This is a genomic window from Methylocaldum sp. MU1018, assembly GCF_053646775.1.
This window is the reverse complement of record NZ_CM132195.1, coordinates 612,501-670,171: the sequence shown is the minus strand read 5'-3', so window position 1 is coordinate 670,171 and position 57,671 is coordinate 612,501. Positions and strand designations below refer to the sequence as shown.

At 59.7% G+C, this 57,671-nt stretch carries 51 protein-coding genes and 1 tRNA gene (2 of these 52 cut by a window edge); 14 read left to right on the top strand and 38 right to left on the bottom strand.

Annotation, left to right across the window (positions count from 1 at the left end; all coding sequences use genetic code 11):
- The 4 genes from ACWJKU_RS03140 to ppsA form a co-directional block, all read right to left on the bottom strand.
- Window positions 1-139, bottom strand: the 5' portion of a protein-coding gene (locus ACWJKU_RS03140) for a hypothetical protein (protein WP_454145675.1). It extends 290 nt beyond the left edge of the window; only the first 139 of its 429 coding nucleotides appear in the window; the start codon lies at window positions 137-139; its stop codon lies beyond the left edge, outside the window.
- 4 nt (window positions 140-143) lie between these two features.
- Window positions 144-377: a hypothetical protein gene (locus ACWJKU_RS03135; protein WP_454145673.1), complete on the bottom strand. Its 234-nt coding sequence runs from the start codon at window positions 375-377 to the stop codon at window positions 144-146.
- 173 nt (window positions 378-550) lie between these two features.
- Window positions 551-641 (bottom strand) — tRNA-Ser (locus ACWJKU_RS03130).
- 52 nt (window positions 642-693) lie between these two features.
- On the bottom strand, window positions 694-3,054 hold the full coding sequence (gene ppsA, locus ACWJKU_RS03125) for a phosphoenolpyruvate synthase (protein WP_454145671.1): 2,361 nt from the start codon (window positions 3,052-3,054) through the stop codon (window positions 694-696).
- 79 nt (window positions 3,055-3,133) lie between these two features.
- Here ppsA and ppsR point away from each other — a divergent pair, with 79 nt between their 5' ends.
- A complete protein-coding gene (gene ppsR, locus ACWJKU_RS03120) occupies window positions 3,134-3,952 on the top strand; it encodes a posphoenolpyruvate synthetase regulatory kinase/phosphorylase PpsR (protein ID WP_454145669.1) in 819 nt (272 codons plus the stop codon).
- A 5-nt stretch (window positions 3,953-3,957) separates the two neighbouring features.
- Here the strand turns inward: ppsR and ACWJKU_RS03115 are convergent, their stop codons facing one another.
- The 4 genes from ACWJKU_RS03115 to ACWJKU_RS03100 form a co-directional block, all read right to left on the bottom strand.
- On the bottom strand, window positions 3,958-5,121 hold the full coding sequence (locus tag ACWJKU_RS03115) for an MFS transporter (protein WP_454145667.1): 1,164 nt from the start codon (window positions 5,119-5,121) through the stop codon (window positions 3,958-3,960).
- A gap of 51 nt (window positions 5,122-5,172) precedes the next feature.
- A complete protein-coding gene (locus tag ACWJKU_RS03110) occupies window positions 5,173-5,427 on the bottom strand; it encodes a hypothetical protein (RefSeq protein ID WP_454145665.1) in 255 nt (84 codons plus the stop codon).
- Between the two features lie 220 nt (window positions 5,428-5,647).
- Window positions 5,648-6,007, bottom strand: coding sequence for a HopJ type III effector protein (locus tag ACWJKU_RS03105; protein ID WP_454145663.1), 360 nt, complete (start codon window positions 6,005-6,007; stop codon window positions 5,648-5,650).
- A gap of 79 nt (window positions 6,008-6,086) precedes the next feature.
- Window positions 6,087-6,692: an arylesterase gene (locus ACWJKU_RS03100; protein ID WP_454145661.1), complete on the bottom strand. Its 606-nt coding sequence runs from the start codon at window positions 6,690-6,692 to the stop codon at window positions 6,087-6,089.
- Here ACWJKU_RS03100 and ACWJKU_RS03095 point away from each other — a divergent pair.
- The 10 genes from ACWJKU_RS03095 to ACWJKU_RS03050 all read left to right on the top strand — a co-directional run bounded on the left by ACWJKU_RS03095 (window position 6,691) and on the right by ACWJKU_RS03050 (window position 19,849).
- Window positions 6,691-7,404, top strand: a complete 714-nt coding sequence (locus tag ACWJKU_RS03095) for an ABC transporter ATP-binding protein (protein WP_454145659.1) — start codon at window positions 6,691-6,693, stop codon at window positions 7,402-7,404. The genes ACWJKU_RS03100 and ACWJKU_RS03095 overlap by 2 nt on opposite strands.
- A 221-nt stretch (window positions 7,405-7,625) precedes the next feature.
- Entirely contained in the window at window positions 7,626-8,306 is a 681-nt protein-coding gene (locus ACWJKU_RS03090) for a DUF5752 family protein (RefSeq protein ID WP_454145657.1), read from the top strand.
- Complete coding sequence (locus ACWJKU_RS03085; protein WP_454145655.1) at window positions 8,299-9,564, top strand: glycosyltransferase; 1,266 nt, start codon at window positions 8,299-8,301, stop codon at window positions 9,562-9,564. Before ACWJKU_RS03090 ends, ACWJKU_RS03085 begins: the two co-directional genes overlap by 8 nt.
- Before the next feature lie 238 nt (window positions 9,565-9,802).
- Entirely contained in the window at window positions 9,803-11,629 is a 1,827-nt protein-coding gene (gene treZ, locus ACWJKU_RS03080) for a malto-oligosyltrehalose trehalohydrolase (RefSeq protein WP_454145653.1), read from the top strand.
- A complete protein-coding gene (gene treY / locus ACWJKU_RS03075; RefSeq protein WP_454145651.1) occupies window positions 11,629-16,785 on the top strand; it encodes a malto-oligosyltrehalose synthase in 5,157 nt (1,718 codons plus the stop codon). The genes treZ and treY overlap by 1 nt, the downstream gene beginning before the upstream one ends.
- A 61-nt stretch (window positions 16,786-16,846) precedes the next feature.
- Window positions 16,847-17,797, top strand: coding sequence for a VOC family protein (locus ACWJKU_RS03070; protein ID WP_454145649.1), 951 nt, complete (start codon window positions 16,847-16,849; stop codon window positions 17,795-17,797).
- Window positions 17,784-17,960 carry a hypothetical protein gene (locus tag ACWJKU_RS03065; RefSeq protein WP_454145647.1) on the top strand — a complete coding sequence of 59 codons (177 nt, stop codon included), beginning with the start codon at window positions 17,784-17,786 and terminating at the stop codon, window positions 17,958-17,960. Before ACWJKU_RS03070 ends, ACWJKU_RS03065 begins: the two co-directional genes overlap by 14 nt.
- 188 nt (window positions 17,961-18,148) lie before the next feature.
- Complete coding sequence (locus ACWJKU_RS03060; protein WP_454145645.1) at window positions 18,149-18,592, top strand: Hsp20/alpha crystallin family protein; 444 nt, start codon at window positions 18,149-18,151, stop codon at window positions 18,590-18,592.
- A 16-nt stretch (window positions 18,593-18,608) separates the two neighbouring features.
- Window positions 18,609-19,004, top strand: coding sequence for an Hsp20/alpha crystallin family protein (locus ACWJKU_RS03055; RefSeq protein ID WP_454145643.1), 396 nt, complete (start codon window positions 18,609-18,611; stop codon window positions 19,002-19,004).
- A 167-nt stretch (window positions 19,005-19,171) separates the two neighbouring features.
- Entirely contained in the window at window positions 19,172-19,849 is a 678-nt protein-coding gene (locus tag ACWJKU_RS03050) for a DUF1294 domain-containing protein (RefSeq protein WP_454145641.1), read from the top strand.
- A 112-nt stretch (window positions 19,850-19,961) separates the two neighbouring features.
- On the opposite strand, the gene ACWJKU_RS03045 is transcribed toward ACWJKU_RS03050, so the two are convergent.
- The 13 genes from ACWJKU_RS03045 to ACWJKU_RS02985 form a co-directional block, all read right to left on the bottom strand.
- A complete protein-coding gene (locus tag ACWJKU_RS03045) occupies window positions 19,962-20,888 on the bottom strand; it encodes a glycosyltransferase family 2 protein (RefSeq protein WP_454145639.1) in 927 nt (308 codons plus the stop codon).
- A gap of 189 nt (window positions 20,889-21,077) precedes the next feature.
- On the bottom strand, window positions 21,078-21,968 hold the full coding sequence (locus ACWJKU_RS03040) for an FAD:protein FMN transferase (protein WP_454148022.1): 891 nt from the start codon (window positions 21,966-21,968) through the stop codon (window positions 21,078-21,080).
- A 116-nt stretch (window positions 21,969-22,084) separates the two neighbouring features.
- Window positions 22,085-24,889: a DUF3570 domain-containing protein gene (locus ACWJKU_RS03035; RefSeq protein WP_454145637.1), complete on the bottom strand. Its 2,805-nt coding sequence runs from the start codon at window positions 24,887-24,889 to the stop codon at window positions 22,085-22,087.
- Window positions 24,876-25,100: a DUF4266 domain-containing protein gene (locus tag ACWJKU_RS03030; RefSeq protein WP_454145635.1), complete on the bottom strand. Its 225-nt coding sequence runs from the start codon at window positions 25,098-25,100 to the stop codon at window positions 24,876-24,878. The genes ACWJKU_RS03035 and ACWJKU_RS03030 overlap by 14 nt, the downstream gene beginning before the upstream one ends.
- Before the next feature lie 216 nt (window positions 25,101-25,316).
- Window positions 25,317-25,829, bottom strand: coding sequence for a TlpA disulfide reductase family protein (locus tag ACWJKU_RS03025; protein WP_454145633.1), 513 nt, complete (start codon window positions 25,827-25,829; stop codon window positions 25,317-25,319).
- Between the two features lie 104 nt (window positions 25,830-25,933).
- Window positions 25,934-26,389 carry a hypothetical protein gene (locus ACWJKU_RS03020; RefSeq protein WP_454145631.1) on the bottom strand — a complete coding sequence of 152 codons (456 nt, stop codon included), beginning with the start codon at window positions 26,387-26,389 and terminating at the stop codon, window positions 25,934-25,936.
- Between the two features lie 255 nt (window positions 26,390-26,644).
- Window positions 26,645-27,472 carry a HEAT repeat domain-containing protein gene (locus ACWJKU_RS03015; protein ID WP_454145629.1) on the bottom strand — a complete coding sequence of 276 codons (828 nt, stop codon included), beginning with the start codon at window positions 27,470-27,472 and terminating at the stop codon, window positions 26,645-26,647.
- Between the two features lie 930 nt (window positions 27,473-28,402).
- Window positions 28,403-29,215, bottom strand: coding sequence for a hypothetical protein (locus ACWJKU_RS03010; protein ID WP_454145627.1), 813 nt, complete (start codon window positions 29,213-29,215; stop codon window positions 28,403-28,405).
- A gap of 178 nt (window positions 29,216-29,393) precedes the next feature.
- Window positions 29,394-32,291 (bottom strand): glycosyltransferase, encoded by a 2,898-nt coding sequence (locus ACWJKU_RS03005; protein WP_454145625.1) that lies wholly within the window; start codon window positions 32,289-32,291, stop codon window positions 29,394-29,396.
- A 193-nt stretch (window positions 32,292-32,484) separates the two neighbouring features.
- Window positions 32,485-33,105, bottom strand: a complete 621-nt coding sequence (locus ACWJKU_RS03000) for a PIG-L deacetylase family protein (RefSeq protein WP_454145623.1) — start codon at window positions 33,103-33,105, stop codon at window positions 32,485-32,487.
- A gap of 28 nt (window positions 33,106-33,133) precedes the next feature.
- Window positions 33,134-34,408 carry a glycosyltransferase gene (locus ACWJKU_RS02995; protein ID WP_454145621.1) on the bottom strand — a complete coding sequence of 425 codons (1,275 nt, stop codon included), beginning with the start codon at window positions 34,406-34,408 and terminating at the stop codon, window positions 33,134-33,136.
- A 79-nt stretch (window positions 34,409-34,487) separates the two neighbouring features.
- Entirely contained in the window at window positions 34,488-36,707 is a 2,220-nt protein-coding gene (locus ACWJKU_RS02990) for a GNAT family N-acetyltransferase (RefSeq protein ID WP_454145619.1), read from the bottom strand.
- Complete coding sequence (locus ACWJKU_RS02985) at window positions 36,704-37,921, bottom strand: ABC transporter ATP-binding protein (protein ID WP_454145617.1); 1,218 nt, start codon at window positions 37,919-37,921, stop codon at window positions 36,704-36,706. Before ACWJKU_RS02985 ends, ACWJKU_RS02990 begins: the two co-directional genes overlap by 4 nt.
- A 1,038-nt stretch (window positions 37,922-38,959) precedes the next feature.
- Between ACWJKU_RS02985 and ACWJKU_RS02980 the strand changes: the two genes are divergently transcribed.
- Window positions 38,960-39,364 (top strand): DUF4398 domain-containing protein, encoded by a 405-nt coding sequence (locus ACWJKU_RS02980; protein WP_454145615.1) that lies wholly within the window; start codon window positions 38,960-38,962, stop codon window positions 39,362-39,364.
- Window positions 39,365-39,378: 14 nt separating this feature from the next.
- The gene (locus ACWJKU_RS02975; protein ID WP_454145613.1) at window positions 39,379-40,134 is read left to right on the top strand and encodes an OmpA family protein; all 756 of its coding nucleotides are present in this window, start codon (window positions 39,379-39,381) and stop codon (window positions 40,132-40,134) included.
- A 282-nt stretch (window positions 40,135-40,416) separates the two neighbouring features.
- On the opposite strand, the gene ACWJKU_RS02970 is transcribed toward ACWJKU_RS02975, so the two are convergent.
- The 13 genes from ACWJKU_RS02970 to ACWJKU_RS02910 all read right to left on the bottom strand — a co-directional run bounded on the left by ACWJKU_RS02970 (window position 40,417) and on the right by ACWJKU_RS02910 (window position 50,591).
- Window positions 40,417-40,773, bottom strand: a complete 357-nt coding sequence (locus tag ACWJKU_RS02970; RefSeq protein ID WP_454145611.1) for a PilZ domain-containing protein — start codon at window positions 40,771-40,773, stop codon at window positions 40,417-40,419.
- Window positions 40,770-41,783, bottom strand: a complete 1,014-nt coding sequence (locus tag ACWJKU_RS02965) for a DNA polymerase III subunit delta' (protein ID WP_454145609.1) — start codon at window positions 41,781-41,783, stop codon at window positions 40,770-40,772. Before ACWJKU_RS02965 ends, ACWJKU_RS02970 begins: the two co-directional genes overlap by 4 nt.
- Window positions 41,780-42,409 carry a dTMP kinase gene (gene tmk, locus ACWJKU_RS02960; RefSeq protein ID WP_454145607.1) on the bottom strand — a complete coding sequence of 210 codons (630 nt, stop codon included), beginning with the start codon at window positions 42,407-42,409 and terminating at the stop codon, window positions 41,780-41,782. Before tmk ends, ACWJKU_RS02965 begins: the two co-directional genes overlap by 4 nt.
- Window positions 42,402-43,400, bottom strand: a complete 999-nt coding sequence (gene mltG / locus ACWJKU_RS02955; protein WP_454145605.1) for an endolytic transglycosylase MltG — start codon at window positions 43,398-43,400, stop codon at window positions 42,402-42,404. The genes tmk and mltG overlap by 8 nt, the downstream gene beginning before the upstream one ends.
- Window positions 43,388-44,230 carry an aminodeoxychorismate lyase gene (gene pabC, locus ACWJKU_RS02950; protein WP_454145603.1) on the bottom strand — a complete coding sequence of 281 codons (843 nt, stop codon included), beginning with the start codon at window positions 44,228-44,230 and terminating at the stop codon, window positions 43,388-43,390. Before pabC ends, mltG begins: the two co-directional genes overlap by 13 nt.
- Before the next feature lie 133 nt (window positions 44,231-44,363).
- Window positions 44,364-45,605 (bottom strand): beta-ketoacyl-ACP synthase II, encoded by a 1,242-nt coding sequence (gene fabF / locus ACWJKU_RS02945; protein WP_454145601.1) that lies wholly within the window; start codon window positions 45,603-45,605, stop codon window positions 44,364-44,366.
- Window positions 45,606-45,688: 83 nt separating this feature from the next.
- Complete coding sequence (gene acpP / locus ACWJKU_RS02940; RefSeq protein ID WP_026609307.1) at window positions 45,689-45,919, bottom strand: acyl carrier protein; 231 nt, start codon at window positions 45,917-45,919, stop codon at window positions 45,689-45,691.
- Between the two features lie 150 nt (window positions 45,920-46,069).
- Window positions 46,070-46,807 (bottom strand): 3-oxoacyl-ACP reductase FabG, encoded by a 738-nt coding sequence (fabG, locus tag ACWJKU_RS02935; protein WP_454145599.1) that lies wholly within the window; start codon window positions 46,805-46,807, stop codon window positions 46,070-46,072.
- On the bottom strand, window positions 46,804-47,760 hold the full coding sequence (fabD, locus tag ACWJKU_RS02930) for an ACP S-malonyltransferase (RefSeq protein WP_454145597.1): 957 nt from the start codon (window positions 47,758-47,760) through the stop codon (window positions 46,804-46,806). Before fabD ends, fabG begins: the two co-directional genes overlap by 4 nt.
- 10 nt (window positions 47,761-47,770) lie before the next feature.
- A complete protein-coding gene (locus ACWJKU_RS02925; protein WP_454145595.1) occupies window positions 47,771-48,733 on the bottom strand; it encodes a beta-ketoacyl-ACP synthase III in 963 nt (320 codons plus the stop codon).
- Window positions 48,730-49,758 (bottom strand): phosphate acyltransferase PlsX, encoded by a 1,029-nt coding sequence (gene plsX / locus ACWJKU_RS02920; protein ID WP_454145593.1) that lies wholly within the window; start codon window positions 49,756-49,758, stop codon window positions 48,730-48,732. Before plsX ends, ACWJKU_RS02925 begins: the two co-directional genes overlap by 4 nt.
- 93 nt (window positions 49,759-49,851) lie before the next feature.
- Window positions 49,852-50,043 carry a 50S ribosomal protein L32 gene (gene rpmF / locus ACWJKU_RS02915; RefSeq protein WP_454145591.1) on the bottom strand — a complete coding sequence of 64 codons (192 nt, stop codon included), beginning with the start codon at window positions 50,041-50,043 and terminating at the stop codon, window positions 49,852-49,854.
- Between the two features lie 11 nt (window positions 50,044-50,054).
- Entirely contained in the window at window positions 50,055-50,591 is a 537-nt protein-coding gene (locus ACWJKU_RS02910; RefSeq protein ID WP_454145589.1) for a YceD family protein, read from the bottom strand.
- Window positions 50,592-50,644: 53 nt separating this feature from the next.
- On the opposite strand from ACWJKU_RS02910, the gene ACWJKU_RS02905 reads away from it, so the two are divergent.
- Window positions 50,645-51,223 carry a Maf family protein gene (locus ACWJKU_RS02905; RefSeq protein ID WP_454145587.1) on the top strand — a complete coding sequence of 193 codons (579 nt, stop codon included), beginning with the start codon at window positions 50,645-50,647 and terminating at the stop codon, window positions 51,221-51,223.
- Between the two features lies 1 nt (window position 51,224).
- On the opposite strand, the gene ACWJKU_RS02900 is transcribed toward ACWJKU_RS02905, so the two are convergent.
- The 4 genes from ACWJKU_RS02900 to hrpA form a co-directional block, all read right to left on the bottom strand.
- Window positions 51,225-52,094: an HDOD domain-containing protein gene (locus tag ACWJKU_RS02900; RefSeq protein ID WP_454145585.1), complete on the bottom strand. Its 870-nt coding sequence runs from the start codon at window positions 52,092-52,094 to the stop codon at window positions 51,225-51,227.
- Complete coding sequence (locus ACWJKU_RS02895; RefSeq protein ID WP_454145583.1) at window positions 52,094-52,702, bottom strand: lytic transglycosylase domain-containing protein; 609 nt, start codon at window positions 52,700-52,702, stop codon at window positions 52,094-52,096. The genes ACWJKU_RS02900 and ACWJKU_RS02895 overlap by 1 nt, the downstream gene beginning before the upstream one ends.
- A 148-nt stretch (window positions 52,703-52,850) precedes the next feature.
- Entirely contained in the window at window positions 52,851-54,047 is a 1,197-nt protein-coding gene (gene purT, locus ACWJKU_RS02890; RefSeq protein ID WP_454145581.1) for a formate-dependent phosphoribosylglycinamide formyltransferase, read from the bottom strand.
- A gap of 239 nt (window positions 54,048-54,286) precedes the next feature.
- A protein-coding gene (gene hrpA, locus ACWJKU_RS02885; RefSeq protein WP_454148019.1) for an ATP-dependent RNA helicase HrpA crosses the window boundary here: on the bottom strand, window positions 54,287-57,671 show its 3' portion. Its footprint extends 518 nt past the window's final position; the window shows 3,385 of its 3,903 coding nt (coding positions 519-3,903); its start codon lies off the right edge, out of view; it ends in the stop codon at window positions 54,287-54,289.

The following is a 57,671-nucleotide window of genomic DNA, read 5'->3' as shown; positions in this document are numbered from 1 at the left end:
AGGCGATGATATCCACGCCGCGGGCGTTGCGCGCGGTCGGCATGACGTTCCACCCGAGGAGGGAAAGCCGATAGCAGCAGTAGTACAGCCCCACGTTGCCGGTAAGCTGCGGGTCCAGTGGCGCGGTTCCGTTCGCCACGACCTCAGACCCGCTCGATGCTCGTGACTTTGACGAAGCCGCCGCCGGTGTGAACCCGCTTCCCGACCGTCAGCACATTGATGCTCAACGGGGTCGCCCGCCGATACTCCGGCGGATACTCGCGCGTGCGCACCCAGCCCACCGCCGGGGTGTCTCTGGGCGGATGGCTCTCAATCTCGATCACCTCGCCGTCCTGGTACTCGATCACAGAACCATCCTCAAAGGTCACACGCAACATACATTCCTCCCGCGGGCTTGTCGTCGCCCATAGCAAAAAGCCACCGCAGCGGGTGGCTTCTTCATCGTCTCACAGGGCCTTACCCCATCGCATCCCATCACTTCGGGAAAGGCGGGTTTTTAGGCGGGTGTGCCATCAAAACCCTGCGGAAAAGCCAGTAGAACTGGCAAAATTGGCGGAGAGAGAGGGATTCGAACCCTCGATACGGTTTTGCCGTATACACGATTTCCAGTCGTGCGCCTTCGACCACTCGGCCATCTCTCCGAAAGCGCGGCATTTTAATGGAAAATTAGAAGCTTGTCAGCCTCCTTGATGTTCAACCGGTATCATTTCCGGCCAAAAACATCCAAGTCTCGATCATGGAATCGGGATTGAGGGACAGGCTTTCGATGCCCTCGTCCAGCAGCCAGCGCGCCAGGTCGGGATGGTCGGACGGCCCCTGTCCGCAGATGCCGATGTACTTGCCGTGCTTTCGGCAGGCCTGGATAGCCTGGCGGATGAGCGCCTTGACCGCCGGATTGCGCTCGTCGAAGCCGCCGGCGACCAGTCCCGAGTCGCGGTCTATGCCCAGGGCGAGCTGGGTCAGGTCGTTGGAGCCGATGGAAAAGCCGTCGAAGATTTGCAGGAACTCGTCGGCCAGCAAGGGATTCGACGGAATTTCGCACATCATGATCCATTTGAGCCCGTTCGCCCCGCGCGGCAGCCCGAAGCGCTCGAGCAGCTCGGCAACCCCGCGCGCCTCGTCCAAGGTGCGTACGAAGGGAATCATGACCCAGACATTTTCCAATCCCATCTCCTCGCGCACCTTTTTCAGGGCGCGGCACTCCAGCTCGAAGCAGTCGCGGAACGATTCGTCCACGTAACGCGAGGCGCCGCGGAAACCGATCATGGGGTTTTCTTCATGCGGCTCGTAGGCCTCGCCGCCCAGGAGGTTGGCATACTCGTTGGTCTTGAAGTCCGAGGTCCTGACGATCACCGGCTTGGGCGCGAAGGCGGCGGCGATGGTGGCGACGCCTTCGGCCAGCTTGTCGACGTAGAAACGCACGGGGTCCGGGTAACCGGCCATGCGCTCGCGGATCGCCTGCTGTATTTCGGCCGTCTGCTTGTCGAATTCGAGCAAGGCTTTCGGATGGACGCCGATGGTCCGCGCGATGATGAATTCGAGCCGGGCCAGGCCGACGCCGTCGTTCGGCAGCACGGAAAAGGCGAATGCGCGCTCCGGATTGGCCACGTTCATCATGAGTTTGATCGGCAGCTCGGGCATCTCGTCCAGATTGACCTTGGCGATCTCGTAAGGGAGTTCGCCTTCATAGATATGCCCCGTGTCGCCTTCGGCGCAGGAGACGGTGACCAGGGTGTCGCGCTGAATCGTGCGGGTGGCGTCGCCGCAGCCGACGACGGCGGGAATGCCGAGCTCGCGGGCGATGATCGCGGCGTGGCAGGTGCGCCCGCCGCGGTTGGTGACGATGGCCGAGACTCTTTTCATGATCGGCTCCCAATCGGGATCGGTCATGTCGGTCACTAGCACGTCGCCGGGCTGCACCAGATCCATCTGCGAGGCGCTGGCGATGACTTTGGCGAGCCCCTTGCCGATGCGGTGCCCGACGCTGCGGCCTTGGGCCAGCACCTTGCCCTTGCGCTTGAGCCGATAGCGCTCGATCTCGCGCGTGACGCGGCTCTGCACAGTCTCCGGCCGGGCCTGGAGGATATAGAGTTTGCCGTCGAGTCCGTCCTTGGCCCATTCGATGTCCATGGGGCGTCCGTAGTGCTGCTCGATGCTCACCGCGAGCCGCGCCAATTCTTCCGCTTCTCGATCGGTAATGGAAAACCGCTGGCGATCTTCTTCGGGCGTGTCGACGGCAACCACTGCCTTGGCGGGATCGTAAATCATCTTCACGGCCTTCTTGCCGAGGCTTCGGCGCAGCACCGCGGATTTGCCGGCCGCCAGGGACAGCTTGTAAACGTAGAATTCGTCCGGGTCGACCGCGCCCTGCACCACCATTTCGCCGAGGCCGTAGCTCGAAGTGACGAAAACGGCGTCTCGGAAACCCGATTCGGTGTCCAGGGTGAAAATCACCCCGCTCGCGGCGAGATCGCTGCGCACCATGCGTTGCACGCCGGCGGACAACAACACCTTGCGGTGCTCGAAGCCCTGGTGCACGCGATAGGCGATGGCCCGGTCGTTGAAAAGAGACGCGAAAACCTGCTTGACCGCGCGGAGCACGCCGTCCAGGCCCTGCACGTTGAGATAGGTCTCCTGCTGGCCGGCGAACGATGCGCTCGGAAGGTCTTCCGCCGTGGCCGAGGAGCGCACGGCCACGGAAAATCCGCTCGGGGATTCGCCGGCCAGCCGGCCGTAAGCCTCCGTGACGGCCTTTTCCAGTCCGGGGGTGAACGGCGTGTTCAAAATCCACTGGCGGATGGCTTCGCCGGCACGGGCCAGCGCCGCGACGTCATCGACGTCGAGCCGGTCGAGTTCCGCCCAGATGCGCTGGTCGAGTCCGTTCTGGGCCAGAAAATCCCGATACGCTTCGGCGGTGGTGGCGAAGCCGTCGGGCACCGTGACGCCCGCCTCGGACAGGCGGCCGATCATTTCGCCGAGCGAGGCGTTCTTGCCGCCCACGCGCCCCACATCGTCGATTCCCAAAGCATCGAACCAGACCACGTACTCGTTCATCGGAAACACCCCGTTCAAATTTGCTGAGCCCGCTGGAACCGGTATTCTATGGGAAACCCCGCAACCTGGTAAGGAAAGCATGAAGCGCACGGCTTTCTTCGTGTCCGATCATACCGCCATCACCGCCGAAACCTTCGGCCGGAGTCTTTTGAGCCAGTTCGAAGCCGTCGCGTTCGAGCGCGTCACCCTGCCCTTCGTCGACTGCGAAGCCAAGGCAACGGACACCTGCCGGCGCATCGCCGACGCCTTCGCCCGGGACGGACAAGCGCCGCTGGTGTTCAGCACACTGACCGACGAGCGCCTTCGCCGCATCCTGGAACGCAGCGAAGCCGTCATATTCGATCTTTTCGAAGCCTTTCTCGATCGCATGGAAACGGCGCTCGGACAGTCTTCCGCCCAGGCGGTCGGGCGCGCCCACGGCCTGGGCAATGCAACCCTGGGCCAAAGCCGCATCGAAGCGCTGAAATTCGCCATCGACTGCGACGACGGCGTCGGCATCGACGCCTACGATCAAGCGGATGTCATCCTGGTCGGCGTTTCGCGCGCCGGTAAAACCCCGGCCAGCCTGTTCCTCGCCCTGCACTACGGCATCAAGGCCGCCAATTACCCGCTGACCGAGGAGGATTCGAATCTTTCCGGGCTGCCGCCCGCTCTACGGAAGCACCGGGCGCGGCTGTTCGGCCTGACTCTGAATCCCGAACGACTGCATCAGCTCAGGGAAGAACGGAGACCCGGGAGCCGCTATGCCTCTCTCGAACAATGCCGCAATGAAATCCGCGCCGGGGATGCGCTGTTCCGGACGGCGGGAATGCCCTATTTGGACACCTCGGCCATGTCGGTGGAAGAAATCGCCGCCAACATCCTTCACAAAGGCGGCCTCAGACGGCTGCGATGGTAGCCGGATCATTTCCGGCACCACAATCCCAGAAGAACCGCGGCCGAAACGGCGCAAAGCGCGGAGAAGCCGAAGGCCGCGGAAGCGCTCGAAGATTGCCAGATCCCGCCGAAGAGGACCGACGCGGGCAGCAATAACAGCCCGGTGGTCAGGTTGAACCAGCCGTAAGCGGTGCCCACGCCTTCCGCCGCGACCATGTCGGCGACCAGGGCTTTCTGCGCCCCTTCGGTGGCGGCGAAAAACAGGCCGTAAACGCCGAAAACGGCCCATAGCCAGACGACCGGCAGCACGCCCATTCCTAGCACCGCCTGGAGTGCGGAATAGATCAGCCAGCCCGCGATGATCATCGGCCGCCGGCCGATCCGGTCGGACCAGGACGACAGCGCGGTGGAAAACAAGGCCGCCACCAAGGACACCAAGGCCCACAGCAGCGGAACCTCGGCATCGGGGATTCCGAATTCCCGGGCGCGCAGCAGCAAAAACAGGCTCGAGGGATAGCCGAGGGTAAACAGCGCCAGCACGATCAAATAACGCCGAAAAACGGGAGGAAACGCGCCGATCCGCCAGTCGAAAGCAGTCGCCGGCCGGCTTTCGCGCTTCGCTTCCCGCAACCACAGCGCCAACAGCAGCGTCGCGGCGCCGGGAACCGCGGTCCAGAGAAAAACCTGACGGAGATCGGTCTTCTGCTGCAAAAACCAGGCGGCCAGCAAAGGACCGACCACGGCGCCGGCATTATCCATGGCGCGGTGCAATCCGAACGCCAGACCGCGCTGTTCCGGCGCCGCCGACAGGGCCAGCAGGGCATCTCGCGGCGAAGTCCGCAAGCCTTTCCCGATTCGGTCGCTCAATCTCAGCACGAAAGCGGCCGGCCAGCTATGGGCGAACGCCAACAAGGGGCGCGCGGCCGCCGCGATGCCATAGCCGGCGATGATCCAGGCTTTGGTCGAACGCCTTTTGTCCGCCGCGCGGCCGGAAACCAGTTGCAGCAAACTGTTTGCCGCCAGCACGGAGCCCTCGATCAATCCGAAGATCCTCGGCTCGACCTGCAAAACGACGGCCAGATAAATCGGCAGCAGGGGATAAATCAGCTCTCCAGCGGTATCGTTGAGAAAGCTGATCAGGCCGAGCAGCCATACCGTGGCGGACAGCCGCAGTCCGCTTTTCGACGGCAAAGGAAAGCGACCGGGAAAAGACGGATGTCGACGATAACCGGCTGTCGAGGGTTAGCGACGATCCAGTTGAAGGGTGTTTTGCTCCTCGATGGAACGCTCCGACTGGTGAGGCGCCCCGGGAGCCCTGGGCTTCAGGGTCAGCTTGGCGATCCCCGTCCATGACGCCATGAACAGCAGCAGCCCGACCGAGGTGGCCATTAGGCGATCCGGCTGTTTCATCCAGAACAGAATCCACTTCGGCTTAATCAGTCCAACGATAAAAATCAAAATCGAAACGCCCACCAGGCTCTTGAGAAAAATCAGCATACGACTCTCCGATGATGTTTTGGCACGGTGCCGGATTTTCCGGGACGGATTCGACCGGAAACCGGCCTTGGACAACGCTTGCACGCAAAGCGTTCGCGATTAAACAACAATTTATTCGATGAAACTAGACGATGGAATACGGTTGCGGAACGGCTCCCGGCGCCGAAAAACGCCCGGGCGGCGAAGCGGCGTTCGCCAGGTCTCACCGCGCCTCGCGATCTTACGGTTTCCGGACCAAAGCGTCGCCGTCGAAGGCGATCCCCGGCCATCCAAACTTCATGAAGGTCCTGATGTTCTTGTGGCTCTCGCCGTCCGGGCTCGACAGCACTTCGGCGTAATGCTCGCCGAACAGCGCCAGGGTTTCTTGCTCGGACAGCCCGTGCAACCGGCCGAAACAGAAGATCTTGCAAGACCCTTCGTTGCTGCCCGGTTCGTTGACCACTCGGCCGTCGTCGAGACCGTTGGTGAAGCGGGTCGGCCGGTAATCGTAATACCGTCCGATGACGTCGATGGTTTCTTTGAAGGCGACCGGCCGGCCGTCTTTGATTTTGGCGATGAATGTTTCTAACGATGCGTTCATATCGGCGATAAAGAAAATAAAACCTTGTTCAATGGCGTTCCCGGGGGAACGGGGGGAAACCCGCCCGCATGTCCGATGCTCAACGGGCCAGCATCGGCTCCAGCTTATCCCAAACCTGGCGAAACAGGATCGCCTGGGCCTCGCGATTGGGATGCAGGCCGTCCGCCTGCATCAGATGGTCCTGACCGCCGACGCCTTGCAGCAGAAACGGCACGAACGCCGTGCCGTGAGTCTCGGCGACCCGCTGGAACGCGGCCTGGAACAGATCGGTATAACGCTTGCCATAGTTTGGCGGTATCTTCATTCCGAGCAGCAATACCTTGGCTCCGGCCGCCTCGGAACGGACGACCGTCTCGCCCAGATTGGCCTCCAGTTGCTTGGGCGAAAGTCCGCGCAGCCCGTCATTGGCGCCGAGTTCGAGTATCACCACCGCCGGCCGGTAGCGGCGCAGCAGCTCATCGATCCGGGCCAGGCCGCCGGCGCTGGTTTCGCCGGAAACGCTGGCGTTCGCGACCTCGACGCCGAGCGGCCGCGCCGCGTCCCGCAACAGGGCCACCCAGCCGTAGTCTATCTTTTCCAAACCGTATCCGGCGCTGATACTATCGCCGAGGACGAGAACGATTTTGGCCTGGATCAGGCCCGGCAATGCAAGCAAAATGAACGAGAACAACAGATTTCGCATCATGCAGAAAGAGATCGAAGCGTTGGAGGATGCCGCCGCGGAATTCATCATTCGGACGGAGAATCTCGGCAAATACGTCGCGACGGCGGACGGTCAGCTGGATATATTGACAGCAGTCGACCTCGCGATCAAACCGGGAGAAACGCTGGCCATCGTGGGCGCCTCGGGATCGGGCAAATCGACCTTGCTCGGCCTTCTGGCCGGACTGGATCTGCCCTCGTCGGGCCGGATCTGGCTCGCCGGGGCGTGCCTCACCGACCTGAACGAAGACGGCCGGGCGGCGCTCCGAAGCGAATACGTCGGCTTCGTGTTCCAATCGTTCCAGTTGCTGCCCAATCTGACCGCGCTGGAGAACGTCATGCTGCCGGTGGAACTGGCCGGCGCCGGCGACGAGGCCCGCCGCCGCAGCCTCGCCATGCTCGATCGCGTCGGCCTGAGCCATCGCTTCAAGCACTATCCGCGACAGCTTTCCGGCGGCGAGCAGCAGCGCGTCGCGCTGGCGCGAGCCTTCGTCACCGAGCCGAAAATCCTGTTCGCCGACGAACCCACCGGCAATCTCGACAGCCATACCGGCCGCGCCGTCATCGAATTGCTGTTCGAACTGAACCGCGAGAAGGGCACCACGCTGATTCTGGTGACCCACGACGAAACCCTGGCCTCCCGCTGCGAGCGCCTGATCCGGCTGGACGGCGGGCGGATCGCGCCGTGCACTTGACCCCGTTTTCCGGCAGTCCTCCGATTTTTAACGGATTTACAAACGCCGTTAAGCTGGCTATGGTGATCGAATGCTGTCAACCCGGCCTCTAATATAGGCGGGTTGATTCGGGGCGGGGATGCCCCGGCGCGGCGGCAAGCCGCGTCAGCCGAGGCCGGGCGCGTACCGGGCCTGATCAACGAATCTGCGGAAACGGCACCCGAGCCAGCCGGGAGAGCGTCATGGACCATCACGCCAGCGGACCGATGCCTTTTATCGTCAACGACTGCGCCCTGTTGGCCATCGCGACCGGCAAACGGGCACAAAACCTCAAGGAACTGCGCGACCACCTGCTGGCCATCCATCCGGGCAGCATTTACTTTCATTTCTGGGGCAATCTGCTCCATCCCCGCTTCGAAGAACCCGAATACAACAACGATTTCGCGGCGTGGGCCAGACACGCCCTGCACGACAAGGCGCTCGCCGAGCGCCTGAGCGTGGTGGACCCCAACAGCTACGGCACGCTCGACGAGCTGCGCCAGGAGCTGATCGAGATCATCGAGCAGCGGCTGGACGAACGAGAGGTTCTGGCGTGGGCGCAACCGGATCAGCAATTCGAATTCATCCGGGCGCTCACCGTGGTTTTTCGAACCGATCTCCAGTTTTTCACCCCCGAAGCGCTGGCCGCCCGGATCGGGCAGATGTCCGTAAGCAGCATTTTCTATCATTTCATCGACGCCAAGCGGCGCAACGAGAATCGCCTAGACGACTTTCGCAACTGGCTGGATTCTTTCGAAGGACGCTATGAAAGCCTCTGTCGATGCCTGGCGAAGATCGATCCCTATTTCACTTCGCTGACCCAACTTCGCGCGAAATTGGCAAGCGTTTTCTCCGGCTGCCTGTGCGAGGTGACGCATGGCTAATCTGCTGGACGCCTATGCCGAGGCCGTCGGCCGGGACGTCATCGATCAACTGCATCAACTGGCCGGGACCTTGCGCGACAAACGGGTGGTCCACGTCAACTCGACCCGGGTCGGCGGCGGCGTGGCCGAAATCCTGGAAAAGCACGTGCCGCTGATGCGGGAACTCGGGATCGAAACCCACTGGGAAGTGATCGCCGGCAATGCGGCGTTTTATCGATGCACCAAGAGCTTTCACAACGCGCTCCAGGGCAAGACGGCGAACATACCCGCCGAATGGCTGCGAAACTTCGAAGAAACCAACGCCTTCAACGCCGAACAGTTGCGCCCGGCCCTGACCGATGCCGACATCGTTTTCATCCACGATCCGCAGCCCGCCCCGCTGCTGGGGTATATTCCGGAGCGCAAGGGCAAATGGATCTGGCGCTGCCATATCGACATCAACCGGCCGAACCGGGCGATCTGGCGCTATCTCCGAAGCTTCGTCGCCGGCTACGACGCCAGCGTTTTCTCGCTCGCCGCGTTCGCCCAGCCCCTGCCCCACCTGCAATGCCTCATTCCGCCCAGCATCGATCCGCTGAGCGATAAAAACGCCGATCTGCCGGAACACGAGATCGACGGCGTCTGCGAGCGCTTCGGAATCGACCGGGAACGCCCGGTAATCCTTCAGGTCTCGCGCTTCGACCAGTTCAAGGACCCGGTCGGCGTGATCGAAGCTTACCGGATCGCCAAGCATTTTCTCCCGGAGATTCAACTGGTTCTGGCCGGAGGCTCCGCCACCGACGATCCTGAAGGGGATGCCGTCCTCGCCCAAGCGCGGCAAGCCGCGGACGGCGATTCCGACGTGCATGTCCTGCTGCTGCCGCCCGATGCCCACCGCACCATCAATGCGCTGCAACGGGCCGCCGATCTGGTGGTGCAAAAATCCTTGCGCGAGGGTTTCGGCCTGACCGTCACCGAAGCGCTATGGAAGGGCAAGCCGGTCATCGGCGGGGACACCGGCGGCATTCGGCTCCAGGTGATCGATCACCACACCGGTTTTCTGGTCAATACGCCCGAAGGCGCGGCGCTGCGCATCCGCTATCTGCTCCACGACCGGCGCAAGATCGAGGAAATGGGGCATAAAGCGCGGCAATTCGTGCGCGACAACTTCCTCATCACCCGCCACCTTCGGGAGTACCTGACGCTGATGACGAGCCTCCTGTACACCGCGGGAGAACGCATCGAGCTGGCGGGAGGGATTCGGGTCAGGGGACAGTGATTGATGCTGCTTGTTGGAAACGCGAAGGCCGGCAGAAGGGCGCTGCGTTCCTGGCGGCCGAATTCGCCGTGAGTTCGCCGCAGCGACCGATTCGATAACGAGTCGCCGGCCGAGACAACTCTGCCGTTTGCCGAGAACGCGGCGCCTATCCTGAGCAAAGCCGAAGGGTTTATCCCAACCCGCAACCGGATAACTCGAATAAGGAAATACTGAATCGACGATGATTCGAAAACACTCAATGCCATTCGGCGCGGAAACCGCGGAAGACGGCGTCCGCTTCAGACTCTGGGCGCCGCAAGCGAAGAAGGTGGACCTGATCCTCGAAGCGGCCGGCCGGGAACGGCGCTTGTCGATGCGGCGGCATACCGGCGGCTGGTTCGAACTCACGACGACGGAAGCGGCGGCCGGCAGCCTTTACCGGTTTCGGCTGGATCAAGGGCTTGCCGTTCCCGATCCCGCTTCGCGCTTCAACCCTTCGGATGTGCACGGCGCCAGCCAGGTGATCGATCCGGCCGACTTCCGCTGGACCGACGATGACTGGACCGGACGCCCCTGGGAAGAAGCCGCGATCTACGAACTGCACGTCGGCGCGTTCACGCCGGAAGGAAGCTTTCGGGCGCTGCAAGGCAAGCTGGATTACCTGGCCTCGCTCGGGGTCACGGCGATCGAGCTGATGCCGGTGGCGGATTTTCCCGGCCGCTGGAACTGGGGCTACGACGGCGTGCTGCCGTTCGCGCCGGATGCCAGCTACGGAACCCCGGACGATCTCAAGGCCCTAGTCCAGGCGGCCCACCATAAAGGTCTCATGGTGTTCCTCGACGTGGTCTACAACCACTTCGGGCCGGAAGGCAACTACCTGCACGTCTATGCGAAGCCGTTCTTCAGCGACCGGCACCGGACGCCCTGGGGCAGCGCGATCAACTACGACGGCGAAAACTGCCGCGTCGTGCGCGATTTCTTCATCCACAACGCTCTTTACTGGCTCGAGGAATACCGCATGGACGGACTGCGCCTCGATGCGGCGCACGCGATCGCCGACGACTCGCGTCCCGATATCCTCGACGAGTTGGCGGAGCGGGTGCGCGCCGGCCCCGGACGTCTGCGGCACGTCCATCTGATCCTCGAAAACGACGACAACGCCGCGCATTATCTCGCGCGGGAAGCCGACGGCTCGCCGCATCGGTACGACGCGCAGTGGAACGACGATCCGCACCATGCGCTGCACCTCGTGCTGACGGGCGAGACCGACGGCTATTACGCCGATTATGCCGACGCGCCGCTGAAATACCTGGGGCGTGCGCTGAGCGAAGGCTTCGCCTATCAGGGGGAGGTCTCGCGGTATCGCCACGGCCGGCGGCGCGGCGAAATCAGCCGCGATCTTCCGCCCACGGCCTTCGTCCCTTTTCTGCAAAACCACGACCAGGTCGGCAATCGGGCCTTCGGCGAGCGCCTTTCCGATCTGATCGAACCCCGCCGCCTCAGGGCCGCGGCAACGCTGTTGCTGCTCGCGCCCTCGCCGCCCCTGTTGTTCATGGGCGAGGAATTCGCCTGCCCGTCGCCGTTCCAATACTTTTGCGATTTCGGCCCGGAACTGGCGCAAGCCGTGACCGAGGGGCGGCGCAACGAATTCGCCCGTTTCGAGCGGTTCGCCGCTTCCGAACTCCGGCGGCGGATTCCCGATCCTTCCGATCCCTCGACCTTTTTCAATTCGAAACTGGACTGGGCCGCCCTGAAAACATCGAAGCACCGGGAATGGCGGTCATTCTACCAGTCGCTGCTGACGCTCCGCCGCGACCGCATCGTTCCGCTCCTGAAAAAGATCCGCGCCGGCCGGTCGCGCTTCGAAGTCCTGGGCGAGCGAGGGCTTGCGGTCGTCTGGCGGCTGGACGGCGGCGGCCGCCTGGTCCTGCTGTCCAATCTCGGCGACGAACTTTTGCCGAACCCGACTCTTTCGCCCGGCCCGCCATTGGCCGTCAGCGATCCGGAGATTGCCGATCGCCTGGCTTCGGGACGGCTGCCGGCGTGGTCCACCGCCTGGTTTCTCGCCGCGGACGGAGAGTTCTGATGCCCGTCGTCAAAACCATCGATCAGTTGTGCGGCCTTTGCGGCATCGAGACGGAGTTCATCGATTCCCGCGGCGAGACGGTCCGGGTTTCCGCCGACACCAAGCGCGAGCTGTTGGCCGCCCTGGGGGTCGACGCCTGCGACGAAGCGCGCCTGCCGTCGCTCATGATCGAACTGGAATATCGGGATTGGCTGCGGATTCTGCCGCCGGTCAAGGTCGTGCGCGCGGACGGAGATTCCCGCGTCGTCGCCTGCACCGTACCGCGCCAGTTCGATCATGTCCTGATGACGTGGTCCCTGGAACTCGACGGCGGCGAGCGCTGGGACGGCCACTTCTGTCCGGCCGAGCGTCCCCTGATCGGCGAGCTGACGATCCGGGATCAATGCTACCGGCGCTACAGCTTCACCCTGCCGATGCCGCCGCCCCTGGGCTATCACCGCCTGACGCTGGAATACGCCGAGAAGGACCTCAAGGGCGCCATGAGCCTGATCGTCACGCCGGAGCGTTGCTATCTCCCACCGCCGTTGCAGGAAAAACAAAAGGTCTGGGGATTGTCGCTGTCGCTTCATGCGGTCCGCTCGCAGCGGAACTGGGGCATCGGCGATTTCACCGATCTCAAGAGCCTGGTCGACTACGCCGCCGAGCACGACGCGGCGCTGATCCGGACGACCCCGCTCCACGCGCTGAGCCTGGCGAGGCCGGACGCCGCCAACGGCTACGAGCCGTCCAGCCGGCTTTTCTACAATGTGCTTTACCTGGACGTGGAAGCCGTCCCCGATTTCGCCGAATCCGAAACGGCGCGGCGGATCGTCGAAGACCCGGAATTCCAGGCACAGCTTCGCGCCCTGCGCGCCGAGGAACTGATCGACTATGCGGAGGTGGCGGCGGCGAAACTCTCCATTCTGGAGACGCTGTTCGCGCATTTTCGGACCCGCCATTTGCGGAAGCTCTCCGAACGCGGCCAGGCGTTTCGGGCCTATCAGTCGGCGCGCGGCCCCGCGCTGTACGACCAAACCCTGTTCGATGCGCTGGGCGAGCGATTTTCCCGCGAAGGCGCCGGATACTCGGCCTGGACCGACTGGCCGCCCGAATTCAGGGACCCGTCGTCTCCCGAGGTACGGCGCTTTGCGGCCGAAAATGCGGCCCGGCTCGACTATTTCGCCTATCTCTACTGGCAGGCGGAACAGCAGATGCAATCGGCCGGAGAGCGCGCCGAGGAACTCGACTTGAGCCTCGGCTTGTGCCAGGAATTCGTCTTCGATACCGCCACGGATGGGGCGGAAGCCTGGTCGCGGCAAGCCCTCCGCGCGACCGACGTCCGGCGCGGCTCGCCGCCGACCGCCGCCTGTCCCGACGGCGAAATCTCGGCGCTCGCGCCTTTGGCGCCGGCGGCGCTGCGCGAAGCGGGTTATCGGCCTTTCACCGCCTGTCTGCGGCAAGCCATGCGGCATGCCGGCGCCTTGCTGGTGCACGACGTGACCGGCCTGGCCCGGCAGTATTGGATTCCGGTCGGCGGAAGCTCCGAGGACGGCAGCTACGTAACGTTTCCGTTCGCGGACCTGTTGGGCATTCTCGCGCTGGAAAGCCATCGCAACCGCTGCCTGGTGCTGGCGACCGGCGGCGATACCCTTCCGGCGGGCATGATGGAGCGGCTAAACCGGTCGGGCGTGCTGCCTTGCGAATCGCTGTTCGCCTGCCGGAAGAGCGGAAAGCCCTTGTCCGCAAGCGACTATCCCGCCGAATCGGCCATCGCCACGGCGGCGACCGACGAGCCGCCGCTTCGGGGATTCTGGCTCGGGCGCGACCTGGACGAAGGCACCGCCCTGAAGCTGTTCGCCTCGGACGACGCCCGCCGCGAAGCCATCGTAGCGCGCGCCGTCGACCGCGCGCGCCTGCTGGTCGCGCTGGAACGGGAAGGTTTGCTGCCGCCCGGCATCGACATCCATCCGATGTCCGTGCCGGACATGACGCCCGACCTGACGCGCGCGGTTTATCTTCTGCTGTCCCGGAGCCCGGCCGAAATCGTGCTGCTCCGGCTGGAGGACGCCCTCGGTCAGGCGGATCGGCTGGCGCTTCCCGGCGCGCCAGCCGATTATCCGGGCTGGCGCCGAAAATTGCCGCTGGAATTCGAGCAATGGCGCAAGGAGGATACCGTCACGTCACTGCTGCAAGCCCTGGCCGAAAACCGCAGCGGGACTCCGAAAACCCACCCCAAGAGTAGGACGGCGGCGGCCGCGGGCGTCAGCTTTTCGATTCCGCGCGCCACTTACCGGCTGCAATTCAACCGCGACTTCACCTTTCGCCAGGCCACCGAAATCCTGCCTTATCTCCAGGACCTCGGCATCAGCCATTGCTACGCCTCCCCGTATCTCAGAGCGCGGCCGGGCAGCACCCACGGCTACGATATCGTCGATCACGGTGAACTGAACCCCGAAATCGGCAGCCGCGACGACTTCGACCGGTTCGTGGCCGAGCTTGCGCGGCGCGGCATGGGGCAGATCCTGGACATGGTGCCGAATCACATGGGCGTCATGGGCAGCGACAACATCTGGTGGCTGGACGTGCTCGAAAACGGTCCGGCGTCGGATTACGCCGACTTTTTCGACATCGACTGGTCGCCGGTCAAGGACTACCTGCGCGGCAAAGTCCTGCTGCCCACCCTGGGATCGCCGTACGGAACCGCCCTGGAAAGCGGAGAGCTCGAACTGGCCTTCGACGCCGGGGAGGGCTCGTTCTCGGTGTACTACGGTCCTCACCGCTTCCCGATCGATCCCAAGGAGTATCCGCGCATTCTCGGCTACCGGGCGGATCAGTTGAAAACCGCGCTCAGCCCGGACGACCCTCATCTCGCCGAGTTCCAGAGCCTGATCACGGCGTTCGGCCACTTGCCCGGCCGCTGGCAGACCGGCAAGGACAAACGCGGCGAGCGCAACCGCGACAAGGAAATCCACAAGCAGCACCTGGCGCGGCTGTGCGCGGCCAGCCAGGACATCGCCCAGTTCATCGCCAAGAACGTCAGCGAATTCAACGGCACGCCCGGCGTTCCGGCGAGCTTCGACCGGCTGCACGAACTCCTCGAGCATCAGGCCTACCGGCTGGCGTACTGGCGGATCGCGGCCGACGAGATCAACTATCGCCGGTTCTTCGACACGAACGATCTGGCGGCCTTGTCCATCGAAAACGCCGAGGTGTTCGAGGCCACGCATCGATTCGTCCTGTCGCTCATCGCCCAAGGGAAGCTGCAGGGACTCAGAATCGACCATCCCGACGGACTCTACGATCCCGGCGCCTACTGCCGGATGCTGCAAGACCGTGTGCCGGCGCTCGCCCGGCCCGAGCCCGCCGAATCCGAAGGACAGGCCGGCGCCGCGCCGGAAGCCCGGATTTTTTACGTGGTGGTCGAAAAGATCCTCGCCGCGGAAGAGCGCCTGCCCGGCCGATGGCCGGTCCACGGCACGACCGGCTACGACTTCGCCAATCTGGTCAACGGCCTCTTCGTCTGGCCGGGCGCCGAGCAGCCGCTGGACCGCTTCTACCGCTCGTTTTGCGGCTTTCCGGTCGATTTCGACGAACTGCTTTACCAATCCAAGCGGTTGATATTGAAAGTCGCGCTTTCCAGCGAGCTCACCGTGCTCGCCAATCGGCTGAGCCGGATCGCGGAAAGCGACCGCCGCACCCGGGATTACAGCCTGAACAGCCTGCGCGACGCGCTGCGGGAGATCATCGCCTGCTTTCCGGTCTATCGAACCTACGTGACCGGCCGCGGCGTGTCGGAAACCGACCGTAACTACATCGAGATCGCGGTCGATCAAGCCAAGAAACGCAGCCTGGTGGGAGACCTCACGATCTTCGACTTCGTCCGGGACGAACTGCTGATCCTTCAGGCGGAAGGCAAAAGCGACCGCTATCGGGAGCAGGTCGTTTCCTTCGCGATGAAATTTCAGCAACTGACCGGCCCGGCCATGGCGAAAGGCATGGAAGACACGGCTTTCTACCGTTACAACCGGTTCGTGTCCCTGAACGAAGTCGGCGGCGATCCTCGTCATTTCGGCGTTTCCCTGGCCGATTTCCACCGCCGCAACGAAGAGCGCAGCCAATCCTGGCCGCACGCCCTTCTGAGCACCTCGACCCACGACACCAAACGCTCGGAGGATGTGAGAGCCCGCATCGACGTGCTGTCGGAGATTCCCGACGAATGGATCGCGCGGGTACGCCGCTGGAGCGAGCTCAACCGGGAAAAGCGAAGCCTCGTCGACGGCGCGCCGGCCCCTTCGAGAAACGACGAATACCTGATCTACCAGACCCTGGTCGGAACCTGGCCACCGCCGGGTCTGACGCCCGACAGCGCGGGAGACTACAGGAAAAGACTGGAAGCCTACATGGTCAAGGCGATGCGAGAAGCCAAGCTGCTCAGTAGCTGGCTGAACCCGAACCTGCCCTACGAACAGGCGGTTTCGGATTTTCTGCGGAAACTCGTCACATCCGACGACCGGGATGCGTTCGTCTGCGATTTCCTCGATTTTCAGTCGGGTATCGTCCGCGCCGGTTTGCACAACGGCCTGGCCCAAGTGCTGCTCAAGCTCACCGTGCCCGGCGTGCCCGATATTTATCAGGGGAGCGAGTTGTGGGATTTCAGCCTGGTCGACCCGGACAACCGGCGGCCGGTGGATTACGCGCGGCGGCAAGCCTTGTTGAACGAGCTCAAGGCATGGGACGGCGCCGGCGCGGCGGAACTCGCGCCGAAACTCGACGACATGCGGACCGATATGAGCGACGGCCGGATCAAGCTGTACGTCACCCGGGAAACCCTGCGCCTGCGGCAGCAAGACCCGGACCTGTTCCGCCGCGGCGGCTATCATCCGCTCGAAGCCGAGGGCGAAAAAGCCGAGCACGTGTGTGCGTTTCTCCGTCGCTTGGGCGCGCGCGCGGCGCTGGTGGCGGCTCCCCGCTGGATACGGCGCCTCGGCGCCGACGCCGCGCCGCTGCATGACCGCGCGCTCTGGGGCGATACCCGGTTGTCGCTGCCGCCCGCCGTGGCCGGCGCCTATTTGCACGGCTTCACGCGGGAGCGCCTCACCCTGGACGGCGCGGCCCCGCTGATGGCGGCGGAATTGTTTTCGGGCTTCCCGCTGGCCTTGTTGATCAAGCTGGACTGATCGGCGGCTACCCTTCTACCGCCGGAAAAAGGGTTTGTCGGACGTTCGACAGGAGTACGCGATGCGATGGATCGAATACAAGCCCCTCAAACATGCTCGCAAGAGCTTCCTTCCGTTCCTGGCCGCCGTCCTGCCGATCGCCGCCGCGATCGGACTTTTCCAGGGCTGCGCCGAGCGGGTGGTCGACTTGCCCGCGCTTGCGCCGACCGAGACGCAGCAGCATCACCCGGGCCGCTTCGTCTGGCACGATCTCGTGACCGACGATCCGGCCGCCGCCAAACGTTTTTACGGAAGCCTGCTCGGCTGGCGGTTCACGGATTTCACCGCGGCCGAATTCGGCTACTCGATCGCCTGGAACCGCGGACGCCCGATCTCCGGTCTCGTGGCGAAAGCCCCCGAAGCGCCGCGCCTGGCCAATCGCTGGCTCGGCCTGCTTTCGGTGGAGGACGTCGACCGCGCCGTGCGGCTGGCCGAGCGATCCGGCGGAGCGGTGCCGCTGGCGCCGATGGACGCGCCGGAACGGGGGCGCTTCGCCGTCATCCGCGATCCGGACGGCGCTCCGCTGACCGTGATCCGCACCCGCTGGGGCGATCCCGAAATCGTCGATCCCGAAGACGGCGACTGGTTCTGGGACGAATTGTGGACCCAGGACATCGACGGAGCGGCGGCATTCTACCGTCGACTGGCCGGATATCGACCCGAGCCGTTGCCGCGGGATAGCGGTCAAGAACCTTATCTGATCTTCGAGCGCGACGGCGTTCCTCTGGCCGGCGCCGCGGAACAGCCGCTGACGGGCGGACAGCCGGCCTGGGTGCCCTATGTCCGCGTCGCCGATCTCGCCGGAACCGTTTCCCGCGCCGAAAGTCTCGGAGGCAAGGTGCTGATCGCGCCGCGCCCCGATATCCGCTCGGGAACGGTCGCCGTGATAGCCGATCCGTTTGGAGCGGTCTTCGGCATTCAACAACTACCGTCTTCGAAACCCGGCAGCAGGTCCGACCATGAACACCGCTAAACGTCCGATCGTCCTGATCGTCGGACTGGCTATCGCCATTTCGTTGCTCAGCGCTTGCGGCAGCGTGCGGCCATACGCCGGCATCGGGATCGCCGGGCCCGGCGTCCGCTACGGCCCGGTTCACGTACGCACCGGCGCGAGCATCGGATTTCCGCTGAGATAGCGGCGCGACCGGCGGCTTTCGCCCGGATTCATGGCGTCCGCGGCACGAGCGATGCCGCCTACCGGCCGTCCCCGCCCAGAGCGAGGATTTATCGCGGCCGACCGCCCGAATCTCTTGAAAATCCCAGCCGCGCCCTCATTTTTTATGACATGAGCCGAAAAGATGAACCGTTGATAAGGAGGTATGACATGTTCGACAGTTTCATTCCGTTCGAAACCGGCCTGTTCGACGATTTCAAACGCCTGGAGCGGGAAATGGACGATCTGTTCGGCCGCGGGCCGTGGCCGATCGGAATCCGGTCCGCCGCCCGGGGCAGTTTCCCTCCCGTCAATGTCGGCGCCACGCCCGACGAGGTGGATGTTTACCTGTTTACTCCGGGCGTCGATCCCAAGACCCTGGACATCGCCATTCAGCAGAACGTGCTCTCCGTTTCCGGCGAGCGCAAGCTACCGGCGAACGAGAACGCCGATTACCACCGCCGCGAGCGCTTCGGCGGCGAATTCCGCCGCGCGATCGCGCTTCCGGAAGATGCGGACCCGGACCGGGTCGAAGCCCGCTGCGAAAACGGCATCTTGCACGTCAAATTACAGCGACGCGAAGCGGCCAAACCCCGCCAAATCGAAGTCAAATGAATAAAAGGAGGGCATCATGGCAAGAAAAGGCATTACAACCCGGCAATCCGCGGACGTGCAAAACCAACGGCCCGAATATCGGGTCGTGCTGACTCCGCCGGTCGATATCTGCGAGGACGCCGAAGGCATCACGCTGATGGCGGACATGCCGGGCGTATCGAAAGAGGGACTCAATATAGAGGTCGACAAGAATACCCTGCTGATCGAGGGCGACGCGCATTTCGACATGCCGGAGAACATTCGGGCGCTGTATGCGGATATCCGCTCGACGCATTACCGCCGGAGTTTCTCGCTCAGCCCCGAACTGGAAGCGAACGACATCGACGCCACGCTCAAGGACGGCGTGCTCACCCTGAAAATTCCCAAGCGGGCGGAATTGCGTCCGCGCAAGATCGAGGTACGCGTGGATTAGCCGGATCGAGCCTTTGGCTTTTCAGCTCCGCCTAGTTCAAGGCCCGACACCGGGAAGCGCCGGGCCTTGCCGCATGAGCAAGCCGAATCGATCCCGGAGATGTAAAATCGATCGCGAATGAAACCGCTCATACCGAACCCCATGTCCGTTTTAAAAGGTAGATTGAATTGACCGCGGCCCCCATCAATAAACGCAAGATCGCCAGCCGCAAGCGGCGGATCGTCGCCGACGATTCCCGCTTGCAGGAAGGCGTGCTGGTCCTTTGGAACGACGACAAAGGGTTCGGATTCGTGCGCCCGTCCATGGGCGGCGACGATTACTTCGTCCATATCAGCGTGCTCGAACAGGGCACGAGCCGGCGTCCGCAAGTCGGCGACATCATTTTTTACAACGTGGCGACCGACGCTCCCGGCAGGAGGCGCCTTTCCTACGCCGCCATACAAGGCGTCGATGTCGTGGAGAAAAAACCGAGCGAGGGGATTCTGGCCACTCCCCGTTCGCCGCTTCTCTGGACCTTGATCGGATTGCCCATTCTCTTGTCGTGCTATCTGATGTGGCGGACGCACAATCCGATTCCGTTCTTTTCGTACGTTTTTCTGAGCATTCTGGCCATCGTGCTTTACGGCCTCGATAAAAAGAACGCCATAACCGGGCAATGGCGCATCCCGGAAATTTACATGCACGTCGTGGAGCTCATGGGCGGCTGGCCGGGAGCGCTTCTCGCGCAGAACGACTTCCGCCACAAGATACGGAAATCCCGTTACCGGAAAATACTGTGGAGCATCATCGCCTTGCACGCTTCGGCGTGGACGGCGTTTCTCGTTTTCGATCATCTGAACGGATAGCGGCCGCGGCCTGCCCCGAAATCGGCCGATGCACGGATTAAGCGCAGCGCCGAGCGGCGCCCGAATCAACGTCTGCGAACCGTCCACCGCCGCTGCGCCTGAGCGAAAAACGCTAAACGAGTTCTTTTTCGCGGACAAACGGTCCTCCTTTTCCAAGTATGCCGTGCCAAATGCCTAAGTTCATCATGCGAAAGTGTTCCAGGCGCGGTTTGGCAAAGAGCGTGTAGAATCCGTATTTCAGCAACAGGCGCCACTTGTCCACCAACTTCCAGTTCAAGGGAATCCAAGCTTCTCGATGCAATAAAATGGCATTTCGGAAGTGAAAATAATGCCTGAGCGGGCTATGCAACGGAATTTTACGACTGAAAAATTCAAGCGGATGATCGCCCAGGCTGTGCTGCATCTTGGCGGCACATACGCCATAACTTTGCAAACCATGCCGGCGAGCCCGCAATCCCCACTCGATGTCCACATAATCGATGAACAAGTCGTCCCGCATGTCGCCCACTTTGTCCAGAACAGACAATGAAATCAGGCACCCCGAGGAGATAAGGTAATCCACGGGTACGATCGAGCCTTCCGTTACGCAGGTGCACCGCGTCAGGCGCAAGCCTTGCACTCTGATGAACGGCGGCGGGTTTTCCTGCCGCGAATCCATATAGCGCGGTCCTGCCGCTGCGGCATCGGGATAGCGCGTAATCGCCTCCAAGAGCTTAACGACCATGTCCGGCGCCGGCACGCTGTCCTGATCGAGCAAAAGAACATGAGTCGCGCCGGCTTTTCGTGCGGAAGCGATCCCGGCGTTTTGGGCCGTGGCAACCCCCCGGTTATACCCCATAGGCATAAAAGAGAGACGATCGACATCTACGCCTCGTGCCTCGAGCCGAGCCGGCAAATCTTCAGGCGCCTCGTTGAGGACCAACACACATGACGACACTTGAGGCAGCGTCGACCTGACGAGCGTCGCGAGCTGATCGATCTCGGGACGATAGACGACAACGATCGCCATGACGATACAATCGGAAACGATAGCTGTCACGATAAGCTCAATGGAAAAAAATCAACATCTGGATAGCGCGCGGCCCTCCTTCCGCGAACATGGTCGATTCGCTCTCCGGAAAGGTTTGCCCTTGCCCGGATCGAGTCTTGTCTTATCGGGTTCAAATGAGTTCGCCAGTTTTATCACTGCAAAAATTTCGATCGAAGAGTTTGAAAAACGATTGCCGGATCAGCCGGATTCATCCATGACCACCAACGGCGCAAGCGAGCCGCCGGTTTGCCCATCTACATCCACCCAAAAATGCGGCAGGCCCAGATTCTTTAGCCACGCAGGGCCGCCATCTTCCTTGAGCATAGCGATAGTGGACGCACTGCCCGCGACCACACAGAAGTCGCCCACCACGCTCACCGCCGCCAGGTGTCTTACCGGCCAGCCGGTTTGGGGATTGAGTATGTGGCTGTAGCGAAGGCCGTCCAAGACGATGCAGCGTTCGTAATCGCCGCTACTCGCAAGCGCACCCTCGTGCAGGAAAATCGTCTTGATTATGGCTCCTGCCTGTCGGGGATGGCGTATGCCGATTCGCCATGGACTGCCATCGGCGCGAGAACCAATGACTTTGATATCGCCGCCCAGATTGATGATGCCATGTTGAATTCCCGCCTCCCGGCATAATGCCGCTGCACGATCGACTGAATATTCCTTGACTACCCCGCCGAAATCGATCTCCATGCCTGGAGTCTTGAATTCGAGCACCGGCGGCCGCCAGCACAGCTTGCTCCAGCCGACTTTGGAGAGGAGTTCTTGAATCAGGGCCCGATCCGGCAGTCTTCCTTGGTCAAAACGCCAAGCACGGCGCAAGATACCGGAAGTGATATCGAACAATCCGCCGCTTTGCTCATGGCAGGTCGCCGCATAATTGAGCAAGCCCGCCGTTTCTCCATCGACCGTGATGCGACCGCCCGTGGCGGCGACACGATTAATGGCGGAGAGAAAGCTGTCGCTGCGGTATCTGGAATAAAGCGCTTCCAGTCGGCGGACGTCTGCGATGACTGCGGCCGCTGCATGCTCGGCCTTCGCATCGGTTGGAGCGTATAGCTGAATCTCGCACGGAGAACCCATTGCCTTGAAGGCAGCACGGTGGAACCTCAAGCTTTGCGCTCCCGTCCCTGCAATTCAGGAACCGTCATTATTGCCAAACCAGTGCCGGGTGCCCCGTTGATGCCTCGTCTCACGGATCAGAATGCATAACTCCAAGTGGCCGACAGGGCGCCCTCACGGCGAAGCTGGGTGCCATTGACATCATCACTCACGGGTTGAATCCACTCGAAACTCAGGTTATGGCCCCGCAGTTCCCCGGTTGGTACGAAGGCATTGAGGCCGAAGCCCACATCCCAGTAGCGCCCGCCGTAATTGGACGGGTAATCCATCGGTCCCAGCTTGTTGAAAGTTCCGTTATATTCGCCCCGGATCGTACCTTGTACGGTGTAAACGCCGCGTATCGAGGCCGAAAGCCAATCCAGCAGACTATAACTGCCCCAGGCGGTGGTCTGGAAAATATCGCCAAAAGCAAAACCGCTCTCGTTCTTGTCCTCAAGTCTTACGGTTCCATTCACCTGCGCGCCCCAGGAATATCTATCCAACCGTCCCGTATACGTGAGGCTGGGCTTGAAATCCCAGGTGCCGCTCCCTAGCTGCATCCCGTAGTGTTGAAATCCGACATCCAGTCGGTGGGTATCCCTGAATTTAAGGTCAACATCGCCCGTTGGCGCACTGACGCCCAAAGTGCCGTGCACGTGATGCACGGGCGTGTCGAACAGTTTGAACAGGGCGTACATTCCCGTATCGCCGACGCCGCCCGTGGTGTGCTCATGCAGGGTATGGTGTTGGATGAGGTTCTGCTGGTCGAAACTGGCCGGCGGGGCGCCCGCCAACTCCCGGTTGGACATGTTCATATCGACGAACTGGGGCATCAGCATCAGATTCAACCAGTCGGTCGGCGCATACATGAGATCGAGCATGATCATATGCATGTTCATCTCGCGCGGCGTGATATAGCAGGGATCGCCATTACAGCCATTTTGCACGATAGCCGAATCGCCGACTCTGTTCGAACCCCGAAGCATGTCGCCCGACTGCGTGCCGTACATGTAACGAACCCCGACCATCATGTCGCCGGCCTTGCTTAGCATATGGTCGAACATGACTCCCGCAGGAGCATGAGCGCCGTGGTGGCCATGTGCGCCGTGACCGGCGTGGTGATCGTGGCCGCCGTGACCGCCGTCGTCTTCTCCCAGATTCAGGGGCAGTGCCTCCAAATCCACCTTCAATGTCGCATTCACCATGTAGTAGCTGAAATCCGAATAATTCCCTTCTCCGCCTCCGCCCAGCTTCAGCGAACCGGCGTGGGAGTAATATTCGGCGCCTGCTTCGAGACGAATGCCTCTGGCGAATTGCTTGGTCACGGTAATGCCACCGCTCAGCGCACCGAAACCCGAGAGCCGATGATCGCTCGAGTAATGCGCAGGAAGCTTGCTTCGATCGAAAGGAATTTTCTTATTAATCGGATTGATTACCGACTCATCGACTTTATTCCCGCTTCCGTCGACAAGATCGAAATTGGCGTCGCGAAAATATTCCTTTCCATTGTTCGGATTGTTTGCGTCGACAAGAATCGGCCTGCCGAGACTATCGACCGCGTTCTTGCTGAATGCTTGATCGGAGACGAGGTAGGGCACGTAGAAATCGGCGGCGTCTTGCGAGTAATACCGTATTCTGGGCGCGATGGTCCAGCCATTGCCTACTGGTTGTATCCACTCACCTTCGAAAGTATGGGAGGTAATGCCCCAGTCGTCATGAAAAAGACGATAATCAAAATGCACGGCCGCATCGATACCATCGATATACTGGGTCAAGTGCATATTCCCTATGAATTGGTTACGTTCATCGGGCCGTTTTTCAAGCAGGCCGATTGCCACTCCGTTCAATATATCGCCTGTTTGCGCGGGATCGATGAATGCGGTCTCGACGACCTTATAGGGGTTTGCCAAATACCCGGTGCTACGGGTATAACCAAAATCCGTCTTGAAAAGCGTGTTCTTGCTCAGCACCTGAGATAGACCAAGGACTGTAGCCCAATCCTGCCGGTTGCCGTGGAGGACATTGTTTCCTCCTTCTTTCCTGAGTAGGCTGCTGTCCGATGTGTCATTGTAAGATTGAAAACCAGCGGTCGTATCCCAAATATAAGGAGCCGCATCGTGGTCGATTATGGCGCGGGTGTCGCTGTTGGTGTAGCTCAAGTCGAGATTCAAGGTCGTCAGCTTCTGGTTGAAATCCAAAAGCACGCCCAGATTGCCGAATCGCGATTCGTAGTCGGGTTCCCCGGAAATACCGGCGCCCGCATTCAGCGCCACCTCGTCCCATTCGTAAGTCAGATTGATGTCGCCTTGCTTCCGCACTTCGGGCGATGCGGAGGAAAGCGTATGCACCAACTGGGTATCCTTGACATATTTACCCGTCGAGGGGTCCAGTTTGAGCGGGTTATGTTGCCTATCGAAGGCTACGAAATTGTTTTGCAAGAAAGGCGTCGCTCCGGCAATGACTCCTCCCTCTTTATTGCCCCCAAAAGATAATGGCGCAGTGGCGATCGGCGTGGCTCCGCTCCATACATCCTGCGTATAGTTGAATACGGATTTAAGCCGATCGGTCAGGTTGATCGCGGCACTGCCGTGAAGACTATCGACTTCTATAGGCTTGAATCTACTCTTTACTCCGAAGAGATTCCGATTGCTCTCTCGATAGTAGCCATACTGAAAACCGACCTCTTCTTCGGCGGCGAAGCCCTGTGACGGCATTACGCCCGGCAGAGATAAAGCGGCTGCCGTCAGCGCATGCAAGGATGCGCTCACCGGAACCGAAGGCTTCGGTTTCGCACGGATCGACCGTAGAAGTCCGGTCACATGCCGATAAGCGGACGTCAGAAAACGGTCTTTTTGGTTTTCGGCATCAGGCATTTTCGATGATGCCGATTCAGTAGCAGCCACATCCGCCCCCTCCGGCAGAGCCACCGCCCGATGACGCCTCGCGGCTGATGTACTGATGCGAACGGAATGAACTCTGCATGGGATGGGGATCCAGGGCCATTTGCGGTTTGGCGAGATTGCCGCGTTCCCACGGATTAACCGATACGCAGCCCGACAGTCCGGCGCCCAGAACGAAACACAATACCAACGCCGCTTGCTTCATGACCTTCATATACCGCTTATCTATATATTCGCAATCTTCTTCGGATATTCCAGGCGCATCCCGTTGACGGGCCCAAAGCGGCCACGTTTTTTATGACGGTATATCGGAATAGTTTTTTCAGCGGGCTGGAAATCCGGCACGGGAAGATAATCCACGCCATCAATAATTCCTAAGCAAACGAGAGATCAATGAGGCATGGGCGGTTCGCCGGCATGATTATCCCGGCTATCTTCTTTCCGGGCTTTCTTCCAATAACTTTTCGGCCAGGACTCGCATTTTCTGGGCTTCTCCGGGCCGAAAACCATAATGGATATCACGAATGACGCCGTTGCGGTCGATCAAGTAAGAGGACGGCATGGCCTTGACATTCAAGTCTTTCGCGCACTGTGCGTCATTGTCGGCTACGGTGGTAAAGTTAGCCGGGTATTTGGCAAGGAACTTTTTAGCATCCTCGGGCGCCGAATCCAGGTTTACGCCAATGACTTGCAGCCCTTTCCCCTCGAGGTCGCGATTCAACTCGTTCAAAAATGAAAAGGATTTTGCGCAAGGAGGGCACCAAGAAGCCCAAAAATCCACGTAAACGACTTTGCCGTGGAATTGCTTCAGGTCGAAGCGTTGTCCGTCACCGATCGACGTGAATGCGCAACTCGGTGCCTTGCTGCCCACCCCTGCCGCTATCGTGTGAATTGGAGAAAGTGCCAGCGTGGCGCAGAGTAGGATCGATATGTGCTGGTTCATTTGGAGAGCCGTATCTGATATGCGCTTGAGCAGCCCCGCGTATAGATTATCCGTCGATTGAAAGTTCGCACGACGGAATCGGCGGGAACTGCCGCGCTCGATCGTTACTGGACTTGTAGTAGCTGGATTTCCGTACCCGTATGTCGATTATCCTGGGTCATGCAATGCCATACGACGTCGAAAGTTCTTGCGCCGGCCTTGGTCTTGGTGACCGATATATAGTACACCCCGGCTCCGCCGTTTAGCTCAACGCCCGTACTATAGCCCGGGTCCCCCGAAACGGTATCGGTGGTGGTCGTCATTTGGTTTCCCTTCTGAATATGAAGGCTCAAAAACAATCCTGAGACAGGCGGGGAAAAATCCTTTATCCCGCCGAAAAGATGGTGCGGCGTTCCATTGCCATCGTCGAAACAGGTGACTGCCGCGAGATCGGTTGCGCTCGCATTTGTTCCGCCACCATCTATCAACCCTCCCCCACTATGAGCCGATACGCTACCCGGTTGCGCGAGTGCGGCCAAAATCGACGCGGATATAAATGCCTTTAAATATGTATTTTTCATAGAAATGCCCTCATGTCTCTGGTGTACTAACAACCAATCCCTTATTTATTTCATCGGCCTCTCTTCCTATATTTCCCTGCTCGATTATTTCTTTAGAGCACATCGAAAAACCGCGCACTTCGATCCGCTCGGTGCGAACGGTTCTCATCGGATCGATCGGTTCCGCTCGTGCCGAGCCTGTCGAAGCCTGAATCGGGTAGGTTTTCGGGGTGCCCTTTATATAAATATCCCGAAAAGAAACGGATGCAACGACAGTCACCACTGAGTGCTGTTTCCCTTTGAAAGTGACTCCAGTTTTATTTTGGCCAACTGACGCACCGACTCATCGCTGTCTTCGAGCGCTTGTTGAAGCAGTGCGATATCGTCTCCTGCACTGTTTACCGCCGCTAGCCGTACCGATACTTCGCTGTCATGCATCGCCTCTTGCAAGGCAGCGGCCGCCCCGGCGCCTTCGCGACGCGCAAAACTTGAAATGGCTTGCATTCTTACTCTCGCGTCCTCGTCTGACAGCGCAGTTCTCAGCGTATCTCTGACAGTCATATCGCCCTTTCGTCCTCCCGCCAGCAGGCGCCCGACAGCCTCGGCTCGTTCCGCGGGATCGTCCGACTTTGCCATTTTTACCAACGCGTCGGTTTCATCCGGCTCCGATGCGGCCGAACAGTCGGCTTGACTACTCGGGCTTGCCGACCTCGTTCCGAATGTCGTCCCGAGTATCCAGACTTCCGCGGGCTGGCGCTGCGAGCGATCATTCGATGACGACTTCGCGTATCGAGCGACGAGGCTGGCCTTATGATCAAGCAGGCATTCGATAACCGGCTCGACCGTTGCCCCGACACAGGTCGCCGTGACTAATCCGTCGGGCAAAACGGAATGGTTGATCCGCACGCCTGTTTTTTTCGATAGCTCATTAAACACCTGAGCCAATGGCGCTTGCCTTACTTCCAGTTGCAGTTCAACCCCTGCTTCGCCGGTCGTGATCACCTGCACGTTTTGTTCGCTCGGATTGCTGCCGCCTCCGGCCGCCAACAACAGCCCGGGCCACAACAAGAGCGAACCGGCCATCCGAAACCTGCCTGGAGTCATGCCAACCTCCTAAAAAAATTACCGCAGATACTCAAGACTGCGGTTTTTCGTGGACGGACAAACACTTCTGACGCCGAGGCAAATGGAACCGGAGCTTTCTGGACGAGACGGTGTAATCGGTGCCGATGCAGAGCTTTCATGTGAAGAAGATTGCGCATAGTACCGCGAAGTGTTTCCAAGCCGACGATCTCTGTGGTTGTTTTCAACCTGCTTACGTAATAGAGCGGGTTATTGCTCAGGCAATCTAAAGAGCGATTTTCGACCCATGCCGTCGCAGGATGTACCGGCCGTCGGGAAGGCACGCTCGCATGATTCCAAATTAATTGGCCTGAACAATAGTTATCGGGATGGCCTCGTACCGCTCTGCGTAGCGAAATTCAATCAGTCAATTCTAGCATCACTGTCCACCGATCTTGCTCGCTGTTTTTTTATAGTTATTGTCCCGCCAGCCAAATCAGAATCTTCCCCCGTTACCGCCGCACGGTCCTCTTCGGGTAAATATCGGCGGACAGGTTCGGGGCGTTTCTGCAACCGGTATGGATGGGACCTCGCTTTCCCGTTTCAGTTCGGGCGCATAAGCCGGCAGGTAAAAGATCCCGTCCGGTCGCGGCGAACTTCCGCCCGCGCTCTACCCCGTGACTCCGATGCGCCTTCAGCCGGCGCTTCGGGCAACCCCTCTCTTGCAGGGCGATTTTCCGCAAAACGCTCAGGCGCCGCTTTTCGCCCTTTCGCCGCCTACACCGCTGTGCCCGTGGGGACCGTGCCGTCCCTTCTCGGTCGCCGTAATCGCCCTTTAGTTATCGAATCAACAATCAAAAATGTGGCGACCCACACTAAAAAATTCTACGGCGACCTCCGTCGCCGTAGCCCAGGAGAGGGAGTCATCGTGCCGCCACGTTCGCACTCCCTTTCCCGTGATTTCCAGCCGTCTTACGGCTGAGGCCAAACTTGAACGCCATTCTGCTGAATCGCGGGCAGGTCGCGATTGATCTGCTCGGCGGTCGGCGTGATGGTCACGTCTATACCGGTGCCACATTCCGCAGGAAGCGGATTGGCCGCGACAGCCGCCGAAATCGGCGTAGCCGGAAGACCCGTCGTGTTTCTGACGACCTTCAGCGTGGCGGGAGAGTCATAGGCGTGGGATCCTGAACCATCGTATTGCGAACCGACCGCGGGCGTCCACAGGTTGACAGTTTCGTCCGAGAACTCGGAAGTGTTCGTCACCTGGCAAACATCGGCGATCGGTATCACGAAGGTCACGCTCTTGGCGCACGAAGAACTCTTGATTCTGATAGCGTCCGTCCGGAAGGGAACGGTGCCGACATAATTGACTCCCGGCAGGCCATTGCCGCCTCCCGCCCAAAATCCGACCACATTCCCCAATGCATTGGTTTTCTGACCTTCGGCCGGAAACAGACTGGTGTCATAAACTTTCTTGCTGTAACCCTCTCCCGCACCCTCGAGCCAATCGGTGACCGACGTTCCATCGGCATCCGTACCCGATACCGTGGCAGTAGCATCCGGAAACACCACGCTCGTGCCAATGACCGGCGTACTATTATTGTTGGTGGCCGGATTGTGACAACCGTGGCCAATCACCACGCTGTTGTAGACTCGAGTACCCTCGAGAATGACGGGCGTTTGCAGCCTAGTATGGGCGAAAAGACTCTGACTCGCGGAAAAGATTGCGACGGTAGCCAGCGACCCCGCAGCCAGCTTCTTAACATTGACTAGATTCGACATTAGCTCTCCTTAGAAGATTTTTATCGTAAGCAGTTTGTTATCACATCAGCCAAGGCATTTAAGCATCATTCATACCACAACCATATTGCCTTGATTTTGTTTGAGCCGCTTTTTACGGATCGGTCTTCCGCATCGGATAGTACGTGAAATGCCGCAGCGACTGCGGCATTTCACACACTCAAGGCATCGACGGAGTGGCCGACACTCGCGGTGGAAACGCAAGATAGAAATCCTCTCTATCGAGGCTCAAATTTGGATTGAATGCAGGGTCTGAAAACAATAGAGGACCCCAGCGCTTTCGCATGAATTCTTGTTCCCGGGCGAATCGCGCCTGTTTTTCAGGGGTATCTTCGTAACCGCGCGTAGCCGATTCGTGGTGGTAAAGGTTGGCAAAAGGCGTCCATAGATTGCGGTATCCTGCCCGGCCCAAACGCAAGCAAAAATCGACGTCGTTGAAGGCGACCGCCAACTGCTCGTCGAGTCCTCCCACCTCATCGTAAACGTTTTTGCGTACGACGAGACAGGCGGCCGTGACCGCGCTGAAATTCTGGATCAATGCAGCGCGGCCGACGTAACCGGGGTGGCCTTTGGGAAACCCCTTGTGCGCATGGCCGGCGATAAGATCCCCAAGCAATATTACGCCGCCGTGTTGCAAAGTATCGTTGGGATACCATAAACGCGCGCCGACGGCCCCGATGCCCGGCCGCATCGCATGGCTGACCATTTCTTCCAGCCAATCGGCGTCGACAACCTCGAGGTCATTGTTGAGCAAACCGAGGACCTCCCCACGCGCATGTCGGGCCGCGGCATTATTCAGCGCCGGGAAATTGAACGGACGGCCGTCACGCAGCACCCTCACTCGGGCATCGAGCGTCAAACGGTCTAGATAGCGCAAAGTGGCGGGATCATCGGAGCCGTTGTCTACGACAATGATTTCATAGGCCGGATAGTCGGTTTTGTCGAGAATCGAATCGATGCACGTTCGCAGCACCGACAGACCGTTGTGGGTCGGGATGATCAGCGTTACCGGCGGGATGGGCTTCGGCAGGGCATAGCGGACGCGGAAGGTTCCGCGAGCCTCGGGGTTGTCCAGCACCGTGCCCGTCAGTCCTTGCCGAGCCAAATGTTCGGCAATGGCCCGCCGTCCGGATTCGATGGCGTAACGCTTCTGGTCGATGTCTATTGCCGTGCTGCCGGGAATAATGCGCCAGTGATACAGGATGCGCGGAATGTGGCGAATGGTGCTCGGCGCGACGCTATCGACGAAGCGCAGCACCATGTCGTAATCCTGAGCGCCTTCAAAGCCGATACGCAGGCCGCCTAGCCGTCGAAGCTCGACGGCGCGGAACACCGCCAGATGTGTCACCAGGTTGTGCGAACGCAGCAGGTCGGGATTGAAATCAGGTTTGAAATAAGCATCCAGGCGCTGCCCCTCGGCGTCGATCTTGTCTTCGTCCGAATACAGGAGCGTTGCGTCCGGATGTGCGTTGATCTCCGCCGCCACCCAGAAGAGCGCATCGGGCGCGAGTTCGTCATCGTGATCGAGAAAGGCGACATATTCTCCGGTAGCCAGTTCCAGCGCGGAATTGGAGGCGGCGGAAATATGGCCGTTGGTTTCGCGGTAGCGGACACGGATTCGTTTGTCGCGCGATGCATAGTCGGCAAGGATCATGCGCACGTGAGGCGCAGTAGACGCATCGTCTGCGATGCACAGCTCCCACGACTCATAGAATTGAGCGCAAACCGATTCGATGGCGCGCCGCAAATAGACTTCCGGCGTGTTATAGACCGGCATGATTACCGAGATTGTCGGCCGATGAGCCAGCGATCGCATCGCGGCGATTTTTTCAGCCGTAGACAAAGGCGCGCTATAAAGGGCAATCCATTCCGAGTAGAGTCTCGGCGGGTCGGCGGCAAGCCCTCTGTCAAACCTGTAGAGAAAACCGTTGGCGCCTTCCTGGCTCAGAATTTCGCCTATCCGGCGGAGAACTCCGATGACCGAGCGGCGCCGGAGTTCTTGCCGCAATAGATCCGTTCCGCGCACTGCCAGCAGCCAAGTGCGTTTAAGCTCCCGCAATGGACGAGTCAGCCGCCAAGAGATCGAATTGAGAAGGCTCTGGTTTATCGCCTGACATGCGGCGAGGCGGCGATGCGCATCAGCCAACTCGCTCTGCGTCTTTCTCAGGTCTGCCGTCATGTCGTCCAATGCGGTTTGGACCTTGCCGAGTTTCGCCTTGCTCTGTTCCAGTTCCGACTGCACCGAGCCCAACTCGCTCCAGCGGCGGTGATATAAGTCGGACATCGCCTTGAGATGGGAGCCTTCGATGCGGCTTTTCCACTTGGTAAATAGGGCGAGAGCGGCCCGATGTATATTTTCCGGATCGGGAGTGAATGGAGATCCGCCTGAAGCGCCGCCCGTGAAATAGGTCGCCGTTACCCGTCCGGTGTGGATGAACCGACAGACCTGGGAAAGCTGCAACCAATAATCCCAGTCCTCATAGAGATCCAGCGACTCATCGAAACGCACGCCCTCGACGAAACAGCGGCGGGGAAACAGCGGCGCATGCAAAGGGATAAAATTGCCGACCAGAAGCTTGGCCTCTTCGAACGGCTCCGCGAATACGCGGAAGACCTGCCGTTTCGGATCTTCTCGATCGACGCATCGCACGCCGGCGTATGCTACGGCGTCGCGGACGCCGTCCGCCTGACGCACAGCATCGGCCAAATGGGCATAGTGGCCGGCATCCACGGTATCGTCATCGTCGAGCAGCGCGGCATATTCTCCGCGCGCCGCATCCAGCCCCGCGTTCGCGGCAGCGGCTCGCTTTAGCGGTTTTCCGCCGTCGTTGACGATACGCAATGAAAAACACCCGCAGCGGTCGCCGAGCTTGCGATGCTCGCCGCCCTTGGCATTGACGACGACCACCTCGATATTCGGATAGGTCTGTAACGCAACCGCCTGCAACGTTTCGTTCAACGTCGGACGGTCCATGCTGCGAATAATCACGCTCACGAGCGGCAGATCGTGCGGATTCGTTACCGGCTCGTCCGGGAAATTTTGGCTTTCTGTCAACATCAGCCCTTCTAAAATTCAAAAAAAACCAGCGGGCCGGCATTATTCCGACCACCGAAGGAAGGCGCAATGGGTATACGGCAAACGCATCCGGTAGGAATCCGATGGCAAGGCGATCCCGTCGATCGCTAGCCGTTCGATATGAAGGAATTCTCGACCAGTTCCGAACGATGCATGCGGCTCATCATTCCCAAAATCAGTTCAGCAGTCTTTCGACGTGCATTCGAAATTCGAGCATTCTCTCCGCCATGCCGCGCCAATATCCGCGATTCTCGATGGCGACGAACGCTTCCGCATATTTGCGGGGAGCGTTCCCGGGAAGATAAAGTCCGCGATAGGCCGCCAACCCCAGGCTGGCGGACAGATAATCGCAATGAGCGAGTGGCAGTTCGTACCGGGAAATCGCCGATCGTTTGAGATCGGCCACATCACTGATGTCTATCACGCAGGTGGCGGGAAGGGGACTCCATATTTCGTAAAAAAAAGCCTGGCCTGAGCCCTGCCGACGGCGCCAGCAGGCGAGGATCGCTTGACCGATAGCCGCATGGTCGCGGTGGTAATCGAGCACCGAGGGCAAAAATAGCCAATCCGGGCGGAACGCCTGCAGCAGCGTCGTAATGTCTCGTTCAAACCGGGGAGTGCTATGAAAGCCGCCGTCGGGCTCATCGAGAAACGCGAAGTCGCTCACCCCGAGCACTGCCAACGCGGCGGCCGCTTCCCTGCGCCGTATCGCCGCCGCTCCTTCGGGCAAGGTGCCGGCTCCAGCGCCGTCGGTGACGAAGACGACCTTGACCTCGCAACCGTTTCTTCGAAGCAATGCTAGAGTTCCGCCGCATCCCAAGGTCTCATCGTCCGGATGAGGCGCGAAAACCAGCACCTTGCCGCTCTCGAGCGGCGTCAGTATTTTGGGCAGCGGGCACAGCCGCAGTTTGGCGATCCTCGATCGCCATCGCCCGTCGATAAATCGTTTCATAATGGTTTGTGACTTCTATGATATCCGGCCACGCTTCGGCCCTAGCCCGGCCCTTCGACGCAACGGTCCTTCTCAGTTCTTTATCGTTCAGAAGGCGCTCCATGACTTTAGAGAGCGCCTCCGGCTCCGACGGAGCCAATACGGCCCCGTCGCCGACGACTTCCGGCACCGCTCCGACCGCAGTGCATACGGCGGCCAATCCTGCCGAGAGAGCTTCGAGATTGGCCAGCCCGAAAGATTCCGAGGCGGAAGCGCTCACGTATAAATCGGCGGCGCTCAGGTAGAGGCCGATATCCTCCGTGGCGACGAACAAAATCTCCCGCGCGAGGCCTGCCCGCCTCCCCATAGCCGACAGGTCGCCATGATCCCCCTCGCCCAAAATCACCAACTGAACGCCGGATTGCTTTTCCAGCCGGGCGCAGGCTTCGATCAACAGCGGAAATTGTTTGACCGGTGCAATGCGCCCGACGCCGAGCACATAGAGCGTATCGCTCTTCCAACCAAGCAGATTTCGTGCCACGCTTCTGTCATAACGATTGATTACCGGCCGGGCATGGTAGATATGCCGCCAAGTCGCCGGAGGGGGATGAATGTCGAGGTCGCTAGCCAGTTGCTCCAGGGCCCCCCGAGACGGAGACACGACCCAGGATGCCGCCAATAGGGTGCGCGCCTCCCAACGGCGCATCCAACGCATCGCGCGCCGGCCGATTCGAACCCCGTCGTAGCGGATCGCCTCCGAGTAGCAGCCGAAGCCGTGCTCTGTCACGCCCCAGCGCGCATCAAGCCCCGGATGGAACCGCGAAAAAAAGCGAAAGCCCGCGGCAATGATGGGATCGTGGCAATGTACATGAGTATGTCCGTGCCTCGCCGCGAGCTTGGCGGCAAGCCTACCCATATTCAAGCGTTCCAGCACGACATGGATCAGAGCGGAAAAATCGGTATCGCCGGATTTGCGCGCGGCCAATCGGGACAGCAGACGGTGAAGCCGGCGTTGCCATGCCGCGGCTTTCGGCCCCAGATCGCTCTGACAGGCATAATCCACCACCAAGTCCCGCCGGCCAAACTCCTCGATCAAGGGGATGAGGCTGCGTCCGAGGCCATAGCGCCGGTCCGCTTGCGTTTCCCGCGTAACCATCAGTATCTTCATGCTCGGACCCTCGCCATTTCCTTTGGCGACCGCCCGCGTTCTATCCGAAGCCCCGGAGAGGTAAGGCCGGCTCTTTCCGTCATCGAAAATCCGTATCGCCGCCCATCAGCCACCAGCGGTCACGCACCTCATCCGTTGTCGGTCCGGGCGACCAAACATTGGCGGGCACCCTCACATTCAGTGGCGTGATTTGACTGTCGGAACCGGTCAAATAATGGGCATGGCTGGCGGTGATCCAGCCAAAAAGCCTTTCACGCCCCGATATCCCGGCAAAACGCCGGGCCACGCTCAGCAAGGATTCGAACCGTTCGGGAGGGCCAAGCAGGTCTATCAGCTCGACGCCTTGTTCCTGCCGATCCCGCAGCACCACTAAACCCAGTGCTGCACGATCATGGCGGTTGCGTACCAGCAGCACGGTATATCGCACGGTCGGATGCCGCAAATAGCGGTAGCTGATAAAGGTCCAATCACGCACGCCCACAATGCTGTTTTGCATTGCAGCGGCCATGACGGCCCACAGCCGGTCCACTTCGTCCGCAGCGTCGTCGCTTACCGGGCGAGCGTAAACCCGCCAATCGGGCAATCCTCGTGCGGCCGGCCAGGCGATTTCGACCATTCGATCCACGGCCTCATACAAACCCAGTCGCTGCCCGAGATGCATGGCCTTCTCTTCCGGAAAACCGAAGCCCAGCAAATAGGGCCGGCCGTACCCGATACACAGCTCGAGATAAGTGGCCGCCGCCATTTGAAAAGGGCTTTTTTTTGTCAGCGCGCCCCGCTCTGAAGGGTGCACCATCACATCCCCGATTTGCACCGCCTTGACAGGTTGGCCGAGATAGTGGACCGGTCGGGGTATGCCGCCGTAGAACGCCACCATTCGATCATTGAGAAAAACGGCCGTGCCTATCGGGTCCGCGTCGGCGTATTTCCACGCCCAGAACTCGACCGGCATGCGGTAGCCGAATACGATGTCGAACAGCGCCATCCACCCCGGCTGCATGTCTTTGCGCGCCCAGCGCAGCTGCCATTTTGGCTGGCGAATCTTGAGCCAAAGATCCTTTTGCGGATCGTGTTTTAGTCCGAAGCGATCGGCGAGCGGTCCGGCCGTTTCCGGCAACGAAAGTCCGGCTGCCGCTTGCCCCGTCGAAAGGGGCTGTGCGGTTTGCACTAAAAGATCCAGCACATCATTCTGGAGCGGTTCCGGGCGACAGTCGCCCGGAATCCTCCAGTGGAAGCGCTTCGAGCTTTCCGGGGACAACAGAGGCCGATCTTTCGGTTGCAGTCGAGCCCAGTAATCCCCTTTGCCGAGCAAAGTCCATACTTCCGGCGGAATCCGGCAGGTCGAACCTTCCCCACTACGATAGGCAGCCGGAACGAAAAGAGGATGAGGGCTGATTTCCAGCACCCAGCCCGCACGCCATTCGCGAGGAACGGTAAACTCGACCGGATCGGCAACCTCGCCGAGGGACTCGCAGTCCGGCAAGCGCCACGCCGGGCGGCGGCGCTCGAGCCGGCGCCGCAACCCCGGCCAGGGACTTCGGGCAAAATGCTTGTAAAAATAGTACCGGCGCGACAGTCGGCTCAGGGCACCTTTGGCGGGCTCGCATCGCCAGGCATGCACGGCCGCCGCCGTGGGTAGCAGGTAAAGTTCAAAACCCGCCCGACGCAAACGCCTACACAGATCGGCGTCTTCGTAATACATGAAAAAAGCCGGATCGAACAAACCGCCGGCCGCCTCCAGGGCATGGCGACGCAACAATACGTGTCCTCCGGACAGCATCTTCTGCCGAATGGCCGTTTTGCCGTTCAGGCACGATAAGGCCCAGCGTCGAAATCGATGACCGACATATTTGCCAAGCGATGGCCATCGCAAAGCCAGGCTCAGGATCAATTCCGCCAGAGGCGACGGCATCTGCCCCGGCGGCAGCCGCCAGCGACAGGCGGAATCCCAGCAGCCGACCGGCGCCACCGCCGCCGCGGACGGCGTATTTTGAAGAAATATCAATAGCCGCGGCAAACAGCCGGGAACCACGAACGCATCGGGGTTGAGCAGGAAAATCCAAGGAGAGCGGGCTTGTTGCAAAGCCAGGTTGCAGGCCCGTCCGAAACCGATGTTGTGCGGGCTGACAATCAGTTTCACCCCGCTTGGCAGGGCGCGCTCGAGTGCGGCAATCTCGGCTGCGGATTCGCTGTTATCGACGACGATGACCTCGGCCTCCGCCATGTCGGCCAGTACGCTGGCAACGGCCCTGAGCGTGGATTCATGGCAGCGATAATTGACGATGACAGCCGAAATCATGCTTTCGACCGTACCAGTTGCCATCGGCGCGGAATTTGGAAAATGCCCTGCTCCAGCGATTCCTGCTCGACATCAACCCGGTATTGATGCGGGACGGCATCGTAAAAATGCAGCCCTTTTTCACATGTCAGATAAAAACTCAGGCTGTAACTGCCTTTCAGCAGCGGTAGGGCGGGAAAACGTACGCAAACCGATCCGTTACCCTGGTCATCCCGCTCGATCACGCCCGCTTCCAGAGAAATCGTGCTGGCAACCATGCGCCATTCGGCATTGTCGAAAGTCACGGCCAAAGCGGGCGCCGGCAGAGTGGGGTCCGAGCTGAAAACGGCTTCGACCGTCAACTCCGAAATTCCCGATCGAGCCGTCAATTGCCGGCCTTCCAGACCGTCGCAGGAGAGCTTTATGCGGGCAAATCGCGCGTGCCCGCGTATGGAGGAAGGCGGCGACATATCGGGAGAATATTTGGAACCGGAGCCCGGGTCGGCTAAAGTCGATTGATACGCCATGACCACTCTCTCCGGCTCACCATACGACTTCAACTGACCACGATCGAGCCAAATGGCCCGATTGCAAATGCTCTCGATCTGGTACATCGAATGCGAGCAAAACAATATGGTCACTCCCCGATCCTTCAACGCCATGATCCGGTCGAACGACTTGCGGGCAAAAGCGCCGTCTCCGACCGACAGCGCTTCGTCAATCACCAGGATATCCGGGTCCACGCTGGTCGCGATCGAAAACGCCAGCCGCACGTACATGCCGCTGGAATAAGTCTTGACCGGCTGGTCGGTAAAATCTCGGATGCCGGAAAACTCGACGATCTCCTCGTAGCGCGCGGCGATTTCCCGCGGGCTGAGCCCCAGAATGGCGGCGCTCATAAACACGTTCTCGCGGCCGCTGAATTCCGGATTGAAACCGGCGCCGAGCTCCAGCAGCGCGGCCACCCGGCCCTTCACCGAGACCTCTCCGCAGGTCGGCGTTAGCGTGCCGCACACCAGTTGCAGCAAGGTGGATTTGCCCGAACCGTTTGCGCCGATGATGCCCACCACTTCGCCCGGCCACACCTCGAAGCTGACGTCGCGCAAGGCCCAGAATTCGCGATAATACCGGCGTTTGCCTCCCGATAAAAACTGCTTCAGCCGATCGTGCGGCCGCGCATAAAGCTGATAACACTTGCCCAATTTCCGGACGCTGATCACAGGCTCAGAGGACATCGGCGGTTCCCCTGCACGTACTTTGGAGCCGGAGCAGCCCTCCCCACGCAACCAACGAGGCAATTACGGAATGAATCGCCAGGCCCCGCCGATCGGGCAGACTGCTCCAAGCCAGCACATCACGCGCCTGCTCGACGATGAAGGGGAGGTTCGAGGATATTTTTGAAAAGCCGGATCTTGTGAGATGCAAGACCATACCATCGTACAAATGGCTGCGATTATCTCACAGGGTAATAAAGCGTGCAGCCGGCGGCGACGTGATCGATCGGGACGGCCGGCTTCATGGAACAGTCATTTCAAGGCGTAGCCGTCGCGTCAGACTCAGGTCGGGGAGAAATCCAATCCGATCACTTTGCCGGATCCCCGATGCTTTTGGCATCGCCTTGAAAGGGCCGGTCCACGCACTACCCCGGTCTCGAGATATTTTTTACCTTTTGGTCGATAAGTACATTCACGGAGGCGGGCGGTTTTTTTGCGACAGATTTACAAGCTCGCCCTCTAACATAATAAGTCATCCTTTTAAACGCCCCACGTAGACCGCGGAGCCAACAAAGGCGCCGGTGCGCGCCGGGGCTCATATCCCCGGAAGCCGGTTCGACTCCGGCAGACCTTTTCCCGTACAAGCGGACGGAAGGTATCGACAGTCCACTTATCGGCTATATCGGCCGAATATGTCTTGAATGGCAGATATGCCGATTATTTGTTCCGAGACTCGAAGGCGATTCGAAAGAAACCGGGGATGCCGAGTGCCGGTACATCCCCCATACCGGCCGTGAATGGCCCGGCCAAATGCTCGCCGCACGAAGCGATCGGCGGAATCGTCCGTTCGCCTGATTCAAGGGCAGAAACTCGACACCCGGCGGCTGGTCCAAGTTTTGAAATCCGAGCGAAACCCGGCTCAATCGATGAAGGAGGATGTATACCGCGCATAAACGAAAAGCGGGCAACCGGATCGGCAAATACATAGCGCCCGGTTTATCAACATGGAATAAAGGAATGCATGGAAGTCGCGGTTTATTTTTTACAGGAGGTTTTCTCATGAGAATCTACAGGTTTTTCTCAAAACACCACGCCGGCTTTCCCATTGTCTGCTCGATGATTATGGGATTGTTCGGTTGCGCCGGAAATCCGCCGATCAATACGATTGCGTCAGCGGATACGGCGCTCACTCAGGCGATGACGGTAAACGCCTCGGAGCACGCTCCGGAGGAGATACAGCGCGCCCTGGAAAAACTCAGCCGCGCCAAGCAAGCGCTGGCCGATGAGGAATACGAAGACGCCCGCCGCCTGGCCAAGGAGGCCCGGGTCGACGCCCGCGCGGCGGAAGCCAAAGCCCGTTCGGAAAACGCCCGCCAGATGGCGCAGCAAACCCAGAAAATCATCGAAGCCCTACGCCGCGAGGCCGTAACCAAAGGCCAAAGCGCCGGCGCCATGAATCCATGACAGGAGGCATCGCTATGTTAAGGATCGACAATGACCGCCGTTATCCACGGGCAGTTCAGTGCCTGTCATTAGCTGTAATGGCGTTGTGCGCGGGTTGCGCCACCGCACCCAACCCGGCCTTGGAGAGCGCGCGCGCGGCTTATTCAGCGGCCCAGCAAGATACGGACATCGCCAAAAACGCGCCGGTCGCACTCGCAGAAGCGGGCCAAACGCTGCGCAAAGCGGAAAACTCCTGTGACGAGGATGAAACCACCCATCTGTCCTACATCGCCCAAAGAGAGGTGGAAATCGCCCGATCCGAGGCCGAAACCCGAAAAGCCGAGGCCGAAACCCGGAAGCTTCTCGGCGAACGCGAGCAATTGGTTCTGCAACAGGAGCTGAGCACGCTTAAATCCTGGCAGACCGGACGCACTCTGGGCGATGTGCTGTTCGCATCCAACACAGCCGAACTCAAACCGGGCGCTCAGGAACAGCTTTATCAATTGGTGAATGTTCTTAAAGAACGTCCGGATCAGAATGTCCTCATCGAAGGACACACCGACAACCGCGGATCGGAGTCCTACAACGAAAAGCTCTCTTTGCGCCGTGCGCAAGCCGTGCAGGACTTCTTGATTCGGAACGGCATCAGCCCGGATCGCATCGTGGCTCGCGGGGTCGGCGAGGCTTATCCGGTGGCTTCGAACGATACGAACGCCGGGCGATTGCAAAACCGGCGCGTAGAAATTTCTTTATCGGCATCCGGCAGCCCGGTTACCGAGAGAGGTCAGTGATACGGCCGGACGATGAGGCCGAACGGAAACCGCTTTGCCGGATAGCCGCCGTCCGCGGCTAACGGTCGGATGGGGCGAAGGCGGCTGATAGCGCCGAAAAAAGGACTTTTATGCGCCCTGGGAGCCGATGCCGGTCTCGTCATGGCATTGGCGCGCCGGATCGGGTCTGGTCGGCTGCCGGAAACCCGAACGAGTTCTTCGAAAACTGGGAGATGGCGGCGGGGATGATTCTCATGGCGTCCGTATTCGACTGAGCGGCCGCGCCGGCAACGGACTTTCGGGTTACATCGTGTGTGTCGGCCGTTGCGACTCCAGCGCGCCAGCCAGGTAATTTTCGATTCGAGCACGGGTGGTTCCGCCGTCCTCATCGCTGAATTGCACGCCGATGCCGGCGGCACGATAGCCTTCCGCACCATTGGGCGTGATCCAGATGATTTTGCCGGCTACCGGAATACGCTCGGGCTCGTCCATGAGATTCAGCAGCATGAACACTTCTTCGCCCAACTGATACGCCCGGCTGGTCGGGATAAACAGCCCGCCGTTCTTGACGAACGGCATATAGGCGGAATACAGGACATTTTTGTCCCGGATCGTCAGAGACAGGATGCCTTGGCGTAACTTGTTTTCGTTGGCGCTCATGATGGTCTCCGGTCCGATGGCGGCGAATGTCCGAGTTCGGCCCAATGGATCAACAGCTCCTCGAGGAGCAACTGGAGGTTGGCCTGGCCGTTCAACGCCCGTTTCGCCCGCAACAGCGCATCAAGGAATTCGAACAGGCTTCTCAAGTGTAGTCGGCCGGCCAGCGCCTGCAAGCCCTCGCGCAAATCGGGGTTGTCCAGGTGCGGGCAATCCGGCAAGCTGCGCAGGCGGATCAAGTCCATCGTCCACGAAATCAACCAGCCGATCCGTTCCTCATAAGCCAGAGCCGACCACCGCTCGGCAAGAGAGATCGGCTCCTGGCGCCGAAACACCACGTCGACGCAGTCCGAAAAGGCCGCCCGGCGCCGCTCCGCGACGTCCGAACCGGCGAGCGCCAACGCCTTTAACGGAGAGCGCCTCGCCGCTGCCAACAACACGTCCGCGGCTTCGCCGGCTCCTTGCGCCTCCAGCCATCGAGTGGCTGCCGCATGGTCCGGAAGCGGGATCGGCAAACGCTGGCAGCGGCTGAAAATGGTCGCCGGCAGCGCCGAGGGGGTATCGGTCAGCAGTAGCATCACCGTGTTTTCTCCCGGTTCTTCGAGAGTTTTCAGAAGGGCATTGGCAGAGCTGATATTCAGTTGATGAGCCGAGCCAAAAACGATGATGCGATAACCGCCATACTGCGGCTTGAGCGCAAGATTCGCGATCAGGTGCCGAACCGCGTCCACGGCAATGGGTTTACCCCGCTCCACCGGCTCTATCTTCAAGAAATCCGGGTGGGTTCCGGCAAGAAATAACCGGCATCCGGCACACTCGCCGCAGGCAAAGGCGTCCGGATTCTTGCACAGCAGCTTTTGGGCGAAAGTTTCCGCCAGACGGGTTTTTCCTATGCCGTCGGCTCCGTGAATCAGCAAGGCTTGCGGCAGCCTCTGGGCGACCAGATAAGCGTCGAGCTTTTGCCAGGGCTCGTCGAGCCAGGGATAGAGAATGCCGCCCGCTGCCGTGCTCATCGGGATAGGCGCAACGAGTCCAAATGCCGTGCGATTTCCGCCTGCACCTCGGCGAGCGGTCGGGTCGCGTCGAGCAGCTTGATGCGTCGGGGCCATCGTCTGGCCAAATCGCGATAGGTTTCCCTAACCCGGGACATGAAAGCCGGCAGCTCGGTCTCGAAGCGGTCGAGCCGTCCTCGTTTTTGGGCCCGTTTGAGGCCGGTCTCGACCGGGGCGTCGAGCAGCAGGGTGAGATCGGGTTCGAGCCCTTTCTGCAACCACGCTTCGAGAAACCGGATCACGGCGGCGTCGATGCCGCGGCCGCCGCCCTGGTACGCATAACTGGCATCGGTGAATCGGTCGCACACGACCCAGATGCCTTCGGCCAAAGCAGGCTCGATGACTTCTTCGATGTGCTGGGCGCGAGCGGCGAACATTAATAAGAGCTCGGTCTGGGCCGTCATGCCCTGGGAATCGATCACCAATCGACGAATGACCTCGCCGATGGGGGTTCCGCCGGGTTCGCGGGTGACGAGGCATCGGGCTCCGCGGGTTTGCAAATAGTCCCGGATAAACTCGAGATTGGTGGATTTGCCCACGCCCTCCCCGCCTTCGAGAGTGATAAATTGTCCCCTGGATCTAGTCATGTCGGCGTTTTTGGAATTGTTCGACCGCGCGCTGATGCTCTTCCAGACTATTGGAAAAAACGTGCGTGCCGTCCCCGCGAGCGACGAAGTACAAGCTGCCTCCGCTATCCGGATGCAGGGCCGCGCGGATCGAATCGCGGCCGGGCATGGCAATGGGCGTCGGCGGCAACCCGGAACGGGTATAAGTGTTGTAAGGCGTGTCTTTCAGCAAGTCTTCCTTCCGGATGTCTCCCGTGAACCGGTCGCCCAAGCCGTAAATGACCGTCGGATCCGTTTGCAGCAACATGCCTTTGGCCAGGCGCCGGATGAATACGCCGGCGACGAGAGGGCGCTCATCGGCACGGGCCGTTTCTTTTTCCACGATGGAAGCCATGATCAAAGACTCATAAGGCGTCATGTAGGGAATTCCGTCGGCGCGGCCGGCCCATTCTTCGTTGAGTACCGCTTGCATTTTCCGGTAGGCCCGTTTGAGAAGCTCGACATCCGGGGTTCCCTTGGTTATGAAATAAGTATCCGGATAGAAACGGCCTTCCGGATATTCGCCGGGTGCCCCGATCATCTGCATGATCTCTTCGGGAGTCTTGCCCGCAGCGCGTTTTTTGAGCGGAGCGCATTGCTCCAGCGCCGTCAAAATTTGCCCGAATGTCCATCCTTCCACAAGGGTGACCGGATACTGGCGGACTTTGCCGGCGACAAACATCGCCAAAAGTCCCCGCAGCGTCGTCTCCGGGGGAATTTCGTACTCGCCGTATTTCAAGCGTCGGGCCGAACCGTCCGCGTACGCGCGAAGCCTGAACCATATCGGGCGGGTCACGATCCCCTGCGCGTGGAGTTCGTCCGCAATGCGCGCCAGGCTGTCGCCCTTGGCAATCTCGAAATACGCGGTATTCCGCAGCCCTAACGGACGGTCCAGCGTTTCTCGATAATCCATCCATAACCATCCCATCAGGAAACTGACGGCGATGACGACAACGCCCGTTAGCCGCTGCACGCGGCGGCCAACTCTCCTTCCACCTTCATCCTGAGCCATCGGTCAATCTCTTGTGTAACCGTCCCTACACCGTACGTTCGATGCTCGCACCGGTTGACGGGCCATAATTCGATCGCGCAATTCGTTAAAAATACCTCGTCGGCGGCGTAAAGTTCCTCGAGCGTGATACGGGACTCCGCGACGGCGACGCCGCGCTCCAGAGCCGTCCCGATCGTTATGCTCCGCATCACGCCGGCGACGCCGCAGCGGTCGATCTTCGGCGTGTACAGCGCGCCGTTCTTGACAAGAAAGACGTTGCTCATCGTGCCTTCGACGACATAGCCTTCCGCATCCAGCATGATGCCTTCTCGAATCTCCTCGGCCGTCCACTCGGCGCGGGCGAGGATCTGCTCCAGACGATTCATGTGCTTGATGCCGGCCAGCCTGGGATTGATCCCCAATCGGCTCGCGCAAAGCCGAACCTCGACGCCGTTTTTCCGTAGCTCGGGCGGATAATCGGGCGACGGGTACAGACTCAGGACCCGAGTCACCTGAATGGGGCTCGGCAATCGGTAACCGCGCCCTCCGATTCCCCGGCTGATTTGTATCTTCAGCACCCCGTCCGGCTGCTCGGCGCACAATGTGCGCACGTCGGACTTCAAACATTCGGCGCCGGGAAAAGGAATGAGAAGTTTCTGACAATCGCGTTCAAGGCGGGCCAGGTGAAAAGATAAAAACAAGGGTACGCCCCGACGGACAGGCATCGTGGTAAATGTTCCGTCTCCGTATTGGAATCCACGGTCGGCCAAATCCACACAACGCGTCGCTTGGCCGTTAACGAGAGCCGTCATACACACCGAACGCCACTTCATCACCTTATCGGCAAGCCGAAAGAACCAAAGGCTAAGATAACAAAAAGCACGCTCACGCGTGCCGTACGAGTCTGTCTACCCCTCTCGCGAGGGGTGTATCGATTAAACGGAATCAGCCGTATTTCTTGAAAATCAAGGTGCCGTTCGTTCCGCCGAAGCCGAAAGAGTTCGACACGACGATGTCCAGCTTCGTCTGACGCGCGGTATGGGGAACGTAATCGAGATCGCACTCCGGATCCGGGTTGTCCAGGTTGATCGTCGGCGGAATGACCTGATCCCTGAGCGCCAGTACCGAGAATATGGCCTCGATGCCGCCGGCGGCGCCCAGCATGTGGCCGGTCATGGATTTGGTCGAACTGACTGCGGTTTTGTAGGCGTGATTTCCGAGCACCGCTTTGACCGCCCTGGTTTCCGCGATATCGCCGGCTGGCGTCGAAGTTCCGTGAGCGTTGATGTAATCGATTTGATCGGCGTTGATACCGGCATCGCGCAAGGCATTGCGCATGCAGCGAGCCGCCCCTTCGCCGCCTTCCGGCGGCTGGGTCATATGGTAAGCGTCGGCACTCATGCCATAACCGATCAATTCGGCGTAAATTTTCGCCCCACGCCGCTTGGCATGCTCCAGTTCTTCCAACACCAGAACCCCGGCGCCGTCGCTCAATACGAAACCGTCCCGGTCTTTATCCCAGGGGCGACTGGCGTGTAGCGGATCGTCGTTGCGGCGGGACAAGGCGCGCGCCGATGCGAATCCGCCCAACGAGGTCGGCGAGGTCGCCATTTCGGCGCCGCCGGCAATCATGACATCCGCATCGCCGTATTGAATCACACGGGCGGCCTCGCCGATGTTATGGGTGCCCGTCGTGCAAGCCGTGACGATGGCGAAATTCGGACCTTTCAATCCGTACTTGATGGATACGTTGCCCGAAATCATGTTGATGATATTGCTGGGCACAAAGAATGGCGAGATTTTCCGGGGGCCGCCCTTCAAGAAGGCGTTGTGTCCGTTCTCGATCCCCGTGATACCGCCGATGCCGGAACCGATGGCAACACCGATCCGCTCGGAATTTTCTTCGGTTACCTCCAAGCCGGAGTCTTCGAACGCATCGCAACCCGCAGCAAGCCCGTAATGGATAAAAATATCCATTTTCTTGGCTTCTTTTTCGGGGATATACCGGGTGATATCGAATCCCCTGACGCTACCGCCGAAGCGGGTCGAGAAATCGGAAACGTCGAAATGCTCGATAGGCGCGATACCGCTCTTGCCTTCAAGCACGTTTCCCCAGGAATCACTCGCCGTCAAACCGACGGGCGACACTGCGCCCAATCCGGTAACGACCACGCGCCTTTTACTCAATATTTATTCCTTAGCGGGATGGAAATTGACAAAAAACGGACTGCCCCGCCGAGCGAAAAACCTTGCGGGGCAGCAGAATCAAATCAGATGTGGCTTTCGATGTAGTCGATCGCTTGTTGGACAGTGGTGATCTTTTCCGCGTCTTCGTCGGGGATCTCACATTCGAATTCTTCTTCCAAGGCCATCACCAGTTCGACCGTGTCCAGGGAATCGGCGCCGAGGTCATCGACGAAAGAAGCTTCGTTGGAGACTTCTTCTTTTACGCCCAATTGCTCAGCCACGATTTTCTTAACACGCTCTGCTACATCACTCATCGTTTTATATCCTCAGCTGTTTTCTCTAGTTTTAGTGAGTCGGGAAATTTTAATTTGAAACCGGGTGAATACAAGACTTTTCTCTAAAAACCATGCTTCGGTTGCCTAAATTCCTGACATCGAGCCCGTTACCCGGAGTACGGCACGGGATCATGCCATATGCATACCGCCATTTACATGTATGGTTTCGCCCGTGATGTACGCGGCGTCGCCCGAGCATAAAAAGGCCACGACACCCGCCACCTCATCGGCAAACCCTAATCTCGCCAAAGGAATGTTGTCCAGCAGCGCTTTACGGTTTTCTTCGGGCAGCGCGCGCGTCATGTCGGTATCGATGAATCCCGGCGCCACGGCATTGACGGTGATGTTCCGCGAACCGACCTCTCTGGCAAGCGATTTGGTGAAACCGATGATGCCGGCCTTGGCCGCCGCATAATTGGTTTGTCCCGCATTTCCCATCGCTCCGACGACGGAGGTAATGTTGACCATGCGCCCTTCCCGGGCTTTCATCATCCCGCGCAAAGCGGCTTTACACGTGCGGTAAACGGATGACAGGTTGGTCCGAATGATATCGTCCCATTCCTCGTCTTTCATTCGCATGAGCAAATTGTCCCGCGTTATCCCGGCGTTGTTGATCAAAATAAGCGGAGCACCGAACTCTTCGTTCACGGCTTTGAAGAATTGCTCGACCGAATCGGGATCGGATACGTCCAGTACCATGCCTCTGCCGCGAAATCCGCCCTCGGCCAGAGCGGCGGAAATGGCGCTAGCACCGGACTCGCTGGTCGCCGTCCCTACGACAGTATGGCCGTCTTTCGCCAGGCGCAACGCTATGGCACGACCGATACCGCGACTGGCCCCGGTTACAACAGCGACTTTAGACATCATTGAACAAGCTCCAACGCTTTAACTAAAGAATCCGGATCGAAAACCGCTTCGGTTCTACAGGACGAGACGATTCGCTTATTCAGGCCGCTCAGGACACGGCCGGGACCGCACTCGACAAAACGACTGACGCCCTGTTGCGACATGAATAGGATGGAATCGGCCCAGCGAACGGGGCTGTGCAGTTGTTTTTCCAAAACCGCTCGAATCACCTCGGGCGCTGGATGGGACGCCACGTCCACGTTATGCAGCACCGAAATCCGGGGAGTTTCGACCGCCGTGACCGACAGCGTTTCCCTGAATTTCTCGGCGGCGCCCATCATCAGCGGACAGTGCGACGGCACGCTGACCGGCAAAAGAACGGCTCGTTTGGCTCCTTCCGCCTTTCCCAATTCGATGGCCCGCGTCACCGCAAGCTTGTGGCCGGCAATCACGATTTGCCCGGGCGCGTTGAAATTGGCGGGTGCGACAATCTCCGCTCCGGACGAGGCCTTGCCGCAGACATCTACGACCTGGACATCGCTCAATCCCAAAATAGCCGCCATCGCGCCGGTATCGGCAGGCACCGCCTCCTGCATCAATCGTCCGCGTTCGGCCACAAGCCGAATCGCATCTTCAAAAATCAAGGCACCCGAACAAATCAAGGCTGCATATTCGCCCAAACTGTGGCCGGCCATCCAACCCGGCCTTACCGGCGTCTGCTTGATCCACACCCGCCATGCCGCGACGTCGGCGGCGAGCATCGCCGGCTGGGTACACTGCGTCAGATTAAGTTTTTCTTCCGGGCCGTTCTGCACCAAATCCCATAAATCATAGCCCAGCACGCCGGAAGCGGCCTGAAAAGTGGACTCCACTTCGGGATGGGCCTTAGCCAGCTCCGACAGCATCCCTACGGATTGGGAGCCTTGCCCCGGAAAAATGAATGCCAAACCGTCGTCGACGAGTTCCGTAGACATAAATCTCCCCTTAATACCGGATCAGGGCCGAGCCCCACGCAAAACCGCCGCCGAAAGCCTCCATCAAAACCATATGGCCCCGCCGAATCCGGCCGTCTCGCACCGCTTCGTTCAAAGCGAGCGGCACCGAGGCCGCCGAGGTGTTGCCTTGATTTTCGATGGTCATTACCACGCGATCCATCGGCATGTGCAGTTTTTTTGCCGTGGCGGCAATGATGCGGATATTCGCTTGATGAGGCACGAGCCAATCGATATCCGACTTCTGCAAATCGTTGGCGGCCAGAGTCTCGTCCACAATGCGCCCCAAGGTATTGACGGCGATCTTGAATACTTCGTTGCCTTGCATCTTCAGGAAGCGCTCATCTCCGTCGCCTCCCGCACCATTCGGATTAGGGACGTACAGCAGATCCTGGTATTGCCCGTCGGAATGAATGTGCGTGCTCACGATTCCCGGCTCATCCGCTGCGTCGAGCACGACGGCGCCGGCACCGTCGCCGAAAAGGATGCACGTTCCGCGATCCGTCCAATCGACGATGCGCGAGGTTACTTCGCTCCCTGCGACGAGAACCCGCCGGGCGGCGCCCGCCCTGACATACTGATCAGCGATGCTGAGAGCATATATGAACCCGGAACATGCCGCCTGAACATCGAATGCGGCGCAATTGCGGATACCGAGCCGCTGCTGCAACAGGCAAGCGGTGCTTGGAAAAACTCGATCCGGCGTACACGTCGCGACGATAATGAGATCGACCGTTGCCGGCTCGATTTGTGCCGCCTCCAGTGCCTGGCGAGCGGCGTACTCCGCCATGCTGGAGGCCGTCTCGTGCTTCCCCGCGATGCGGCGCTCGCGAATACCGGTCCGTTCGACGATCCAGGCATCCGAGGTGTCGACGGTCTGGGCGATTTGTTCGTTGGTAAGAATGGTTTCGGGGAGATAACCGCCGGTTCCTAAAATCCGAGAGTACCGTCTCACGCGGTCTTCCTCTCGGCGAAAATTTCCGCTATCCGCTCGCCGATACGCGTTGGAACGGCCTTTTCCGTCTCTTTGACTGCGATGCCGATGGCATTGGCGAATGCCAAGCGGTCGGCATTGCCATGACTCTTAATCACGATGCCGCGCAACCCCAGAAGGCTGGCACCATTGTAGCGCCTGTGATCAAACTGTCTTTTAAAGGAGTGGAGCACCGGCATGGCCGCCAAACCGGCCAGTTTGGTAAAAATATTTCTGCCGAATGCCTGCTTAATCGAATGATTGATCATTTTGGCAAGCCCCTCGCTGGTTTTAAGCGCCACATTGCCGACAAAGCCGTCGGTCACGACAATATCCACATTTCCCGAGTAGAGGTCGTTTCCTTCGACGTAGCCGATAAAATTAATGTGGGTGCCCGCCAATAATTTGGCTGCTTCCTTGACCTGTTCATTGCCCTTGATCTCTTCTTCGCCGATATTCAACAATCCCACCCGCGGGTGCTCCTTATCCTCGACGGCCCGCACGAGCTCGTAGCCCATCACGGCGAATTGATAGAGATGTTCGGCCGAGCAATCCACATTGGCTCCGAGATCGAGCACATGCGTGTGCCCTCCCATCGACGGCACGGCAGAGATGATGGCCGGACGATCGATCCCGGGTATCGTCTTGAGAACGAATTTTGCGATCGCCATCAGGGCCCCGGTGTTTCCGGCGCTCACACAGGCATCCGCCACGCCCTCCTTGACGAGGTCGATGGCGACTCGCATGGACGAATCCTTTTTGTTGCGAAGCGCCTTCGCCGGAGATTCGCACATTTCCACCGACTCGGAGGCGTGTTGAATTCGAATACGGTCGCCGAAACGGCTCAACGCCGACCCCAAATGGTGGCGCAGCACGGTTTCATCGCCCACAAATATCAGGTTCAGGCGAGGATTGCTTTCGGCGCTGTCCAGAGCCGCCGGAACGATCACGGCAGGGCCGTGATCGCCGCCCATGGCATCCAAAGCGATGGTCGGCTTCTTACTCATAGTTAGTGTTTAGTCAATCGAGCCGCAAATCCAGCGGAAATAATGACAGGGAGCCATCGATTCCGGCTCCGCGCGTCGACCAGGGAATCAGAGCTATTCTTCGCTCGACTCTTCCTTGCTGGCGACCACCTTGCGCCCGCGATAATACCCATCCGGGCTAACGTGGTGCCGAAGATGGGTTTCGCCCGTGGTGGGCTCGATGGAAAGCGCGCTGGCTCTCAGAGCGTCGTGCGAACGACGCATGCCTCGCTTGGAACGCGTTTTACGATTTTGTTGTACGGCCATTTAAAAAGCTCCTATCGTCGAATAGTTTTCAGTTGCGCCAACACGGCGAAAGGATTCTCGCGCGAATCCGCATCAGTTTCCATCTTAGGCAAAGTGCAATGGGAATGCTGAGGAATCGAGGGAATTGCCAGAAGCAATTCGTCCGCCACGATATCCGCCAAATTAACTACGCCCGTTTCATCGATAAGCAAAGGCTCAAGCGGTTCCGACAATAAATTACTCTCACCGATGGAACTCACGACGCCCAGATGCACCTCGCTGCGTACCGGCCAATCCAACGGCTCCAGGCAACGTTGGCACTCCAGCTTGAGATCGGCCTCCACCCGCCCGGAAACGATTGCGCACCGACCTTCCCTTCTAAATTCAAGATCAACTCTCGCCTCGCCCTCATCATTCAATACCATGTCCCGTATACGAGACATCTTGTTCAAAGGTATCGATCCGACGATCCGTCGCTTCTTTTCCGCGAACTCCAATGGATCGATCAAATCAGGCAAATGGTCGAGCATAATCTTGCAATGATATCGAGAAATATCAAAAGCTGTCAAAATCGCTTCTTTATCGCTTTTGACCGCTCAAATATTTATTTGAATCCGACGCCATGACAAAAATTGTCCTAGCCTCCGGCTCCGCCTATCGTCAAGATTTGTTGAGAAAGCTCGGACTTCGATTTGACTCCGTTTCTCCCGGGATCCCGGAAACGCCTAAAACCGATGAAAAGCCGGATTGTCTGGCGTTGCGTCTGGCGAAAGAAAAAGCCTCCGCGCTGGCGCCCCGCTTCCCGGACAGCCTGATCATCGGCTCCGATCAAGTCGCCGTCCTGAACGGAAAACAATTAACCAAACCGATGACCCGTGATAACACCATTCGGCAGCTCCGCGCGTCTTCCGGCCGATGCGTCACGTTTTACACCGCCATCTGCGTTCTAAACACCGCCACGGGAGAAATGAAAGCCGACATCGACCGCTGCTCGGTCTGCTTTCGAATATTAACCGACGGGGAAATCGAACGTTACGTAGACCGGGAGCAGCCTTTCGACTGTGCCGGAGGATTCAAGTCCGAGGGTTTGGGCATCGTGCTGTTCGAACGCTTCGAAGGCGAAGATCCTAACGGGCTGATCGGGCTCCCGCTCATTCGGCTCACTCGCCTGCTTAAAAGCTTCGGAATCGCGGTGATCTGAATCAATGTCTCACGTAAACGTCCGGCATAAACAAGGCGGCCGTGTCGTTAAATTTTTCGGCCGCTTTAAACATTACGCTTACGATTTGGGACTCCTCCAGACGGATGGTCGCGGCGACGCCGTCCGGAATCGCCGCAAGCGCGTCGTCAATCGGAAAGCCGAGCAATGATACGGTTTTCAGTTGGTTGGCAAGATATAACAGACAGGCTTCCAAACGATACGCCTCGGCCCGGCCGGGATTCAAATGGCAACGAATCGATTCCTGTAACGCTAAAGGCATTTTCCAGGCCTTGGCCAGCTCCCCGCCGGTCTCGGCATAAGTAAAGCCGAGCAGACTCTTTTCCAGCCCCGGGACCAGACGATCATCGCCGGCAGCCGCCAAAAGGATTTCCCGCGCCTTGTCCGGCAAGCGCATATAGATGATCAGCGCGCCGATGCGATGCAATAGCCCGGCAACGAACAAGCGCTCGCTATGCAAGACGGAAGCTTCCTTGGCCAGCAGACGCGCTATCTCGCCGCAATAGAGGCTGTTCAGCCAGAAATCGGTCATATTGACCAGACAAGTCGGAATTTTACGAAATTCCTGAATGACCGTAGTTGTCAGCGCCAAGCTGTAAAGCGCATCGGCGCCGACCAATCCGACCGCACGAGTAATGGTGTCGATGCGCCTCGACAAACCGTAATACGGGCTATTGACTATTTTCAGCAAACGCGCGGTAAGGGAGGGGTCCTGGGCAATCGCCTCGGCAACCTCCCCCACCTTAAAATCTTCGCGCTCGAGGATTGTCGCGATGCGCATGACGGAAGTCGGCGGGGATGCCAGCAGCGGCGCGCCCATGACCAGGGTTGCCGGCGTTTCGGTTACGGGCATCAGTTCAAACGGTTGTAGTAATTGAGAACCCGAGCCACATACTCCTGGGTTTCTTGAAAGGGAGGAACTTTATTTCCGTATTTGATGACGTTGTTTTCCCCGGCGTTGTATGCCGCGACAGCCAATCGAACGTCGGATCGAAACATGTCGATCAGCTCGCTCAGGTACTTCGCGCCGCCTTCTATATTTTCGCCAGGATCATAGCGGTCGCGAACGCCGTAGCGAGCCGCCGTTTCCGGCATGAGCTGCATCAGGCCGACAGCGCCTTTTCTGGATACCGCTCCGGGATTGTAGGAGGATTCGGCACGGATCACGGCGTGCAGCAGCGCCGGATCGAGGCTGTACTTGCTGGCTGCCGCATCGATCAAGGATGCGAATTGCCTGCGATTTTTCTCGAAAAGTCCGGACGGCCATTTTTTTGGTGCCGAATAGAATGAAAATGCGGCAGGCGTGGCGATGATCCGGCGATAGCCCGAGTGCTTCGGATTATCCGTGTAAAAAACATGTCCGGAGCTATCCACGTATTTGTAAACATCGGCACTGGCCATGCCGGGACAAAGAACGGACAGAAATGCCAGCGAACGTTTTATTTTAGATGGTTTGAACATCGTTTTCCGCCTGTTGATCCTCGCCGAATCGACAAACGGAAGTTTTACACGAATCTGTTTTTTTGCAACTCGACGGTTGTTTCGTTCACGCCCTCAAAGCTCGGACCGGCGATACAAAATCGCTTCGCTTTTGGTTCTGCACAGATGTCTAACCCGGCAAAGGCTTGATCAGACCCGCCGCCGTTCTCGCCCGCTCTCGGGCTTCGTCGATGGAGCGGCCGGCCGCTAAAGCCACGCCGACGCGCCGGCGCGGATACGAAATCGGCTTGCCGAACAGCCGGATTTCGGTTTCCGGAACGGCTAGCGCCGCGTCCACCCCTTCAAATGCGATACCCTCGCCTTCGATCTGACCGTAAATCACGGCGCTGGCTCCCGGATTGCGGAGGCTGGTCGAAACGGGAAATCCCAGCACGGCTCGGGCATGCAATTCGAATTCGCTCTGCGCCTGAGTCGCCATGGTCACCATGCCCGTATCGTGAGGTCTCGGACTGACTTCGCTGAACCAAATCCGATCGCCTTTAACGAACAGCTCGACGCCGAAAACGCCGCGACCGCCCAGGTTATCCGTCACCGCCTTCGCGATACGCCTGGCTTCGCTTAAAGCGGCCTCGCTCATGGGCTGCGGCTGCCAACTTTCCACATAGTCCCCGAGTTCCTGCCGATGGCCGATCGGTTCGCAAAAATGGGTTTCCACTCCGGTGCGGCCATCGCTGGCCCGCACCGTAAGCAAGGTGATTTCGTAGTCGAAATCCACTCTGCCCTCGACGATGATCTTGGCATCCTTGACTCTCCCGCCCGTCTGCGCATATTCCCAAGCCTTTTCCAAATCGGCATCGCTCCGCAGCAAGGACTGGCCTTTCCCCGAAGACGACATCACGGGCTTGACGAAGCAGGGATAACCGACGGTTTGAGCCGCCTTCCTCAGCGAGTCCAGAGAGTCGGCAAACGCATACGGGGACGTCGGCAAACCCAGATCTTCCGCAGCCAGACGCCGAATTCCCTCGCGATTCATGGTCAAGCGAACGGCGCGCGCCGTAGGAACCACCACCGACGCGCCGGCCTGCTCGATTTCGGCCAAAGCCTCCGTGGCGATCGCCTCGATTTCCGGCACGATGATATGCGGCTTTTCCATCTCCACCAGCCGTTTCACGGCGTCTCTATCGGTCATGTCGATCACGTGGGCGCAATGAGACACGTGCTGGGCCGGAGCATTGGGATAACGATCCACGGCCACGACTTCGACGCCATAGCGTTGCAAGGCGATGGCGACTTCTTTGCCGAGCTCGCCGCTACCGAGAAGCATGATGCGAGTGGCGCTATGCGTGAGTGCAGTACCGATTTTCATGATGAACTCCTATCGATGAAGGATGTCGAGAATTTAGACGGTTTCGGAATCCCGCTGATTGCCGCAGCAACCTCAAAAATCCGTGCCGCCTCGCAATCCTCCTCCGCCCCTCGGATCGGTAAGATTCCGCTCGACCACGCGCACCAATGACGCCGCATCGAGCCTAGAGATACGCTCTCATGCTCACCGATTCGGTGCGTTTCGGAGGGGGCGCATATGCACATACGCCGAGAACAAGCTCACCGCTTTGCACCGAGCGTCTTCCAGGCTTCCTCCAGCCTCTTCGCCGACACCGGATAAGGCGTCTTCAGTGCCTGAGCGAACAGGGATACACGGAACTCTTCCAGGCGCCAGCGGAAGTCGTCGCGCTCCGGGGCGATCCGGCCGTTCGCCGCTCTCACGGCCTTCCAATAACGCTCTTGGAATGGCTCGATTTCCTTGAACTGCTTCAGGTCCCGCAACGGGTCCTGGGCGGCTTTTTCGAGTCGGTTCAGCACGGCCTTGAGATAGCGCGGCATTTCCCTGATCCGGGCGTACGGTGTCGTGGTCCAGAAGCCGGCATAGATCAGCAGGGTCAGTTGCTCCTGCATGTCCGCCTTGGCCGGCCCCGCCCGGCAGGCTTTCAGCTTGGCCTGGACGTCGCCGTAGAGTTGGAGCAGCGTCTGCGCGGTCCTGGCCATCTCGTCGGCCTTGAGCACCAGTTCGGTCCGGTGCGCCTTGAGCCGCGCTTCGAATTGCTGCGCGCTGCGGATGTCCGGCTGGCCTTCCAGGAACAGCGCACCCATGAGTCGATCCAGCAGGTCTTCCCTCAGGTCGCGGCCGGGTTTCAGATCGGGATATAAAAACGGATGGCTCTGGAGTTGTTTATAGAGAAGCTCGGCCTGGGCGTTCACCGCCAGATTTTTCTTGAGGTATTTGAGCTCCTTCACTAAAAACAATCGGAACAACCGGGCCAATCCCAACTCCTGCTGCCGGGCCGCTTCTTCCGGGGTATCGAATACCCGTACACCCACCGTCTCGCCTTCATCGACCACTGCCGGGAAACCGTAGACGGTCTGGCCGTCGTGTTGCCCGTCGAAGCATTGCGGCAGCTCGCCAAAACTCCATTCCCGACAACTCGAGTACAGATATGCCTGCCGGGCCAACTGCTGGAAATTCTTGCCGGCTTCGGCGGAGTGGCGGGTTTTGAGTTCCTGCAAATCGCGGGAACGGTCGACGACGGCGTTGAATTCGTCCACCACGGCGAAATTCATGCGAAGGTGGGCCGGCAACACCTCTTCCCGGAAAGCATCCTGGGACAAGGCGATGCCGCCGGTCTTCTTCAGCGCCGAGGCAAGCTGGGCGTACAGCGAGCCCCGCCCGATATCCAGCATGGGCAACACCCGCTCGGCGTGATCCGGCACCGGCACGAAATGGATGCGATAGGTCTTGGGCAGAGACTTGATGAGAGCGACGATCTTCTCCCTGAGCAGACCCGGCACCAGCCAGCGGAACGGCTCCGGGTCGAGCTGGTTCAAGAGATGCAGTGGCACGATGGCGGTGACGCCGTCCTCCTCGTGTCCCGGTTCGAAGCGGTATTGCAACTGAAAGCGCAACGGCCCCGCCTGAAAGTGGTCGGGAAAGTTTTTCGCATCCAGCGAGGCGTCCTCCTTGGCGGTGACGTCGGCCCGGCCGAGTTTGAGAATGTCGGGTTTGCGCGCCTCCGCCGCCTTGCGCCAGCGCTCGAAGGTCACGCCGTTCACCACGTCCTCGGGGATGCGCTCGTCGAACCAGCGGAACAGCCAGTCCTCATCCACCAGGAGGTCCGCGCGCCGCCCCTTTTGCTGGAGATAATCCGCCTCTTCCAGAAGCTTCAGATTATGCAGGAAGAACGGCCCCTTGCTGTCGTAGTCCATGTGCACCAGGGCGTGGCGGATGAACATTTCCCGCGCTTCCTTGGGATTGATCTTGTCATAGGGAATCTTGCGCCCGGCCTGGATGGTAAGTCCGAACAGCAGGGTGCGCTCGTACACCGCCGCCCGTGCCGCCTTGCGCTCCCAGTGCGGATCGTAGTGCTGCCGCTTGACCAGATGAGCGCCCACCTTCTCGATCCATTCCGGCTCGATTTTGGCTACGGTGCGTGCGTAGACCTTGCTCGTTTCCACCTGCTCGGCGGACATGATCCATTTCGGTTTCGGCTTGAACAGGAAAGAGCCGGGATGAATGAACAGCTTGGCGCCGCGCGCCCCGACGTATTCGTTTTGCTCCTGCTTCAGGCTGACGTTCGACAAAAGGCCGGACAGCAGCGCGCGGTGGATTTCGCCGTATTCGCCCGGCGCCTGGTTCAGCTTCAAATCCAGCTCGCCCTTGACCACTTCCATGATCTGGCCGTGGATGTCGCGCCATTCCGTCATCCGTACATAGGACAGAAAACCGTCCCGGCACCACTGCCGCAACTTGGATTTCGACAGATGTTTCTTCTGCTCCTCGAATTCGTTCCAGAGCTTCAGGAAAGACAGAAAATCCGAATTCTCGTCGCGGAAACGGGCGTGCTTCTGGTCCGCATACATAGACTGGTCGGCGGGACGCTCGCGAGGATCGGGCACGCTCAGAGCGGCGACGATGATGGCGATCTCGTTCAGGCAATGCTCCTCCGCCCCGGCCAACAGTATCCGCCCGAGCCTCGGATCCACCGGCAACTTGGCGAGCTTGCGGCCGATGTCGGTGATCTGCCCGCGTTCGTCCAGGGCATTGACCTCCTGCAAGGTCCGGAGGCCGTCGCGAATCAGTCTTTCGTCGGGCGGCTCCACAAACGGGAAGCGTGAAATATCCCCCAGTTTGAGGGCGTGCATTTGCAGGATGACCGCCGCCAGGTTGGTACGAAGGATTTCCGGATCGGTGAATTCGGAGCGGTTGAGGTAATCCTGTTCGGAATACAGCCGGATAGCAATGCCGGGTCCGATGCGCCCGCAACGGCCGGAACGCTGGTTGGCCGAAGCGCGGGACACTTTCTCGATGGGCAGGCGTTGCAGCTTGCTGCGATGGCTGTATCGACTGATGCGGGCGTAGCCGGTGTCGATGACCGAACGGATGCCGGGCACGGTGAGAGAAGTTTCCGCGACGTTGGTCGCCAGCACGATGCGGCGCACGCCCGAGGGCTTGAACACTCGTTCCTGCTCGGACTGCGACAGGCGAGAATACAGCGGCAGGATTTCGCATTTCGAAGGATGGTGCTTGCGCAGCGATTCGGCGGTTTCGCGGATTTCCCGCTCGCCGCTCAGAAAAATCAGGATATCGCCGGGCTGTTCCCGCCATAACTCGTCCACGGCGTTGAGAATCGCCATCTGCTCGGCGCGATCGGTCTCGTCGCCTTCATCGACTTCCACCGGTCGGTAGCGAATGTCTACCGGATAGGTACGACCGGACACATTGATGATCGGCGCATTGCCGAAATGCCGGGAAAACCGCTCCGGATCGATGGTGGCGGAGGTAATCACGAGCTTGAAATCGGGACGCCTGGGCAACAGCCACTTGAGATAGCCCAGCAGGAAATCGATGTTGAGGCTGCGTTCATGGGCCTCGTCGACGATCAGGGTATCGTACTGATCGAGAAAACGATCATGCTGGGTTTCCGCCAGCAGAATA

Coding starts and splice junctions, on each gene's coding strand:
- ACWJKU_RS03030 (WP_454145635.1), bottom strand. CDS start 25,100: ATGAAGGTCATGAAGCAAGCGGCGTTGGTATTGTGTTTCGTTCTGGGC.
- treY (WP_454145651.1), top strand. CDS start 11,629: ATGCCCGTCGTCAAAACCATCGATCAGTTGTGCGGCCTTTGCGGCATC.
- ACWJKU_RS02970 (WP_454145611.1), bottom strand. CDS start 40,773: ATGAGCGCCAACGAAAACAAGTTACGCCAAGGCATCCTGTCTCTGACG.
- ACWJKU_RS03065 (WP_454145647.1), top strand. CDS start 17,784: ATGAACACCGCTAAACGTCCGATCGTCCTGATCGTCGGACTGGCTATC.
- ACWJKU_RS02900 (WP_454145585.1), bottom strand. CDS start 52,094: ATGCCCGTAACCGAAACGCCGGCAACCCTGGTCATGGGCGCGCCGCTG.
- ACWJKU_RS03070 (WP_454145649.1), top strand. CDS start 16,847: ATGCGATGGATCGAATACAAGCCCCTCAAACATGCTCGCAAGAGCTTC.
- treZ (WP_454145653.1), top strand. CDS start 9,803: ATGCCATTCGGCGCGGAAACCGCGGAAGACGGCGTCCGCTTCAGACTC.
- ACWJKU_RS02895 (WP_454145583.1), bottom strand. CDS start 52,702: ATGTTCAAACCATCTAAAATAAAACGTTCGCTGGCATTTCTGTCCGTT.
- ACWJKU_RS02975 (WP_454145613.1), top strand. CDS start 39,379: ATGTTAAGGATCGACAATGACCGCCGTTATCCACGGGCAGTTCAGTGC.
- ACWJKU_RS03100 (WP_454145661.1), bottom strand. CDS start 6,692: ATGATGCGAAATCTGTTGTTCTCGTTCATTTTGCTTGCATTGCCGGGC.
- acpP (WP_026609307.1), bottom strand. CDS start 45,919: ATGAGTGATGTAGCAGAGCGTGTTAAGAAAATCGTGGCTGAGCAATTG.
- ACWJKU_RS03110 (WP_454145665.1), bottom strand. CDS start 5,427: ATGCTGATTTTTCTCAAGAGCCTGGTGGGCGTTTCGATTTTGATTTTT.
- ACWJKU_RS03055 (WP_454145643.1), top strand. CDS start 18,609: ATGGCAAGAAAAGGCATTACAACCCGGCAATCCGCGGACGTGCAAAAC.
- ACWJKU_RS03020 (WP_454145631.1), bottom strand. CDS start 26,389: ATGAAAAATACATATTTAAAGGCATTTATATCCGCGTCGATTTTGGCC.
- fabD (WP_454145597.1), bottom strand. CDS start 47,760: ATGTCTACGGAACTCGTCGACGACGGTTTGGCATTCATTTTTCCGGGG.
- ACWJKU_RS02985 (WP_454145617.1), bottom strand. CDS start 37,921: ATGTCCTCTGAGCCTGTGATCAGCGTCCGGAAATTGGGCAAGTGTTAT.
- plsX (WP_454145593.1), bottom strand. CDS start 49,758: ATGAGTAAGAAGCCGACCATCGCTTTGGATGCCATGGGCGGCGATCAC.
- ACWJKU_RS03090 (WP_454145657.1), top strand. CDS start 7,626: ATGGACCATCACGCCAGCGGACCGATGCCTTTTATCGTCAACGACTGC.
- tmk (WP_454145607.1), bottom strand. CDS start 42,409: ATGACTAGATCCAGGGGACAATTTATCACTCTCGAAGGCGGGGAGGGC.
- ACWJKU_RS03015 (WP_454145629.1), bottom strand. CDS start 27,472: ATGACTCCAGGCAGGTTTCGGATGGCCGGTTCGCTCTTGTTGTGGCCC.
- ppsR (WP_454145669.1), top strand. CDS start 3,134: ATGAAGCGCACGGCTTTCTTCGTGTCCGATCATACCGCCATCACCGCC.
- ACWJKU_RS02990 (WP_454145619.1), bottom strand. CDS start 36,707: ATGATTTCGGCTGTCATCGTCAATTATCGCTGCCATGAATCCACGCTC.
- ACWJKU_RS03005 (WP_454145625.1), bottom strand. CDS start 32,291: ATGTTGACAGAAAGCCAAAATTTCCCGGACGAGCCGGTAACGAATCCG.
- pabC (WP_454145603.1), bottom strand. CDS start 44,230: ATGACGGCTCTCGTTAACGGCCAAGCGACGCGTTGTGTGGATTTGGCC.
- ACWJKU_RS02905 (WP_454145587.1), top strand. CDS start 50,645: ATGACAAAAATTGTCCTAGCCTCCGGCTCCGCCTATCGTCAAGATTTG.
- ACWJKU_RS03135 (WP_454145673.1), bottom strand. CDS start 377: ATGTTGCGTGTGACCTTTGAGGATGGTTCTGTGATCGAGTACCAGGAC.
- ACWJKU_RS03010 (WP_454145627.1), bottom strand. CDS start 29,215: ATGTCGAATCTAGTCAATGTTAAGAAGCTGGCTGCGGGGTCGCTGGCT.
- ACWJKU_RS02965 (WP_454145609.1), bottom strand. CDS start 41,783: ATGAGCACGGCAGCGGGCGGCATTCTCTATCCCTGGCTCGACGAGCCC.
- ACWJKU_RS03060 (WP_454145645.1), top strand. CDS start 18,149: ATGTTCGACAGTTTCATTCCGTTCGAAACCGGCCTGTTCGACGATTTC.
- purT (WP_454145581.1), bottom strand. CDS start 54,047: ATGAAAATCGGTACTGCACTCACGCATAGCGCCACTCGCATCATGCTT.
- fabG (WP_454145599.1), bottom strand. CDS start 46,807: ATGATGTCTAAAGTCGCTGTTGTAACCGGGGCCAGTCGCGGTATCGGT.
- ACWJKU_RS03105 (WP_454145663.1), bottom strand. CDS start 6,007: ATGAACGCATCGTTAGAAACATTCATCGCCAAAATCAAAGACGGCCGG.
- ACWJKU_RS02980 (WP_454145615.1), top strand. CDS start 38,960: ATGAGAATCTACAGGTTTTTCTCAAAACACCACGCCGGCTTTCCCATT.
- ACWJKU_RS02995 (WP_454145621.1), bottom strand. CDS start 34,408: ATGAAGATACTGATGGTTACGCGGGAAACGCAAGCGGACCGGCGCTAT.
- rpmF (WP_454145591.1), bottom strand. CDS start 50,043: ATGGCCGTACAACAAAATCGTAAAACGCGTTCCAAGCGAGGCATGCGT.
- ACWJKU_RS03040 (WP_454148022.1), bottom strand. CDS start 21,968: ATGGGTTCTCCGTGCGAGATTCAGCTATACGCTCCAACCGATGCGAAG.
- ACWJKU_RS03095 (WP_454145659.1), top strand. CDS start 6,691: ATGCAGAAAGAGATCGAAGCGTTGGAGGATGCCGCCGCGGAATTCATC.
- ACWJKU_RS03025 (WP_454145633.1), bottom strand. CDS start 25,829: ATGAACCAGCACATATCGATCCTACTCTGCGCCACGCTGGCACTTTCT.
- ACWJKU_RS03085 (WP_454145655.1), top strand. CDS start 8,299: ATGGCTAATCTGCTGGACGCCTATGCCGAGGCCGTCGGCCGGGACGTC.
- ppsA (WP_454145671.1), bottom strand. CDS start 3,054: ATGAACGAGTACGTGGTCTGGTTCGATGCTTTGGGAATCGACGATGTG.